51 protein-coding genes and 1 riboswitch (1 of these 52 only partly in view) are annotated in these 57,039 nt (G+C 61.1%); of the genes, 34 read left to right on the top strand and 17 right to left on the bottom strand.

Translation table 11 applies throughout. The annotated features are described in order from the left end of the window. The 5 genes from QLG10_RS24260 to purM all read right to left on the bottom strand — a co-directional run. Positions 1-391, bottom strand: the 5' portion of a protein-coding gene (locus QLG10_RS24260; RefSeq protein ID WP_282488176.1) for a DUF4225 domain-containing protein. 308 nt of this gene lie to the left of the window's left edge; 391 of the gene's 699 nt are visible here — the first part of the coding sequence; it begins with the start codon at positions 389-391; the stop codon falls past the left edge of the window. Continuing rightward, the gene (locus QLG10_RS24255) at positions 384-884 is read right to left on the bottom strand and encodes an Hcp family type VI secretion system effector (protein WP_282488175.1); all 501 of its coding nucleotides are present in this window, start codon (positions 882-884) and stop codon (positions 384-386) included. The genes QLG10_RS24260 and QLG10_RS24255 overlap by 8 nt, the downstream gene beginning before the upstream one ends. Before the next feature lie 436 nt (positions 885-1,320). Then, positions 1,321-2,034: a DUF3108 domain-containing protein gene (locus QLG10_RS24250; protein ID WP_110746332.1), complete on the bottom strand. Its 714-nt coding sequence runs from the start codon at positions 2,032-2,034 to the stop codon at positions 1,321-1,323. An 8-nt stretch (positions 2,035-2,042) separates the two neighbouring features. Continuing rightward, complete coding sequence (purN, locus tag QLG10_RS24245; protein WP_020799790.1) at positions 2,043-2,693, bottom strand: phosphoribosylglycinamide formyltransferase; 651 nt, start codon at positions 2,691-2,693, stop codon at positions 2,043-2,045. Next, the gene (purM, locus tag QLG10_RS24240; RefSeq protein WP_110746334.1) at positions 2,693-3,751 is read right to left on the bottom strand and encodes a phosphoribosylformylglycinamidine cyclo-ligase; all 1,059 of its coding nucleotides are present in this window, start codon (positions 3,749-3,751) and stop codon (positions 2,693-2,695) included. Before purM ends, purN begins: the two co-directional genes overlap by 1 nt. Before the next feature lie 385 nt (positions 3,752-4,136). Here purM and QLG10_RS24235 point away from each other — a divergent pair, with 385 nt between their 5' ends. From QLG10_RS24235 to QLG10_RS24210, 6 genes are all read left to right on the top strand, one after another. Continuing rightward, positions 4,137-5,204 (top strand): DUF2066 domain-containing protein, encoded by a 1,068-nt coding sequence (locus QLG10_RS24235; protein ID WP_020799788.1) that lies wholly within the window; start codon positions 4,137-4,139, stop codon positions 5,202-5,204. Positions 5,205-5,241: 37 nt separating this feature from the next. Beyond that, a complete protein-coding gene (locus QLG10_RS24230; RefSeq protein ID WP_110746336.1) occupies positions 5,242-6,315 on the top strand; it encodes an AI-2E family transporter in 1,074 nt (357 codons plus the stop codon). A 198-nt stretch (positions 6,316-6,513) separates the two neighbouring features. Further along, the gene (gene hda / locus QLG10_RS24225) at positions 6,514-7,218 is read left to right on the top strand and encodes a DnaA regulatory inactivator Hda (protein WP_008063324.1); all 705 of its coding nucleotides are present in this window, start codon (positions 6,514-6,516) and stop codon (positions 7,216-7,218) included. Between the two features lie 227 nt (positions 7,219-7,445). Beyond that, entirely contained in the window at positions 7,446-8,093 is a 648-nt protein-coding gene (locus tag QLG10_RS24220; protein ID WP_110746338.1) for an NlpC/P60 family protein, read from the top strand. Positions 8,094-8,258: 165 nt separating this feature from the next. Then, entirely contained in the window at positions 8,259-8,795 is a 537-nt protein-coding gene (locus tag QLG10_RS24215; RefSeq protein WP_188264471.1) for a C40 family peptidase, read from the top strand. 18 nt (positions 8,796-8,813) lie between these two features. Then, on the top strand, positions 8,814-9,467 hold the full coding sequence (locus tag QLG10_RS24210; protein ID WP_282488174.1) for a class I SAM-dependent methyltransferase: 654 nt from the start codon (positions 8,814-8,816) through the stop codon (positions 9,465-9,467). A 79-nt stretch (positions 9,468-9,546) separates the two neighbouring features. On the opposite strand, the gene QLG10_RS24205 is transcribed toward QLG10_RS24210, so the two are convergent. Together QLG10_RS24205 and QLG10_RS24200 are read right to left on the bottom strand one after the other, a co-directional pair. Further along, complete coding sequence (locus QLG10_RS24205; RefSeq protein WP_282488173.1) at positions 9,547-10,860, bottom strand: sorbosone dehydrogenase family protein; 1,314 nt, start codon at positions 10,858-10,860, stop codon at positions 9,547-9,549. A 68-nt stretch (positions 10,861-10,928) separates the two neighbouring features. Then, positions 10,929-11,513, bottom strand: a complete 585-nt coding sequence (locus QLG10_RS24200) for a hypothetical protein (protein WP_110746344.1) — start codon at positions 11,511-11,513, stop codon at positions 10,929-10,931. A 151-nt stretch (positions 11,514-11,664) separates the two neighbouring features. Beyond that, positions 11,665-11,898: riboswitch (cobalamin riboswitch) on the top strand. Between the two features lie 81 nt (positions 11,899-11,979). On the opposite strand from QLG10_RS24200, the gene cobO reads away from it, so the two are divergent. From cobO to QLG10_RS24130, 14 genes are all read left to right on the top strand, one after another. Beyond that, positions 11,980-12,591 (top strand): cob(I)yrinic acid a,c-diamide adenosyltransferase, encoded by a 612-nt coding sequence (cobO, locus tag QLG10_RS24195; protein WP_110746346.1) that lies wholly within the window; start codon positions 11,980-11,982, stop codon positions 12,589-12,591. Continuing rightward, positions 12,588-13,970 carry a cobyrinate a,c-diamide synthase gene (locus QLG10_RS24190; protein ID WP_282488172.1) on the top strand — a complete coding sequence of 461 codons (1,383 nt, stop codon included), beginning with the start codon at positions 12,588-12,590 and terminating at the stop codon, positions 13,968-13,970. Before cobO ends, QLG10_RS24190 begins: the two co-directional genes overlap by 4 nt. Continuing rightward, positions 13,967-14,617, top strand: coding sequence for a 5,6-dimethylbenzimidazole synthase (bluB, locus tag QLG10_RS24185; RefSeq protein ID WP_282488171.1), 651 nt, complete (start codon positions 13,967-13,969; stop codon positions 14,615-14,617). Before QLG10_RS24190 ends, bluB begins: the two co-directional genes overlap by 4 nt. Further along, on the top strand, positions 14,614-15,522 hold the full coding sequence (gene cbiB, locus QLG10_RS24180) for an adenosylcobinamide-phosphate synthase CbiB (RefSeq protein WP_188264466.1): 909 nt from the start codon (positions 14,614-14,616) through the stop codon (positions 15,520-15,522). Before bluB ends, cbiB begins: the two co-directional genes overlap by 4 nt. Then, the gene (gene cobD / locus QLG10_RS24175) at positions 15,515-16,507 is read left to right on the top strand and encodes a threonine-phosphate decarboxylase CobD (RefSeq protein ID WP_110746352.1); all 993 of its coding nucleotides are present in this window, start codon (positions 15,515-15,517) and stop codon (positions 16,505-16,507) included. The genes cbiB and cobD overlap by 8 nt, the downstream gene beginning before the upstream one ends. Continuing rightward, positions 16,504-17,955, top strand: coding sequence for a cobyric acid synthase (locus tag QLG10_RS24170; protein ID WP_282488170.1), 1,452 nt, complete (start codon positions 16,504-16,506; stop codon positions 17,953-17,955). The genes cobD and QLG10_RS24170 overlap by 4 nt, the downstream gene beginning before the upstream one ends. A 148-nt stretch (positions 17,956-18,103) precedes the next feature. Further along, a complete protein-coding gene (cobU, locus tag QLG10_RS24165; RefSeq protein WP_282488169.1) occupies positions 18,104-18,625 on the top strand; it encodes a bifunctional adenosylcobinamide kinase/adenosylcobinamide-phosphate guanylyltransferase in 522 nt (173 codons plus the stop codon). Further along, positions 18,622-19,677 (top strand): nicotinate-nucleotide--dimethylbenzimidazole phosphoribosyltransferase, encoded by a 1,056-nt coding sequence (cobT, locus tag QLG10_RS24160; RefSeq protein ID WP_282488168.1) that lies wholly within the window; start codon positions 18,622-18,624, stop codon positions 19,675-19,677. Before cobU ends, cobT begins: the two co-directional genes overlap by 4 nt. Further along, positions 19,674-20,249: an alpha-ribazole phosphatase family protein gene (gene cobC, locus QLG10_RS24155; RefSeq protein WP_110746359.1), complete on the top strand. Its 576-nt coding sequence runs from the start codon at positions 19,674-19,676 to the stop codon at positions 20,247-20,249. Before cobT ends, cobC begins: the two co-directional genes overlap by 4 nt. Positions 20,250-20,251: 2 nt before the next feature. Further along, the gene (locus QLG10_RS24150; RefSeq protein WP_110746361.1) at positions 20,252-20,986 is read left to right on the top strand and encodes an adenosylcobinamide-GDP ribazoletransferase; all 735 of its coding nucleotides are present in this window, start codon (positions 20,252-20,254) and stop codon (positions 20,984-20,986) included. Between the two features lie 157 nt (positions 20,987-21,143). Continuing rightward, on the top strand, positions 21,144-21,548 hold the full coding sequence (locus tag QLG10_RS24145; RefSeq protein ID WP_020800345.1) for a MarR family transcriptional regulator: 405 nt from the start codon (positions 21,144-21,146) through the stop codon (positions 21,546-21,548). Between the two features lie 52 nt (positions 21,549-21,600). Continuing rightward, positions 21,601-22,809, top strand: a complete 1,209-nt coding sequence (locus QLG10_RS24140; RefSeq protein ID WP_020800344.1) for an MFS transporter — start codon at positions 21,601-21,603, stop codon at positions 22,807-22,809. Further along, on the top strand, positions 22,806-22,928 hold the full coding sequence (locus QLG10_RS24135; RefSeq protein WP_262927133.1) for a hypothetical protein: 123 nt from the start codon (positions 22,806-22,808) through the stop codon (positions 22,926-22,928). Before QLG10_RS24140 ends, QLG10_RS24135 begins: the two co-directional genes overlap by 4 nt. Positions 22,929-23,014: 86 nt before the next feature. Further along, positions 23,015-23,581 (top strand): redoxin domain-containing protein, encoded by a 567-nt coding sequence (locus QLG10_RS24130; RefSeq protein ID WP_110746363.1) that lies wholly within the window; start codon positions 23,015-23,017, stop codon positions 23,579-23,581. A gap of 122 nt (positions 23,582-23,703) precedes the next feature. On the opposite strand, the gene QLG10_RS24125 is transcribed toward QLG10_RS24130, so the two are convergent. The 3 genes from QLG10_RS24125 to QLG10_RS24115 form a co-directional block, all read right to left on the bottom strand. Next, positions 23,704-24,975 carry an outer membrane protein transport protein gene (locus QLG10_RS24125; RefSeq protein WP_282488167.1) on the bottom strand — a complete coding sequence of 424 codons (1,272 nt, stop codon included), beginning with the start codon at positions 24,973-24,975 and terminating at the stop codon, positions 23,704-23,706. Between the two features lie 146 nt (positions 24,976-25,121). Further along, positions 25,122-25,604, bottom strand: a complete 483-nt coding sequence (locus QLG10_RS24120; protein ID WP_020800340.1) for a hypothetical protein — start codon at positions 25,602-25,604, stop codon at positions 25,122-25,124. Positions 25,605-25,866: 262 nt separating this feature from the next. Then, on the bottom strand, positions 25,867-26,091 hold the full coding sequence (locus QLG10_RS24115) for a hypothetical protein (protein ID WP_007898912.1): 225 nt from the start codon (positions 26,089-26,091) through the stop codon (positions 25,867-25,869). 979 nt (positions 26,092-27,070) lie between these two features. On the opposite strand from QLG10_RS24115, the gene QLG10_RS24110 reads away from it, so the two are divergent. Both QLG10_RS24110 and rmuC read left to right on the top strand, forming a co-directional pair. Beyond that, complete coding sequence (locus QLG10_RS24110; protein ID WP_110746369.1) at positions 27,071-27,394, top strand: sel1 repeat family protein; 324 nt, start codon at positions 27,071-27,073, stop codon at positions 27,392-27,394. 175 nt (positions 27,395-27,569) lie between these two features. Further along, a complete protein-coding gene (rmuC, locus tag QLG10_RS24105; RefSeq protein ID WP_282488179.1) occupies positions 27,570-28,934 on the top strand; it encodes a DNA recombination protein RmuC in 1,365 nt (454 codons plus the stop codon). 189 nt (positions 28,935-29,123) lie between these two features. Here rmuC and QLG10_RS24100 read toward each other — a convergent pair whose 3' ends face one another. Beyond that, positions 29,124-32,594: a PAS domain-containing hybrid sensor histidine kinase/response regulator gene (locus QLG10_RS24100; RefSeq protein WP_110746372.1), complete on the bottom strand. Its 3,471-nt coding sequence runs from the start codon at positions 32,592-32,594 to the stop codon at positions 29,124-29,126. A gap of 236 nt (positions 32,595-32,830) precedes the next feature. Further along, a complete protein-coding gene (locus QLG10_RS24095) occupies positions 32,831-33,367 on the bottom strand; it encodes a TetR/AcrR family transcriptional regulator (protein ID WP_110746374.1) in 537 nt (178 codons plus the stop codon). Between the two features lie 128 nt (positions 33,368-33,495). Between QLG10_RS24095 and QLG10_RS24090 the strand changes: the two genes are divergently transcribed. The 3 genes from QLG10_RS24090 (at position 33,496) to QLG10_RS24080 (ending at position 37,923) form a co-directional block, all read left to right on the top strand. After that, complete coding sequence (locus QLG10_RS24090) at positions 33,496-34,686, top strand: MFS transporter (protein WP_282488166.1); 1,191 nt, start codon at positions 33,496-33,498, stop codon at positions 34,684-34,686. Positions 34,687-34,791: 105 nt separating this feature from the next. After that, entirely contained in the window at positions 34,792-35,943 is a 1,152-nt protein-coding gene (locus QLG10_RS24085) for a TDT family transporter (RefSeq protein WP_282488165.1), read from the top strand. A 105-nt stretch (positions 35,944-36,048) separates the two neighbouring features. Then, entirely contained in the window at positions 36,049-37,923 is a 1,875-nt protein-coding gene (locus QLG10_RS24080) for an MFS transporter (protein WP_110746380.1), read from the top strand. Between the two features lie 103 nt (positions 37,924-38,026). Here QLG10_RS24080 and QLG10_RS24075 read toward each other — a convergent pair whose 3' ends face one another. From QLG10_RS24075 to QLG10_RS24055, 5 genes are all read right to left on the bottom strand, one after another. After that, complete coding sequence (locus QLG10_RS24075) at positions 38,027-38,953, bottom strand: GGDEF domain-containing protein (RefSeq protein ID WP_110746382.1); 927 nt, start codon at positions 38,951-38,953, stop codon at positions 38,027-38,029. A 362-nt stretch (positions 38,954-39,315) separates the two neighbouring features. After that, positions 39,316-40,056 (bottom strand): YciK family oxidoreductase, encoded by a 741-nt coding sequence (locus QLG10_RS24070; protein ID WP_020800132.1) that lies wholly within the window; start codon positions 40,054-40,056, stop codon positions 39,316-39,318. 175 nt (positions 40,057-40,231) lie between these two features. Then, a complete protein-coding gene (mupP, locus tag QLG10_RS24065) occupies positions 40,232-40,903 on the bottom strand; it encodes an N-acetylmuramic acid 6-phosphate phosphatase MupP (protein WP_110746384.1) in 672 nt (223 codons plus the stop codon). 4 nt (positions 40,904-40,907) lie between these two features. Further along, positions 40,908-41,606, bottom strand: coding sequence for a bifunctional 2-polyprenyl-6-hydroxyphenol methylase/3-demethylubiquinol 3-O-methyltransferase UbiG (gene ubiG, locus QLG10_RS24060; protein ID WP_008065228.1), 699 nt, complete (start codon positions 41,604-41,606; stop codon positions 40,908-40,910). A 58-nt stretch (positions 41,607-41,664) separates the two neighbouring features. Beyond that, entirely contained in the window at positions 41,665-42,999 is a 1,335-nt protein-coding gene (locus QLG10_RS24055; protein ID WP_110746386.1) for a TRZ/ATZ family hydrolase, read from the bottom strand. Between the two features lie 108 nt (positions 43,000-43,107). Here QLG10_RS24055 and mtnA point away from each other — a divergent pair, with 108 nt between their 5' ends. The 9 genes from mtnA to QLG10_RS29650 all read left to right on the top strand — a co-directional run bounded on the left by mtnA (position 43,108) and on the right by QLG10_RS29650 (position 56,026). Next, positions 43,108-44,184, top strand: a complete 1,077-nt coding sequence (mtnA, locus tag QLG10_RS24050) for an S-methyl-5-thioribose-1-phosphate isomerase (RefSeq protein WP_110746388.1) — start codon at positions 43,108-43,110, stop codon at positions 44,182-44,184. A gap of 426 nt (positions 44,185-44,610) precedes the next feature. Beyond that, the gene (gene gyrA / locus QLG10_RS24045) at positions 44,611-47,265 is read left to right on the top strand and encodes a DNA gyrase subunit A (protein ID WP_110746389.1); all 2,655 of its coding nucleotides are present in this window, start codon (positions 44,611-44,613) and stop codon (positions 47,263-47,265) included. Positions 47,266-47,515: 250 nt separating this feature from the next. Further along, a complete protein-coding gene (serC, locus tag QLG10_RS24040; RefSeq protein WP_083348475.1) occupies positions 47,516-48,601 on the top strand; it encodes a 3-phosphoserine/phosphohydroxythreonine transaminase in 1,086 nt (361 codons plus the stop codon). Continuing rightward, positions 48,601-49,695, top strand: a complete 1,095-nt coding sequence (gene pheA, locus QLG10_RS24035) for a prephenate dehydratase (protein WP_007939916.1) — start codon at positions 48,601-48,603, stop codon at positions 49,693-49,695. Before serC ends, pheA begins: the two co-directional genes overlap by 1 nt. Positions 49,696-49,708: 13 nt before the next feature. Continuing rightward, positions 49,709-50,821, top strand: coding sequence for a histidinol-phosphate transaminase (gene hisC / locus QLG10_RS24030; protein WP_282488164.1), 1,113 nt, complete (start codon positions 49,709-49,711; stop codon positions 50,819-50,821). A gap of 28 nt (positions 50,822-50,849) precedes the next feature. Next, positions 50,850-53,057 carry a bifunctional prephenate dehydrogenase/3-phosphoshikimate 1-carboxyvinyltransferase gene (locus QLG10_RS24025; protein ID WP_282488178.1) on the top strand — a complete coding sequence of 736 codons (2,208 nt, stop codon included), beginning with the start codon at positions 50,850-50,852 and terminating at the stop codon, positions 53,055-53,057. Next, the gene (cmk, locus tag QLG10_RS24020) at positions 53,054-53,743 is read left to right on the top strand and encodes a (d)CMP kinase (protein WP_020800123.1); all 690 of its coding nucleotides are present in this window, start codon (positions 53,054-53,056) and stop codon (positions 53,741-53,743) included. The genes QLG10_RS24025 and cmk overlap by 4 nt, the downstream gene beginning before the upstream one ends. A 119-nt stretch (positions 53,744-53,862) precedes the next feature. Then, positions 53,863-55,557 (top strand): 30S ribosomal protein S1, encoded by a 1,695-nt coding sequence (gene rpsA / locus QLG10_RS24015; protein ID WP_020800122.1) that lies wholly within the window; start codon positions 53,863-53,865, stop codon positions 55,555-55,557. Positions 55,558-55,687: 130 nt separating this feature from the next. Then, the gene (locus tag QLG10_RS29650; protein ID WP_349016959.1) at positions 55,688-56,026 is read left to right on the top strand and encodes a hypothetical protein; all 339 of its coding nucleotides are present in this window, start codon (positions 55,688-55,690) and stop codon (positions 56,024-56,026) included. The last annotated feature ends 1,013 nt before the right edge of the window (positions 56,027-57,039 follow it).

Below are 57,039 nucleotides of genomic sequence, written 5' to 3'. Positions count from 1 at the left end.
TAGCCGCACCTTCGGCGATATTGTTAGCTCCGTGACTGACTAGAAGTGCGCCTGGAATAACACCGACTCCCCAAGATGCGCCCGTAACCACCACCCCTGCTTTAATCTGTGCGCCTCCTGCTAGAATACTGATGCCGTTCTGAGTATAAAAAAACGCCTTGGATAATAGCTCTGCGTGCTCATCCCTGATCTGTTGCAGCCCTTCCCATGCGCTTATCACGCCCTCATCAACGGCCTGAATAATCTCATCAGCATAGGCAGATACAATCGATCCAAATCGTAGCCGCTCAATGCCATCAGGGATGTGCGCCATGCCTACGCTGCAGCCAGCTGCAACCAAATCTGAAGCCGCTCTGGTCACGTCATGAATATCACAGGAAGTTTCATTCATTCTCATTCATCCAGCTACTATAGGCGCTCGTTGCTCCCGGAATGTGCGCCCAAACAATGTCTCTATATCGAATAGATACCAACTCTTGCGGCTCTGCATCATTCATGCGAATTGCATGCAGTACCTGCTGACTGATATGCGCAATACGTGCCCCGGTGAGGCGAATGGAATAATACCGCTCTTGCCCTCCAGTCGAAGCAGTTCGGTATAAATTGATGGTGCAGTCCAGTTCTTCACCTTCATGCAGTGCGCTCGCCAGCAGCGGTGATGATTTGTCGATGGCTTTGGTTATCATGACAGGCATGTGTTTACCGCGACCACCGGTAATGCTTCCGTCATTGCCTGCAACCATATCATGCGAAAAAGCCAGCACCATGATTTCGTCCTGATGACCGAATTGACACTTGTTGCCGATAGAGCTCTGGCCTGAGCAGCCGGCAGAAATCTTCCCTTGACGCTTACCGGTAATGCTCATGTAACTATGGCTCGCCATTAAAATCGCTCCTTAATTTATAGGGAGCACCAGATTATAGGAAAAGTGTCGATCCAAGTTGTAGGCTGTTTCTGAAAATGTAATTTATCACCCGCGTTTTTTGATTAGGAAATCGCTGTGGGAAATTGCGACATAGTTTGTAGGATTAAGGTGTCAGGGAAGATCTAGTGTGTGTGCTAAAAAAGCACCCGGCGTTTGAAAGTCGGTTTATTAAATTGTCTTTATTGTTGTGTTCGAATGTTTTTCGGCGGGGATGTATGAAGTGTGGGTGCTAGTATCGTATAGGCTAAAGAGTAGCCAAGGGCGAGCGCTCCTGTTCAGCAGAAAAAATCCGATGCCAGAGGTCTGGCATCGGATTTTCGGGGAAGCTCGCAGGGGTTAATTGCTTAAGCAGGCAGCGTTGCCGCTATGGCGACGTTTCACATGTCGATTCGGCTCAGCTGCCTTTAACCGGCTTGCCATTGACCTTGCCGTCCAGGAGCATGATGTTGTACTCCTTGCCGTCGGTCTCGACCTGTTGCAGGCGGACCAGCAGGTAATCCCAGTCCTTGGCGAACCACAGCACGGTGATGCGCTTGCTTTGTGTCGGGTCGCGCACGCGCTCGACCTTGATTGCATCGATCTGGCCAGCCTTGGTGTCGACTTTTTCCGCACCCAGCACGCGGAAGTCATAGGTATCGACTTCGCCATCATCGACCACCTGGTAGCTCATGCTTTTCTTGCCAGCGGCCACGTCATGCTGCAGTGCCAGCTGGTAGGTGGATTTGTCGAGCATGCCGCGGTTCAGCGGGATATTGACCGCGTCACCACGATCAGTGCCGGTGACCTTCTTGGCGGTCCAGTCGAAGTCCAAGTCGGCCTTCTTGGCTTTGCCCAGGCCTCCGCGTTCGAAATGGTAGGACTGTGGCAGCAAGGTGTCCTTGTCGACGGTCAGGGTGCTTTCTTCGGACAGGCTGGCGATCATCATCGACGCCTTGAAGTTGAGCTTCCAGACGCCGTTGGCTTGCTTGGTCAGGCTGCGTTCAGCCGTGCCGCTCATGGGCAACTGTTTCCAGTCGGCGGTGTAGCTGGCGGAGAACGGTTGAAGGTCTGCGGCCTGTGCGAAGGGCAGGGCGAGCAGAGCACAAGCGAAGAGCAGGGCGCGACGCATAAAATCTCCTAGGTTCGAATCAAGTGGCCGCTGGGCGCAAGCAACTGTCCATCCAGTAAAGCACCTTGTTCACTGAGCGATAGCCGGCCTTCGGCAAACCAGCGTACGGCCATGGGGTAGATCAGGTGTTCCTGTACATGGACCCGCTGCGCCAGGCTCTGCGGCGAGTCGTGCAACTCTACCGGTATTACTGCTTGTACGACCAGTGGTCCGCCATCGAGTTCCTCGGTGACAAAGTGCACGGAGCAGCCGTGTTCGGCGTCCCCGGCCTCCAGCGCGCGCTGATGAGTGTGTAACCCTTTGTATTTGGGCAACAGCGAGGGATGGATATTGAGCAGGCGACCGGCGTAATGGCGTACGAAATCAGCGCTGAGAATGCGCATGAATCCGGCCAGCACCACGAGTTTGGGATTGAAGGCGTCGATCAGTTCGATCAGCGCGGCGTCGAAGGCCTCGCGGCCTTCGAAAGCCTTGTGATCCAGGGTGCGGGTTTCGATACCCGCGTCCCTGGCACGTTGCAGGCCGTAGGCGTCGGCGCGGTTGGAGATCACCGCAGCGACGCGGACCGGGCTGTCGCCGGTCTGCGTGCTGTCGATCAAGGCCTGCAAGTTACTGCCGGTGCCGGAGAGCAGCACCACGACATCACAGGTCTGGGACATCAGTGAGCCTTGAGGTTCTTCAGTTCAACCTGGGCCGCGCCTTCGGCAGCGGTGGCGATCTGACCGATGACCCAAGGCTGCTCGCCAGCTTCACGCAGCACGTTCAGCGCGGTTTCCACGTGCTCTTGAGCCACGCAGATAACCATGCCCACGCCGCAGTTCAGCACGCGGTGCATTTCGTTTTCGTCGACGTTGCCTTTTTCCTGCAGCCAGTCGAACACCGCAGGGCGAGTCCAGCTTGCCACGTCAACCACCGCTTGTGCGCCTTTTGGCAATACGCGCGGGATGTTGTCCAGCAGGCCGCCACCGGTGATGTGGGCCATGGCCTTGACCGCGCCTGTTTCCTTGATCAGCTTGAGCAGCGGCTTCACGTAGATACGGGTCGGGGCCATCAGCAGGTCGGTCAGCGGCTTGCCGTCGAGCTGGATGTTCTCGATGTCGGCACCGGACACTTCGATGATCTTGCGGATCAGCGAATAGCCGTTGGAGTGCGGGCCGGAAGACGGCAGGGCGAGCAGCGCATCGCCAGCAGCAACCTTGGAACCGTCGATGATCTCGGCTTTTTCCACGACGCCAACGCAGAAGCCGGCCAGGTCGTAGTCTTCGCCTTCGTACATGCCTGGCATTTCCGCGGTTTCACCGCCCACCAGGGAGCAACCGGACAGTTCGCAACCAGCGCCGATGCCGGTCACCACCTGGGCGGCGGTGTCGACGTTGAGCTTGCCGGTGGCGTAGTAGTCGAGGAAGAACAGCGGCTCTGCGCCGCACACCACCAGGTCGTTGACGCACATGGCAACCAGGTCGATGCCGATGCTGTCGTGCTTGTTCAGGTTCAAGGCCAGGCGCAGCTTGGTGCCGACGCCGTCAGTACCGGAAACCAGCACGGGCTGCTTGTAGCCGGCCGGGATTTCGCAGAGGGCGCCGAAACCGCCCAGGCCGCCCATGACTTCCGGGCGCGCAGTGCGCTTGGCGACGCTCTTGATGCGTTCGACCAATGCTTCACCGGCGTCGATGTCTACACCGGCGTCCTTGTAGCTCAGGGAGGGTTGCTTGCTCATGATCCAGGCCTTTAGGGGGGATTTCTGGGTAACGACCGAGTCCAGCGGGACCGCCGACATCGACGAAGGTGATTGCCTCACGCGATATTCGAGGGTGCCCGGCTGTTGCCGGTCTGCGAAGGCGCGCGATTTTATCAGGCTTGAAGGGCAGCGGCCATCCTCAGGCCGACGGCAGGGGGCATATCGGCCGAAAAAAACTGCCATTACCCCGTGTGGGTGACATCCTGCTCGCCTGTACGGGGTGTCGTCATTAACCGTCTATCGTTAGCACAGAGCGAAAACTTACCCAGGGCGTGTGAATGTTTTGCGTTCGGCAATGGTCACAGCCTTGCCCGATCGTCTTCATGCGGTCTGTTCCAGCCGCCTTTGTCCTCAGGAATATTCCATGGGTTTTTGTAAATTCTTGTTTGTGGGCTGTTTGTCACTGGTTAGCCTGACCAGCCTGGTAGGCCATGCTGAAACAGTCAAGGGCCTCTATCAAGTGCGCGAACCGGTCAACGGCCAGTCGCCGGAGGAGCGTGAGCAAGCCACGCAGCGAGCGCTCGATACGCTGGTCTTGCGCCTGACCGGCGATCCCAAGGCACCGCAGAATCCCGGGTTGGCGGCGATTCGCAAAGATCCGCAGCAAATCATCAGCCAGTACGGCTTCGAGGCAGGTCCGCCGGAAGTGTTGAAAGTCGATTTCGACCCGGGCACCACCGATCAGGCGTTGCGTCGGGCCGGGTTGGCAATGTGGGGCGCCAATCGGCCGTCGATACTGGGCTGGTGGTTGAACGACTACACCGAGGGTTCGAGCCTGGTGGGCGATGGTCAGGCCGGTGCGACACCCCTGCGCCGCGCCGCGCAACACCGTGGTTTACCCCTGCGTCTGCCGCTGGCGGACTTGAACGAACAAATCGTCGGCACCGGGCCGAATCTGGAAAGTGCCGATCCGTCGGCACTGCGCAGCGCGTCACAGCGCTACAATGCCGACGCCTTGCTGGCGGTGCATGCCCGTGAAGAGGGCGGCCAGTGGCAAGCCAAGTGGCAATTGTGGCTGGGCGACCAGAAAGAGGCCGGCAGCGCCCAAGGCGCCGATCAAGCCGCTTTGGCGGACGCGGTGATGCTGGCGGTCAACCAACGGCTGGCGCCTCGATTTGTCGCCAAGCCCGGGGCCTCGGCCGCGCAGTTGCTGGAAGTCCAAGGCATGAATCTGGAGCGGTATGCGACCCTGGGGCGCCTGTTGGAGCCTTTCGGTGGTCGTCCGCAAAGTGTCGACGGCGACCGGATTCTTTATCGGGTCAATGGCAGTACCGATCAACTGCGAGCGCAATTATCGCTGGCCAGGTTGCAGGAGGTTGCGGGGGAGCCGGCGCCGGTGCCCGCGGTGCCGGTCCAGCCTGTCGCCGGTGGTTCGGTACCCGCGGTAGCGCCCGCACCGGCACCGACGCCGCAATTGCGTTTCCGCTGGTAGGATTTTCTTTCTTTATATAGAAGCAATGGAGTGGTTCATGGCCGATACGCGGCGTTGGTTCTGGTTGGGTGGAGTGCTGTTGCTCTGCGCGTTTGTCTGGCTGTTGCACCCGATCCTCACGCCGTTCCTGGTGGCGTTGTTGTTGGCCTATCTGTTTGACCCCCTGGTGGATCGGCTGGAAAACGCCGGGTTGTCCCGGACCTGGGGCGTGATTGCGGTATTTGCGTTGTTCACCCTGATCTTCACCACGCTGTTGCTGGTGTTGGTGCCGATGCTCGCCAAGCAGTTGTTTCGCTTGTATGAGCTGGCGCCGCAGATGCTCGACTGGCTGCAACACACTGCATTGCCCTGGGCGCAATCGAAGTTCGGCCTGTCGGAGGGCTTCTGGAAGTTCGACAAGCTCAAGGCTGCGATCAGCGAGCACATGGGGCAGACGACCGACATCGTGGGCGTGGTGTTGAGCCAGGCGACAGCATCTGGTTTGGCGTTGATCGGCTGGCTGGCGAACCTGGTGCTGATTCCGGTGGTGAGTTTCTACTTGCTGCGGGACTGGGACCTGATGATGGCCAAGATCCGCAGCCTGCTGCCGCGCGATCGCGAAGAGCGTGCAGTGGCGTTGGCGGAGGAGTGCCATGAAGTGCTCGGTGCCTTCGTCCGCGGGCAATTGCTGGTGATGGTCGCGTTGGGCGTCATCTACGCTGCGGGTCTAATGCTGGTGGGCCTGGAGCTGGGCCTGTTGATCGGGATGATTGCCGGTCTGGCGGCGATTGTGCCGTACATGGGCTTTATCATTGGCATTGGCGCGGCGCTGATTGCCGGGCTGTTCCAGTTTGGCGGCGATCTGTATCCCATGATGGGTATTGTCGCGGTGTTCATGGTCGGTCAGGCGCTCGAGGGCATGGTGCTCACACCCTTGTTGGTGGGAGACCGCATCGGCCTGCACCCGGTGGCAGTGATCTTCGCCATTCTGGCCGGGGGCGAACTGTTTGGTTTCACCGGTGTGTTGCTGGCGCTGCCCGTAGCCGCGGTAATCATGGTGCTGTTGCGCCATGTCCATGATTTGTATAAGGATTCTGATATGTACAGCGGTGTGGACGAGCCAGAGCTGTAGAGGGGGTCGCGGGCAGCCCGGGATTGACGCCCGGTGGCTGCCCATGGCGCCAGAGAATCTGTCATAAAACCGGTGCGCTAACGCAAACCTTTGATTTTGCTTGTGGTCTGTCGCATTGTGCGGTCGGCTTCACGGGTATAAACTTCGCAAACTTTACACAGAGGCCACTAACGGTTCCTTTGGAACTGTTCAGTCAGCATGAAACCGATTCAGCTGCCCCTAGGTGTGCGTCTGCGTGACGACGCCACCTTCATCAACTACTACCCAGGCGCCAATGCCGCTGCACTCGGCTATGTCGAGCGGCTGTGCGAAGCCGACGCCGGCTGGACCGAAAGCCTGATCTACCTGTGGGGCAAGCATGGGGTAGGGCGTACGCATCTGTTGCAGGCCGCGTGCCTGCGCTTCGAACAGATGGGTGAACCAGCGGTGTACCTGCCGCTGGCCGAGTTGATGGATCGCGGCATCGAGATCCTCGACAACCTCGAGCAATACGAACTGGTCTGCCTGGACGACTTGCAGGCGGTGGCGGGCAAGGCGGACTGGGAAGAAGCGTTGTTCCACCTGTTCAACCGCCTGCGCGACAGTGGTCGGCGCCTGCTGATTGCCGCGTCGACTTCGCCACGCGAGCTGCCGGTAAAGCTGGCGGACCTCAAGTCGCGCCTGACCCTGGCGCTGATATTCCAGATGCGCCCACTCTCAGACGAAGACAAGTTGCGTGCCTTGCAGCTGCGTGCATCTCGCCGCGGCCTGCACCTGACCGACGAGGTCGGGCACTTCATCCTGACCCGCGGTACCCGCAGCATGAGTGCCTTGTTCGAACTGCTTGAGCAACTCGACCAGGCCTCTCTCCAAGCGCAGCGCAAGTTGACCATCCCGTTCCTGAAAGAAACCCTGGGCTGGTAGCCAGGTCCCGTAAATTCAGGGCTTGCAGCGAATTTTGACAGATTCAAGGCGTCAGAAAATCCGCTTTCCTGATGGGAGCAGGCTGCGCAAGTGTCTGGAATGGGCTTTAGCGCTTAGATGTCAGCGGGAAACCAAGAAGTCACAAAAAGTTCGATTGAATTTGCAAATGAGAATGATAGAAGGCATAGTCGCGGCTCTTGATAACTAATTCAGCCACGGTCGTGCCCATGCTAAATCGCTTTGCACCCCTCGTGCCCCTCGCACTCGTTACCCTGTTGTTCGGTTGCGCTGCCCACACGCCAGTGTCCGAGCAAGCGCAACAACAGCAGGTTCAACATTCCGGTACCGCCCAGTCTTCCGCTCTCTATAAGCAAGCGTTTGAGCTCGAAGAAGCGGCTACTGAAAAAGAACTGGCCAGCTTCGCCGACGGCAAGTCGTACCAGCTTCCAGTTCTGGCCGACAGCATCCTCGAACGCGGCATGTCCCTGATCGGTACCCGTTACCGTTTCGGCGGTACCTCCGAAGCCGGTTTCGATTGCAGCGGTTTCATCGGTTATCTGTTCCGTGAAGAAGCCGGCATGAACCTGCCACGCTCCACCCGCGAAATGATCAACGTTGATGCGCCGCTGGTATCGCGCAGTAAACTTGAGCCAGGTGACCTGCTGTTCTTCGCCACCAACGGTCGTCGCGGTCGCGTCAGTCATGCCGGGATCTACCTGGGTGACAATCAGTTCATTCACTCCAGCAGCCGCAAAAGCGGTGGTGTGCGCATCGACAACCTCGGTGACAGCTACTGGAGCAAGACCTTCATCGAAGCCAAGCGAGCACTCGCCATGGCTCCTGCAGCGGCGCCAATCGTCACTGCTCGCAAGTAAGCGCACATTTCGTAAGGCGAACTTAAAGTCTTACTTGAAGTTTGCCTGATAAGCGCTAAAATTCTGATTCATGAATGATGGCAAACCGCCTGCGTGATCCGCAGGCGGTTTTCTTTTCTGCGCTCCCGCAGAAATTAGCCGCAGCCTGATCAGGATGCTCTGCTTATGACGATGTCGGCCCGCCTCGCAATCATGCTGTTCGCAGCGCTGCTCAGTGCCTGTGCCAGCCGTACACCGCCACCTGCGCCGGTAGTTCGCACGCCCGTCGTATTCGCGCCCTCCCAGGACTTTTCTCCAGAAGCGCAAGACGTGCTGTTTCGCGCGTTGGGGCTGGTCGGGACGCCTTATCGCTGGGGCGGCAACACGCCGGACTCCGGATTTGATTGCAGCGGCCTGATTGCTTACGTCTACCGTGATATGGCCGGTATTTCCTTGCCCCGCACCACCCGTGAAATGATCTCCATGCAAGCGGCCAATGTCGGCAAGGAAGGCCTGCAAACAGGTGACCTTATCTTCTTCGCCACCAACGGTGGTTCCCAGGTCAGCCATGCCGGCATCTATGTCGGCGAAGGCCGCTTCGTGCATGCGCCGGCTACCGGTGGTACGGTCAAGCTCGACAGCTTGTCCAAGGCTTATTGGCAAAGAGCCTACCTGAGCGCCAAGCGCGTCCTGCAACCCGAGCATTTGGCGCGCAACCCGTAACCGCCAGAGGGTGATGCCATGACCGCCCGCACGCTCAATCTCGACGATTCGCTCTATCAGTACCTGCTCGACGTCTCCCTGCGCGAAACCCCGCTGCTCAAGCGCTTGCGCGATGAAACCCAGGCGCTGCCCATGGCGCGCTGGCAGGTGGCGCCGGAACAGGGGCAGTTTCTCGCGTTGCTGGTGAAGCTCACCGGCGCGAGGCGTGTGCTGGAAGTCGGCACCTTCACCGGTTACAGCGCCCTGTGCATGGCAGCGGCATTGCCGACTGACGGTTCGCTGATTTGCTGTGACATTCCCGGGGATTACAACGCCATCGCGCACCGCTATTGGCAGGAGGCCGGCCTGTCCGGGCGAATCGACCTGCGTTTGGCACCAGCGCTGGAAACCCTGGGCGCGCTGGATCAGCCTGGCCAGTTTGATTTGATTTTCATCGATGCCGACAAGGCCAACTATCCGGCGTACCTGGAGCAGGCGCTTCGTCTGCTGCGCAGTGGTGGACTGGCGGTGTTCGATAACACCCTCTGGAGTGGCCGGGTGCTTGAGGACAGCCCCGACAGCGCCGATACCCGCGCCATCCAGGCGCTCAATCGTGCCCTGAAGGATGACGCGCGGGTGGATCTGTCGCTGTTGCCGTTGGGGGATGGGCTGACGCTCTGTCGTAAACGCTAAAGATCGCAGCCTGCGGCAGCTCCTACAGGGTGTACACCTTTCAATGTAGGAGCTGCCGAAGGCTGCGATCTTTTGACGTTTATTTAGCCGCCGATACTCGCCACACCTTATTCCCCACATCGTCGGCCACCAGCAGGGCACCTTGCTGATCGATCACCACGCCCACTGGCCGGCCCATGGCTTTTTCCTCGTCATTGAGGAACCCGGTGAGCACATCCACCGGTTGCCCGCTTGGCTTGCCACCGCTGAAGGGCACGAAAATCACTTTGTAACCGCTGTGCGGCTTGCGGTTCCACGAGCCATGCTGGCCGATGAATGCGCCTTCCTTGAATTGCGCTGGCAACCGGCTGCCTTCGGCAAACGTCAGGCCCAGTGAGGCGGTGTGGGGGCCTACCGCGTAGTCCGGAGCAATCGCCCTGGCCACCAGGTCGGGGTTTTGCGGGTCGACACGCTCGTCGACGTGCTGGCCGTAATAACTGAATGGCCAGCCATAGAAGGCGCCGTCTTTCACCGAGGTGATGTAGTCCGGCACCAGGTCGCTGCCGATTTCGTCCCGCTCATTCACGGCCGTCCACAGCGCACCGCTTTGTGGCTCCCAGGCCATGCCGTTGGGGTTACGCAGGCCTGAAGCGAAGATCCTGTGGTTGCCGGTGGCTCGATCCACTTCCCAGATCGCCGCGCGCCCTTGCTCCTGGTCCATGCCGTTTTCGCCGACGTTGCTGTTGGAGCCCACCGTGACATACAGCTTGCTGCCGTCCTTGCTGGCGATGACGTTCTTGGTCCAGTGGTGATTCAGGGTCCCGCCCGGCAGGTCGACGACTTTGATCGGCTGGGACTTGATTGCCGTGTCACCGATTTCATAGCGAAAGCGCAACAGCCGGTCGGTGTCGGCAACGTACAGGTCATTGCCGACCAGGGTCATGCCGAAGGGCGAGTTGAGGTTCTCCAGGAATACCGTGCGGGTTTCGGCAATGCCATCGTGGTTGCCATCTCGCAGCAGGGTGATGCGGTTCGGGCTCGGCACGGCGGCACCGGCGCGCCCCATGACTTTCTTGGTGATCCAACCCTTGATGCCTTTGTTGTCATCGGGCTTGGGCGGGGCATTGGTTTCGGCAACCAGCACGTCGCCATTGGGTAGCACATAAAGCCAGCGCGGATGATCGAGGTTCTCGGCAAAGGCGCCGACCTGAGTACCGCTGGCCGCGACGGGTTTTGCGCCGTCCGCCCAGCCAATGGCCGGGGCGATGTTCATTGTCGGGAACAGTGTCTTGTTCGGTTCGGGGAGCTTGGGGGACGGCCCGGTGCCGTCGGTGACTTGCAAGCGGGCGGTTTCGCCACAGGCGACGAGCCCTCCCGCTAATGCGATGACGAAAACCAGCTCGGATGTGCGCATTGCTGACCTTCCCTATGAATGCAGTGACTTAAATCATAGAGAAGCGGCAAAGCCCGATGGTTCAACCTTTAGCCGCGAGCTTCCTTGAGCAACACGGCAATACCTGGGTGATAGTGACCGGCTTCATTGCGCAATTTGCGATAGGCATAGGGGAAATACCAGGCCACGGCGCAGCAGTGCTCCTTTTGCAGGTCATCGACCATGTCCTGCAGTTCTTCCGGGGTGGCGCCTTGCTGGCTCTTGTGGGGCGCAACGAACAGGCAGCCGATTTTCAGGTCGCTGGCGTAGCTGATTTTTTTCGCGTCGCTGGTGATGTCCAGCAAGGCCTGGGTCAGGTTCAGGCTGTTAACGCGTGGCCAGCGCTGCGTGGCCTGCAGCCAGGCGCGATCTTCGGGGGTGGCGACAAACAGGTCGGCGCGGCCGTTGCGTTCGCCTTCTTCGGTCTGTTTGCGCGTGGGCGATTGTTGCAGCGTGACCATCTCTGCCATCCATGCCGCGGCGGAAAGCAGGCCGAGGTTGGCTTTTTCATCGAGCCAGTAGGGTGTCTCGTTGTCGCCGCGAACGGCGTTATAACGATCGATACAGTCGAACCAGTGCTCCAGCACCGGACGCAGGAATTCCAGCTTCGGATTGCTGATGATCATGCCTTGCATGGGGCTCACCTTATTATTGTGTTGTGAGATTGTGGCAAATTGATATCACTGAAGTGAGTGTGACACAACATTGACGTCATTTTATGAATGCTTGGCAGTTATTCGTTCCAGCACCCTGTCTTCAATTGACGCTCCACCCCCAACCCTCTAACCTTCGCCGCTTGTTTCAGGTGCTCTGTGGCTTGGGTCGACAGAGTGAAACAGGGAAGCCGGTGAGTGAGCGCTTCAGTCGATGAAGCCCTGCGATCCCGGCGCTGCCCCCGCAACGGTAAATGAGTGAACACTGCGCTTGAAGCCACTGCGTCGATATCGATGCGGGAAGGCGCGCAGCGAGGCTTCACGCCGCTCATGAGCCCGGAGACCGGCCTGATCCATCCAAGCGGCATCACGGTGGGCGATGCCAGGCTTCTTGCCGTCTATTCTTGTGCCTGCCCGCCGTTAATCCTGCCTCAACGGAGAGCTCCCCATGTCTGACCATCCTGATCGTGACGAACGTCACCTGGCGCGCATGCTGCGCAAAAAGGCCGTGATCGACGAACGCATCGCCAATTCCCCAAACGAATGCGGCCTGCTGCTGGTGCTGACCGGCAATGGCAAAGGCAAGAGCAGTTCGGCGTTCGGCATGCTCGCGCGTGCCATGGGGCATGGCATGCAGTGCGGCGTGGTGCAGTTCATCAAGGGGCGTAACAGCACCGGTGAAGAGCTGTTCTTCCGACGCTTTCCCGAGCAGGTGCGTTTTCATGTGATGGGCGAGGGCTTCACCTGGGAGACCCAGGATCGCCAGCGCGACATCGCGGCTGCCGAAGCGGCCTGGGCGGTGTCGCAGCAACTGCTGCGCGATCCGTCCATCGGCCTGGTGGTGCTGGACGAACTGAACATCGCCCTCAAGCACGGCTACCTCGATCTCGATCAGGTGCTTAGCGACTTGCAGGCGCGTCCGCCCATGCAGCACGTGGTGGTCACCGGTCGCGGTGCCAAGCCGGAGATGGTCGAACTGGCGGATACCGTCACTGAAATGGGCATGATCAAGCACGCCTTCCAGGCCGGTATCAAGGCGCAAAAAGGCGTGGAGCTGTGAACCAGCCTCGACGTTGCCCGGCGGTGCTGATTGCTGCGCCGGCGTCAGGCCAGGGCAAGACCACCGTGACCGCCGCGCTGGCCCGGTTGCATCGTAACCAGGGCCGTAAGGTTCGCGTGTTCAAGTGCGGCCCGGACTTTCTCGATCCGATGATCCTCGAACGCGCCAGCGGTGCACCGGTGTATCAGCTGGACATGTGGATGGTCGGCGAGCAGGACAGTCGCCGCCTGTTGTGGGAGGCCGCCGGCGACGCTGACCTGATCCTGATCGAAGGCGTCATGGGGCTGTTCGACGGTACGCCGTCCAGCGCCGACCTGGCGCGGCATTTCGGCGTGCCGGTGCTCGCTGTGATCGACGGCACCGCCATGGCGCAGACCTTCGGCGCACTGGCCCTGGGCCTGGCGCGTTATCAGCCGGACTTGCCGTTTGCCGGCGTGCTGGCCAACCGCGTGGGCACCCTGCGCCACGCGCAACTGCTCGAAGGCAGCCTGACCGAAGGCCTGCGCTGGTATGGCGCCTTGTCACGGGAGACCGGGATCGAATTGCCGAGTCGACACCTTGGCCTGGTGCAGGCCAGCGAATTGAATGACCTGGATGTGCGCCTCGATGCGGCGGCCGAGGCCCTGGCCGGCAGTTGCGAAGTCGCGCTGCCGCCAGCGGTGGAATTCGCCGCGCCCGATGTGGTGACAGTCGAACCCTTGCTGGCTGGCGTGCGCATCGCCGTGGCCCGAGACGAAGCGTTTGCCTTTACCTATGGCGCCAGTCTCGATGTGCTGCGGGCGATGGGTGCTGAGCTGCGGTTTTTCTCGCCGATCCGTGATGCAGGTTTGCCAGAGGCCGACAGCCTGTACCTGCCGGGTGGCTATCCGGAATTGCACCATGTGGCATTGGCGCAAAACACCTCGATGCTGGCCGCGATCCGCGCTCACTACGCCGCGGGCAAACCCTTGCTGGCGGAATGTGGCGGGATGCTTTACCTACTCGATTCGCTGACCGATGTTGAAGGTGCGCGCGCGGAACTGGTCGGCTTGCTGGCGGGTGATGCGGTGATGCAAAAGCGCTTGGCGGCGCTGGCTCTGCAAGCGGTTGAGCTGCCGGAAGGTTCTTTGCGCGGGCATACCTATCACCATTCGTTGACCACGACCGAGCTTGTTCCGATTGCCCGTGGCCTGAGTCCTAACGGCGGGCGCGGGGCCGAAGCGGTTTATCGTGAGGGGCGAATGACGGCCTCTTACGTGCACTTCTATTTTCCGTCCAATCCATCAGCGATTGCCGCTTTGTTTGCGCCTGACCGTTCGGACACCTTCGCGAGCAAGCCCGCTCCCACAGGGGTACGCCTATCAAACGTGGGAGCGAGCCTGCTCGCGAAAAGGCCATGACCGACAACGCCTTCAGCCCGGCCGAGCGCGCAGCGGTCTACCGCGCCATCGGCGAGCGCCGCGACATGCGTCACTTCGCCGGCGGCAAGGTCGAGCCCGAGCTGCTGCGACGCCTGCTCGAAGCCGCGCATCAGGCGCCGAGTGTCGGCCTGATGCAGCCCTGGCGGTTCATCCGCATCAGCGATCGAGCCTTGCGTGGCCAGATCCAGGCGCTGGTGGAAGAAGAGCGCATCCGCACCGCCGAGGCGCTGGGTGAGCGCACCGACGAATTCATGCACCTCAAGGTCGAGGGCATCAACGATTGCGCCGAAGTGCTGGTCGCCGCGTTGATGGACGATCGCGAGCGGCACATCTTTGGTCGTCGCACCCTGCCGGAAATGGACCTGGCCTCGTTGTCTTGCGCCATCCAGAACCTCTGGCTGGCGTCCCGCGCCGAAGGGCTGGGCATGGGCTGGGTCTCGCTGTTCGAACCGCAAGCCCTGGCGGACCTGCTGGGCCTGCCACCTGGCGCCAAGCCCCTGGCCATTCTCTGCCTGGGACCGGTCAAGGCCTTCTATCCGGCGCCGATGCTGGTGCTCGAAGGCTGGGCGCAGGCGCGTCCGTTGAGTGAGCTGCTGTACGAAAATTATTGGGGAGTGAGTCAATGAGTGTGGCGTTGTTGAGTGTCGCCGCGGTAGCGCTGGATGCGCTGCTGGGTGAACCCAAGCGCTGGCATCCGCTGGTGGCGTTCGGCCGATTTGCCGAGCGCATCGAGCAACGTTTCAACGGTGGCGGTCGCGGCTGGCGCAGCCATGGGGTCACCGCGTGGGTGATCGTCGTAGTGCCGCTGACCCTGTTGGCCACGGCGCTCTCCTGGGCGCCTTACGTCGGCTGGATCGTCGAGATTCTCGCGCTCTATTGCGCCCTGGGCATGCGCAGCCTCGGCGAGCACGTCACGCCGGTGGCCAAGGCCTTGCGCAGCGGTGACCTTGAACAAGCGCGCCAACGCGTGAGTTATCTGGTCAGCCGCAAAACCAGTGATCTGGATGAAACCGCCGTGGCCCGTGCCGCCACCGAATCGGTGCTGGAAAACGGCAGCGACGCGGTGTTCGCCGCGCTGTTCTGGTTTGCCGTGGCCGGTGCGCCCGGCGTGGTGCTCTACCGTTTGAGCAATACCCTGGACGCGATGTGGGGTTATCGCAACGAACGCTTCGAGCGTTTTGGCTGGGCGGCGGCGAAGATTGACGACGTGCTCAATTACATCCCCGCGCGCCTGGTGGCGCTGACCTACGCGCTGCTGGGCAGCACCCGGTTGGCATTGAAATGTTGGCGTACCCAGGGGCCGACCTGGGACAGCCCGAATGCCGGTCCGGTGATGGCGGCGGGGGCCGGTGCGTTGGGCGTCGAGCTGGGCGGGCCGGCGGTTTATCACGGTGAACTGCATCAGCGCCCGACGCTGGGCGAGGGCGTGCCGGCGGATGCCGACGCCATCGACCGCGGCTGGCAACTGGTGCAGCGTGGGGTATGGTTGTGGCTGCTGATTCTGTGCGTGGGGTCTGAATTTTATGCTTGAGCACGGCGGGCGACTGCGCAAGGCGGCGCACGATTACGGCATCGATGAAGCCGATTGGCTCGACCTGTCCAGCGGTCTGGCCCCCTGGCCGTTTCCAGTGCCGGACATCCCGCAGCGGGCCTGGGCGCGATTGCCGGAAACCAATGACGGTCTGGAGCAGGCGGCCTGCGACTACTACGGCACCTTGCAAGCGTTGCCGGTCGCCGGTTCGCAGATGGCCATCCAGTTGCTGCCGCGTTTGCGGCGGGCGGGCAAGGTCGGCGTACTGTCACCCTGTTATGCCGAACATGCCGAGGCGTGGCGGCGCAATGGCTACATCGTGCGCGAAGTGCTGGAGCAGGAGGTCGACTTCTTCGTCGATAGCCTCGACGTGCTGGTGGTGGTCAACCCGAATAATCCAACCGGGCTCAGCCTGACGCCCGCCCGGCTGCTCGACTGGCATTCGCGCCTGGCCCCGCGCGGTGGCTGGCTGGTGGTGGACGAGGCCTTCATGGACAACACGCCGCACCTGAGTGTGGCGCCGTTTGCCCATCAGGTAGGCTTGATCGTGCTGCGCTCCTTTGGCAAGTTTTTCGGCCTGGCCGGCGTGCGCCTGGGTTTTGTCCTGGCTGAGCGCAAGTTGCTCAAGTTGCTCGCCGAGCAGGTCGGGCCGTGGGCGGTCAGCGGGCCGACCCGTGTGCTGGGCCAGGCGTGCCTGCGCGACACCGAAGGGCACGTTCGACAGCGCGAGCGCGCCGATGAGGCCAGTGCGCGGCTGGCCACCCTGTTGACCCGGCACGGCTTCCAGCCCCAAGGCGGGTGCGCCTTGTTCCAATGGCTGATCACCGAGCGCGCCGAAGTACTGCACGAGTTCATGGCCCGGCGCGGCATTCTATTGCGCCTGTTCACCCACAACAGCAGCCTGCGTTTCGGCCTGCCTGGCGATGAAGCCGACTGGGCACGCCTCGACTGCGCGTTCGATGCCTTCACCAGGGAAAGCCAATGACCACCTTAATGGTGCAGGGCACCACATCCGACGCCGGTAAAAGCACGCTGGTGACGGCCCTGTGCCGCTGGGTTACGCGCCAGGGTGTCAGCGTGGTGCCGTTCAAGCCGCAGAACATGGCGCTCAATAGCGCGGTGACTGCCGACGGTGGCGAGATTGGTCGCGCTCAAGCCGTGCAAGCCCAGGCCGCTTTTCTTGAGCCCCACACCGACATGAACCCGGTGCTGCTCAAGCCCAACAGCGATACCGGCGCCCAGGTGATCATCCACGGGCGTGCAGTCACCACGATGAATGCCGTGGCCTATCACGACTACAAATCCATTGCGATGCAAGCGGTGCTGGCGTCCCACGAACGCTTGAGCTCAGCGTATCCAGTGGTGATGGTCGAGGGCGCGGGCTCGCCGGCCGAGATCAACCTGCGCGCTGGCGACATCGCCAACATGGGCTTCGCCGAAGCGGTCGATTGCCCGGTGGTGCTCATAGCCGACATCAACCGGGGCGGAGTTTTCGCTCACCTGGTGGGCACCCTGGAACTGCTGTCGCCCTCCGAGCAGGCGCGGGTCAAAGGGTTCGTCATCAACCGTTTTCGCGGTGACATCGCCCTGCTGCAACCCGGTCTCGATTGGCTTGAAGTGCGCACTGGCAAGCCGGTGATCGGCGTACTGCCGTACGTAATGGACCTGCACCTGGAGGCCGAGGACGGCATCGACCAGCGCCAGGCCGACAAGGCCGGGCAGCTGTTGAAGGTGGTGGTGCCGGTGCTGCCGCGCATCAGCAACCACACCGATTTCGATCCACTGCGCCTGCACCCGCAAGTGGACCTGCAGTTCATTGGCCCCGGCCAGGCGATTCCAGCGGCCGACCTGATCATTCTGCCAGGCTCTAAAAGCGTGCGTAGCGATCTGGCCTATCTGCGCGCCAATGGCTGGGACGCCGCGATCTCGCGACACCTGCGCTATGGCGGCAAAGTCCTGGGTATCTGCGGTGGCCTGCAGATGCTCGGCGAGCAGGTGCATGACCCGCTGGGCCTTGAAGGCGCGCCGGGGTCCAGTGATGGCCTGGGCCTGCTGGCATTCACCACGCAGCTTGAAGAACACAAGCAACTGCGCAATGTGCGCGGGCGCCTGGTGCTGGAGAATGCTGAGGTTTGCGGTTATGAAATCCATGCCGGCGTGACCACCGGCCCAGCGCTGGAGAATGCCGCCGTGCAGCTGGACGATGGTCGCTGCGATGGCGCGCAGAGTGTCGATGGGCAAATTTTCGGCACCTATTTACATGGCCTGTTTGAATCCCCTGCGGCGTGCAGTGCACTGTTGCGATGGGCGGGTTTGCAGACTGTGCGGGAGGTGGATTACCACGCCTTGCGCGAGCGGGATATCGAGCGCTTGGCGGATCTGGTTGAAAAGCATCTGGATACCGGGTTGTTGCGCGAGCTCTGTGGTTTTTGAGGTGGCTGTGCTGGCCCCTTCGCGGGCAAGCCCGCTCCCACAGGGTTACCGGGTGTACTCAAGTTTTGTGGCCAACCCAAACAACTGTGGGAGCGGGCTTGCCCGCGAAGGGGTCCGTCATGACACTGCACATTTTATGGAATAAACCATGCTCCAACTGATCCTCGGCGGTGCCCGCTCTGGGAAAAGTCGCCTGGCGGAAAAACTCGCCAGCGAAAGCGGCCTTCAAGTGACCTACATCGCCACCAGCCAACCCCTGGACGGTGAAATGAACGAGCGGGTCGCCCATCACCGCGCCCGCCGTCCGGCCGAATGGGCGTTGATCGAAGAGCCTGTGGAACTGGCCCGCATCCTGCGCGAAACCGCCAGCAGCGAGCGTTGCCTGCTGGTGGACTGCCTGACGCTGTGGATGACCAACCTGCTGATGCTCGATGACGCCGAGCGTCTGGTGGCCGAGCGCCAAGCCTTGCTTGACTGCCTGGCGTCGTTGCCGGGTGAAGTCATTTTTGTCAGCAACGAGACCGGAATGGGTGTCGTGCCGCTGGGCGAATTGACTCGCCGCTATGTCGATGAAGCCGGTTGGCTGCATCAAGCCCTGGCCGAGCGTTGTCAGCGTGTCGTCCTGACCGTTGCCGGCCTGCCCCTGACTTTGAAAGGAACTGCTTTATGAGCTCAACCTGGTGGTTGAACCCCTGCCAACCGATCGACGCCCAGGCTGTCGAGCAGGCGCAAGCCCGTCAACAGCAACTGACCAAGCCGGCCGGCTCACTCGGTCAGCTTGAGTCGGTGGCGGTGCAACTGGCCGGACTGCAGGGGCAGGTGAAGCCGAGTCTGGAGCGGTTGTGGATCGCGATTTTTGCCGGTGACCATGGTGTAGTGGCCGAAGGAGTGTCGGCCTATCCCCAGGAAGTCACCGGGCAGATGCTGCTCAACTTCGTCAGCGGCGGTGCGGCAATCAGTGTCTTGGCGCGGCAGTTGGGCGCCTCCCTGGAAGTGGTCGACCTGGGCACCATCACACCGTCGTTGAACCTGGCGGGTGTGCGACACCTGAACATCGGCCCTGGCACGGCGAATTTCGCCCAGGGGCCAGCGATGACCGCGGCGCAAGGCGAACGCGCGTTGCAGGCCGGTCGCGACAGCGTGGAGCGCGCCATTGCGATGGGTGCGCAACTGTTCATCGGTGGCGAAATGGGCATCGGCAACACCACGGCGGCCAGCGCCCTGGCCTGTGCCTTGCTCGATTGCCCGGTGGTGCATCTGGCCGGGCCGGGTACGGGGCTGGATGCGGCGGGTGTCAGTCGTAAAGCGCAAGTGATCGAGCGCGCGCTGGTGCTGCACGGCGCTCAACGTGGCGATGCGTTGCAGACCTTGTTCAATCTGGGCGGTTTTGAAATCGCGGCACTGGTCGGCGCCTACCTGGCGTGCGCCCAGCAAGGCGTTGCAGTGCTGGTGGACGGGTTCATCTGCAGTGTCGCGGCCTTGGTCGCGGTGCGCTTGAATCCGTCGTGCCGCCAATGGCTGTTGTTCGGTCATCGCGGTGCCGAGCCGGGCCATCGTCATGTGCTGGAAACCCTGAAGGCCGAACCCTTGCTGGACCTTGGCTTGCGCCTGGGCGAGGGCAGTGGCGCTGCGTTGGCCGTGCCATTGCTGCGCCTGGCCTGCGAGCTGCACGGGCAGATGGCGACGTTTGCCGAAGCAGCGGTCGCGGACCGTCCGGCATGATTCTGCATCTGGACTTGTTGCGTCACGGGGAAACAGAACTCGGTGGCGGATTGCGCGGCAGCCTCGACGATGCGCTGACCGACAAGGGCTGGGCGCAGATGCGCCAGGCGGTGGCGGGGCAGGGGCCCTGGGATCGCCTGGTCAGCTCGCCTTTGCAGCGCTGTGCGCGCTTCGCCGAAGAACTGGCGATGCAGTCAGGGCTGCCGATCGAGCTGAACAAAGACCTGCAGGAACTGCACTTCGGTGCCTGGGAAGGGCAGAGTGCCGCGGCACTGATGGAAACCGACGCCCAGGCCCTGGGTTTGTTCTGGGCTGATCCTTATTCGTTTACCCCGCCTGAGGGTGAACCGGTCGCGGAATTTTCAGCGCGAGTACTCGCGGCGGTCGCACGCTTGCATGGCGCGTACGCCGGAGAGCGTGTGCTGCTGGTCAGTCATGGCGGGGTCATGCGTTTATTGCTGGCCCACGCTCGGGGCTTGCCCCGCGAGCAACTGCTCAATGTCGAAGTGGCGCATGGCGCACTGTTCTCGCTGGCGGTCGAACCCGGTGGCGTACTAAGGGAAGTATCCTGAATATGTTGCCATTCTGGATCGCCCTGCAATTTCTCAGCAGCCTGCCGATTCGTCTACCGGGTATGCCGACGCCTGAGGAACTGGGGCGCTCGCTGCTGTTTTATCCGCTGGTGGGTGTGCTGTTCGGCGTGATTCTGTGGGCGCTGAACGGGCTGTTGCTGGGCACGCCACTGCTGCTCCATGCCGCGCTGCTACTGACGGCCTGGGTGCTGCTCAGCGGCGCGCTGCACCTGGACGGCCTGGCCGACAGCGCCGATGCATGGCTGGGCGGATTCGGCGACCGCGAGCGCACGCTGACGATCATGAAGGACCCGCGCAGCGGGCCGATCGCCGTGGTCACGTTGGTGCTGGTGTTGCTGCTGAAATTTACCGCGTTGGTCGCGCTGATCGAACAGCAGCATGCGCTGGCCCTGATCATTGTTCCCTTGATCAGCCGCAGTGCGTTGCTGGGGTTGTTCCTGACCACGCCTTATGTGCGGCCCGGCGGTTTGGGCCAGGCTCTGGCCGATCATCTTCCGCGGTTGGCGGGCAAGCAGGTGTTGGCGGTCAGTGCCTTGTTGTGTGTGCTGATCGCTGGGTTCAACGGCGTTTGGGCGCTGCTGCTGGCGGCGCTGCTGTTTGCCTGGCTGAGGCAGGTGATGCTGCGCCGATTGGGCGGCACGACAGGTGACACGGCGGGAGCGTTGCTGGAGTTATTGGAAGTAGCAGTGCTAGTAGGCGTGGCGCTAATCCTGTAGGAGCGAGCATGCTCGCGATGGAGGTACAAGCACCGAGGGGTGTCAGGCAGTCAGCGTCATCGTTGACGTCCATCGCGAGACTGCTCGCTCCTACAGGTAGAAGGGTTTGGTGTAACATAAATTTGCTTTCATTCAACCACGGGTATATACACGCACCATGCTCGAATCCCAATGTTTATGCATCAACCTGCGTCGCGCCGCCCGTGGCGTCAGCAGGCATTACGACGGCGCTCTCGATGGCTTCGGGATCAACGTTGCGCAGTATTCTTTGCTGTGCAACCTGCAGCGCCTGGATCAACCGAGTATCTCCACCCTCGCCGAAGCCATGGGCCTGGATCGCAGTACCCTGGGGCGCAACTTGCGTGTGCTGGAGGGTGATGGCCTGGTGACGCTGGTCGAGGGCGAAGACATGCGCAATCGTATCGTCCTGCTCACCGAAGCGGGCGCCGAGCGCCTCAAAGCCGCCTTGCCGGCCTGGGAGGCGGCGCAACAGCGCTTGGTCGATCGCCTGGGCGCGGAAAAGCGTGAAACGTTATTGAAATTGCTGGACGAACTGGCTTGAGGTCAGTTTTTTCGGTTTTAAGCGGGTATATACCCGTATATGGAGAACAAGAATGACCTCGATGTGGCGTACGTGCGGTTGGGTTTTACTGGGAAGTGCGCTGATCCTGGCGTTGTCCCTCGGGGTGCGACACGGTTTCGGGCTGTTCCTGGCGCCGATGAGTGCCGAATTCGGCTGGGGGCGTGAAGTCTTCGCCTTCGCCATCGCCCTGCAGAACCTGATCTGGGGCCTGGCGCAACCTTTCACCGGCGCCCTGGCGGACCGCTTTGGCGCGGCGAAAGTGGTGCTGGTCGGCGGCGTCCTGTACGCGGCGGGGTTGGTCTGCATGGGGCTTTCCGACTCGGCGGTGACCTTGTCCCTGAGCGCCGGCCTGCTGATCGGGATCGGCCTGTCCGGCACCTCCTTCTCAGTGATCCTCGGCGTGGTCGGGCGTGCGGTGCCGCCAGAAAAACGCAGCATGGGCATGGGTATTGCCAGTGCCGCCGGTTCGTTCGGCCAGTTCGCCATGCTGCCGGGCACGCTCGGTTTGATCGGCTGGCTCGGCTGGTCGGCGGCATTGCTGGCGCTGGGTGTGCTGGTGGCACTGATCGTGCCGCTGGTGAGCATGCTCAAGGACAAGCCGCTGCCGCTGCTTGGTCACGAACAGACCCTTTCTGAAGCGTTGCGCGAGGCGTGCTCCCACTCGGGGTTCTGGCTGCTGGCGTTCGGTTTTTTTGTCTGTGGCTTCCAGGTGGTGTTCATTGGCGTGCACCTGCCGGCTTACCTGGTGGATCAACACCTGCCGGCGACGGTGGGTACCACGGTGCTCGCGCTGATCGGCCTGTTCAACATCTTCGGTACCTACACCGCCGGCTGGCTCGGCGGGCGCATGTCCAAACCGCGCTTGCTGACTGGCCTGTACCTGCTGCGCGCCGTGGTGATCGGGTTGTTCCTGTGGGCGCCCGTGACGACGACCAGCGCCTACCTGTTCGGGATGGCCATGGGGTTCCTGTGGTTGTCGACCGTTCCCTTGACCAACGGCACCGTGGCCACCTTGTTCGGCGTACGAAACCTGTCCATGCTCGGTGGGATTGTTTTCCTGTTTCACCAGCTCGGGTCATTTCTCGGTGGCTGGCTGGGCGGGGTGGTGTACGACCGGACCGGGAGCTATGACTTGATCTGGCAGGTGGCGATCCTCTTGAGCCTGATGGCTGCCGCGCTTAACTGGCCCGTGCGTGAGCGGCCCGTGGCGCGTCTGCAAAGCCAGTTGAGTGCGACATGAACAGCCTCTGGCCGCGTCTGGTGATCGTCGCTGTCTGCGCCTTGCTGCTGGCCGTGGCCTGGTGGGGCTGGCATCAGGGCGGCCTGGCGTTGATGCAGCTGGGCATGGGGGCGTGCTAGAGGGCGGCATTCTTCAAGGACGCTTGCTAGCAGCAAGTGAGGGCGAGTAACTTCAATCTCACAAGAACTCTCAAGGAAGCACCGATATGCTGATGCGCTGGCTGGCGGTTCCCGCGTTACTGGTAGCGTTTACCGGATTGGCCCAGGCGGCAGAGTGCCCGGCGCTGCTCGAAGGCTCGTTGCCCAAGCTGCGCGCCAAAGAATCCATCGATCTGTGCCAGCGTTTCGCCGGCAAGCCGCTGGTGGTGGTCAATACCGCCAGCTTCTGTGGTTTCGCCCCGCAGTTCAAAAGCCTCGAGGCGCTCAATCAGCGCTACAAGGAACAGGGGCTGGAGGTGATCGGTGTGCCGTCCAATGACTTCAAGCAAGAGTCCAGGGACGGCGCCGAGACCGCCAAGGTCTGTTACGTGAACTACGGCGTGACCTTCACCATGACCGAACCGCAGAAGGTCCGTGGCGACGATGCCACGCACCTGTTCCAGGTCCTCGCCAAACAAAGCGGCGCGCCGAAGTGGAATTTCTACAAGTACGTGGTCGATCGCCAGGGCAAGGTGATTGCCAGCTTTTCCAGCCTGACCAAGCCCGATGATCCCGAGTTCATTGAGGCGGTAGAGAAAGCCCTGGCTTCGCCACCGTTGGCTTCCACCCCCTGATCTGTGGGAGCGAGCAGGCTCGCTCCCACAAAAAAGCGCTTACAAAAAAGCCCCGCCTCTGTGTCAGAGAGCGGGGCTTTTTTTGATTCAGGCGGCGAGTCTTTCAGGCTCGCTGACGGTCATCAGAAGCGGTAAGTCGCGCCGACACCGAAACCGTTTGCCCAGTTTTCATACTTGGAGCTGTAGGCTTGGCGGCCGTTGTTGTCGTTGACCTTGACCGACTCTTCGCGCAGGTACGAGTACGCCACGTCGATGGTCAGGTCGTCGGTCGGGCTCCAGCCGGCTCCCAGGCTGAAAATCGTGCGATCGCCCGTCGGGATGCGTGGGGAACGGTTTTCGTTGTTGGTTGGCGCCTGGTCAACCGACAGGCCGGTACGCAGCACCCATTGCTTGTTCAACTTGTAGGAGGCACCGATGGCGTGAGCCCAGGTGTCGTGCCAGTTCTGCTCTTCAGTGATGGTGCCAAAGCCGCGAGCGGCCAAGGCTGCAGGAACGCCTTCGTTCTCGACGGAAATTTCTTTCAGGCGGCTCCAGCGAGTCCAGGTGCTGCCTGCGTAGAGGGTCCACTGGTCGTTCAACTCATGAGTGACCGAGAAGTCCACCGACTCAGGCGTGGTGATGTCCAGCGAGGCGTCGAACTTCTGGTTCGGGTTCTGGCCCAGCGCTGCGAGCAAGCCGTAGTTGACCTTGGTGTCACCCTCAAGCTTGTACTTCACTTTCGAGTGATAGGTCAGGCCGAGGCGAGTACTTTCCAGGGCTTGTACCATGATACCGATGTTGTAGCCGACAGCGGTGTCGTCACCCTTGATCTTGACTTCGCCGTCCGGAGCCGCCGGGTTCAGTGACAGGTTCGATTCCAGCTTGCCGTCGATGCGGTTGATGGTCGGACCGAAACCGATCGACACCTTGTCGTTGAAGGCGTAGCTAACGGTAGGTTGCAGGGTAATGATGGTGACTTCGCTCTTGCTGCCGAAGTAACGGCCGGCAAAGCCGTTCTCATAGTCGGTCACCAGGCCGAATGGAGCGTAGACGCCGAAACCGACTGCCCACTGGTCATCGAGTGGCTTGACGTAGTAGCCCATCGGCACGCCCATGAAAGGGACCATGTCACCTTTGTTGGTGCCGCCATTCGGACGGGAGCTGGCATCGCTGATGTCGGCGTGGGCGTCGATGAATGCAACTCCGCCAGTCACTTGTTCGCGCTTGAGGCGCGACATGCCGGCAGGGTTGCCAAATACGGTGGATGCGTCGTCGGCAGCGGAAGATCGCCCGGCAAAACCTGTCCCCATCCCGCTGATGCTTTGTTCGTTGAGGGCGAAACCACTCGCGAAGATCTGGGTGGATGCCAAGGCAGCGGCGAGGCTAATGGTGGTTTTGAGCATTACTTTTTTCATTATTAGAACTCCTGGTGATCACCGGGGCGAAAATTACCAACATTTTCGTCCCAGCGCCATAGGCTGTAATGCTTGATTTAGAGCGGTTTTGTAGGACAATCCGACCAAATTCGCTGCCAGTTGAGCGATCTTTGGATTCGAGGCACTCAGCAGGCGACCTGATTCAGCGGTGCAACACAGGTTTGCCAGGCGCAGGTGAAGTCTCGCAGGCGTCCCTGGGGCTGGAAGGTCTGGCGCCAGATTCGCGCCATGCCCAGCAAGTCGTCTGGTTCGGGGAGGGGGGTATTCTGTTCTTCGACCAGCAGCCAGGCGATGGCGGTGGCGTAACGCAGGTTGACGGTCAATTCCAGGTGCGGGCCGCTGAGGAATGCATGTTGGCTGGCCAGGCCACGCACCAGGCTGGCGCGTTCCGGATCGAGTGCCAGGTAATGGTCCCAAAGTGCCTGGTGGCGGGGTTCGGCGATTCGATACAGGCCGTGTCCACGGCGGTCATGCAGGGCGGAACCAAGGGCTGACTGGCTGGCGGCGATGCCTAGCAGCAGGGATTCGGCGGTTGCGCTATGGCGTCCCAGGTAGATCAAGGTCGGACGGATCACATAACGGCACAGTTCGCTGGCAGCGATACCCATAAAACCCTCGATACATCAAATTGGCGACGAACCTGAAAGGCTTTGGCAGCGGTGAATCGACTCAGGCTCGTCGGAAGCGGATCAAGCCCGCTTGAGTTGAAGTCTAGTGTCATATTCACCGCGTAAAGGACTGTTTTTAAAATATTTCTGTCGGCGAGTTATAAACGTTATATCTATCCGTGCTTAGTCATCGTGAAACCTCGGGCAACAAAAAGCCCCGCTTTTCGGGCGGGGCTTCTGGTGTTTCAGGCTTCCTGGCGTATCAGGCGACCAGGGCCTGACGCGTACGCTCGATGACCGCCTGCAGCGGTTCGGCGCTGGAATACTGGTCGGGGTACAGGCGTTCGCTGTGACGCGCGATGCCGTGTTCGTTGACCAGGGTGAAGCTGAAACAGCCTTTGCGAGCGGCCATGATCAGGCAGTTCATCGGTGCAAAGGCGTTGGTTAGGGTGCGGATGGCATCCTGGGTGTGGATTTGAGTAGACATAGTCATTGGGTGTTCCTACAAGCGACACGGATAAGAGCCGTGCAAAATTAAAACGTTCCAGTAACGACGACCACCGTTGGTCGAACGAAGAACCCAGACTGGAACAAAGCAGCCAGTTTGAAGCGCTGATAAATTGGCGCGCTTGGGCTGGCAGGTAGGTACTTAGGAGGGCAGGCAACACATCAAGGGCAAAGGTTCTGGGCCCGGGGTGAAGATCCTGATCAATTTGCAGGCTGGTTCGGTCAGCGTAAATGAGCTTGGCAACACCCTTTGCTTTCGATTCAAAGGCTGTGTTGGCGCAAGATTTACCTGGAAACCATCGAGGTGGTCGATCCCGCTTTTTCGGTAACGGCTTCCTGTGGGAAGGCTGCGCCGGGGGGATTTGTTCGACCAGAATTGACTTTCAGCTTGGTACTAACGCCGCGGATAGTAACGGATTGAAAAGGCAAAGGGAAGTGTGCTGGTAAAAAAATCTGGATGGTCGCTTGGCGTCATCCTTCGTCGACGGCGCGACGGGGCCTGGAAACCGTTCGGTCATCGCGCACAAACCGACCGGCGGTCATCGCTCGAAGCCGCCTGGGGCGGGGGTTTACCGAAGGGTTATCCCCAGGAATCAAGAAAAATGCGCCGAAAAAACCCGGTGATATAACCGTCCAGAAGGTAGTTGTGCACATTAGTTGCCTGGACTGTCACCGCGCTGTCATCCAGCCTTCAACTGCAGTGGGTGCCTGTAACCAAAATTTAAGTCAATGAAAAATATCGTCTTTTTTAACTGGTGAAAAAATCGTCAGTTTGACTGCAGGCCCCATTCCATAAGCCTTTGCGCGAGTTCAATGACGGTTGTCCACTGAGTTATCCACAGCTTCTGTGGATTGTCCCGAGCGCTTGCTCTAGGACGGGCGTGCCGGGTTTTTTTCGGCTTTACCTGTAAGAAAAAGAGAGTAGAGTGGCGCGCCTTCCGATCTGCCCACAGTGCTTTATGAAGTTTCGTACACCACCTCCTTCCTCTTCCGCCAAATCGTCCACGGTTACCTCCCCCAAGCGCTTTTCGATGCGGGTAGCCGAGTGGTTGCTGGACAGCCCACGCCTGGGTGAGAACCCCAACGTCAAACACATCGCCGGACGTTTGCTCAAGCAACCGGCCCGAGAAGGCGTCGTCGCCGCGCAAAGCAGGCTGGGGCAACTGATGTGCCGTGAATGCGGCAATGCCCGGGATCGCCGGATTGGCCAGGATCTCTTGCGTCAAGCCGCGCGGGCAGGGGACTTGCGCGCGCAGCAGGAACTGGGCCTGATCGAAGACTGAGCTGTCCAAGACCTGACGCCTTGGTTAACCTTCAGGCTTTATTTCAATGGCAGGAGTGGCTATGGCTATGGACTTGACCAGCGCATTGCTGGGGCTGGCGGGCGCGGCGTTGCCATTGCTGGTGTTGGCCTGGCAACTGCAGCGCCGGGCGAGCACCGCCCAGGCCCAGGCGTCGCTGCTGGAAGAGCGCCTGGCCACGGCGAATCTGGCGCAGGATGGCCTGAATGCGCAACTTGAGGCCTGTCGCGATGAAATCGCCGATCTCAGTCAAGCCAACGCAGCCAGGCAGGCGGACCTCGCCGCCGTGCGCCGTGAGGTCGAGTTGCTGCAAATCGAACGTGACGATGCCCGCGATGCTGCTCACGCCTGGAATATCGAACGCGCCGGCAAAGAAGTCGAACTGCGCCGTCTTGACGCCCTGGCCGCTTCTCTCAAGGCCGAACTGCGCGAGCAACAAGAAAGCCATCAGCAGCGCCTCAACGACCTGCAGGGCTCACGGGACGAGCTGCGTGCGCAGTTCGCCGAACTGGCCGGGAAAATCTTCGACGAGCGCGAGCAGCGTTTTGCCGAAACCAGCCAGCAGCGCCTGGGGCAATTGCTCGATCCGTTGAAAGAGCGCATCCAGTCTTTTGAAAAGCGCGTCGAGGAAAGTTATCAGGCTGAAGCCCGAGAGCGCTTTTCCCTGGCCAAGGAACTGGAGCGCCTGCAACAGCTCAACCTGCGCCTGAGCGACGAAGCCACCAACCTGACCCGCGCCTTGAAAGGACAGAAAACCCAGGGCAACTGGGGAGAGTTGATTCTGGAGCGCGTGCTTGAGCATGCGGGGCTGGAGAAGGGGCGCGAGTACCAGACCCAGGTCAATCTCAAGGGCCCGGACGGCGAGCGTTTCCAGCCGGACGTGATCATTTACCTGCCCGGCGACAAGCAGGTGGTCGTCGACTCCAAGGTCAGCCTGACGGCCTATCAGCAGTACGTGGCGGCCGAAGACGAAGCCATCGGCCAGATCGCCATCAAGCAACACGTGCTGTCGCTGCGCAACCACGTCAAGGGCTTGGCCGGCAAGGATTACAAACGCCTGGACGGCTTGCACAGCCTGGACTTCGTCCTGTTGTTCGTGCCGATCGAAGCGGCGTTTTCCGCTGCGTTGCAGGCGGAGCCCACACTGTTCCAGGAAGCCTTCGACCGCAACATCGTGATTGTCAGTCCGACCACGCTGCTGGCGACCCTGCGTGTCATCGACAGTCTGTGGAAGCAGGAGCGGCAAAGCCAGAACGCCCGGGAAATCGCCGAGCGGGCCGGGTGGCTGTACGACAAGTTCGTGCTGTTCATCCAGGATCTCGACGAAGTCGGCAATCGCTTGCAGCAACTGGACAAGGCCTACAGCTCGGCGCGCAACAAGCTGACAGAAGGACGCGGCAACCTGGTCAGCCGCAGTGAGCAGCTCAAGCTGCTGGGGGCGCGGGCGAGCAAGAGCCTGCCAGCAGACTTGCTGGAGCGGGCGATGACCGATGTTGACGGCTTGGTCGAATTGCCGGAATAGGCGAGCCTGCCCGCGATTGTTGATCGTTCCCACGCTTTGCGTGGGAATGCATCCCGTGACGCTCCGCGTCACCCTTGCACCCGACTCAAGCCTTGCGTCGAAAGCGGAACGCGGAGCGTCCCCGGCGGCATTCCCACGCGGAGCATGGGAAGGATCGGTGCGCAAGGCTCGCGAGCTACAGCGACAGCGTTATAGCGGCAAATGCCGACTCAACAACGCCCGCAACGCCGCCGGTTTCACTGGCTTGGCCAAATAATCCAACCCCGCAGCATGCACCTGGGCCACGGTCTCGGGGCGTCCGTCGGCGCTGATGACCACGCCGGGCACCGGCTCGCCCAGTCGGGTGCGCAGCCACGCCATCAGTTCGGTCCCGGTTTCCCCATCGTCCAGGTGGTAATCCACCAGTGCCAATTGCGGGCGCAGGCCATCGCTGAGCAGGGCCATGCATTCCTCGCGGTTACGCGCGGTCCAGACTTGGCAGCCCCAGCGGGTGAGCAGGCTGTTCATGCCGATCAGGATGCTGTCCTCATTGTCGATACACAGTACCCGGGCGCCGCTGGGCAGTTTGCCATTGAGTTCGGCGGGCTGGGCCGGCAGCGCGGCTTGGGCGCGGGCCAAGGGGACGCTGACGCTGAACACGCTGCCGCGTCCCGGCCACGAGCGTACCTGCAGCTTGTGCCCCAGCACGCGACATAGTCCGTCGGCGATCGCCAGCCCCAGGCCAAGCCCTTTTTCGGCGCGGGTCTGATGGCTGTCGAGGCGTTTGAATTCTTCGAAGATCACCTGTTGCTTGTCTTCCGGAATGCCTGGCCCACGGTCCCACACTTCAAGGCTCACCTCACCCTGGCGACGGCGCACGCCCAGCAGCACCGGCCCCTTGGCATAGCGGAAAGCGTTGGTGAGGAAATTCTGCAGGATGCGGCGCAACAGCTTTATGTCGCTGTTGATGCGCAGCGAACTGCCTCTGACGCGAAATTCCAGGCCCTGGTCCCGCGCCAGCGCCTTGAACTCGGCACCCAGGGTGTCAAACAATTCATTGATTGCGAACGGCTTGGCATCCGGGTTGATCTTGCCGTTTTCCAGGCGGGAAATGTCCAGCAAATCGCTGATCAGGTCTTCGGCCGATCGCAGCGAGCTGTCCAGGTGCTGGACCAGTTTTTGCGCCTCGGTGGACAAGCCGTCGTCCTGGTGATTAAGCGCCGCGGAAAACAGGCGCGCGGCGTTCAACGGTTGCATGAGGTCATGGCTGACCGCCGCCAAAAACCTTGTTTTCGACTGGTTCGCGGCCTCGGCGGTGCCCTTGGCTTCGGTCAGGGCGACGTTGAGTTGCGACAGCTCGTGTGTGCGTTCGGCGACACGCTGTTCCAGGCCCTCATTGGCCTCGGTCAACGCCTGCTCGGCTTCGCGGAACGCGGTGATGTCGGTGAAACTCATGACGAAGCCGCCGCCAGGCATCGGGTTGCCGATCAGTTCGATCACCCGGCCATTGGGGAACAGCCGTTCGGACGTGTGCGCCCGGCCTTGACGCATCCAGTGCAGGCGACGCGCAACGTGCACTTCCGCTTCACCGGGGCCGCACAAGCCGCGCTCGGCGTTGTAGCGGATGATGTCGGCAATCGGCCGGCCGACGCTGATCAGGCCATCCGGGTAGTTGAACAGCTCCAGGTAGCGGCGGTTCCAGGCCACCAGCTTCAGCGACTGGTCGACCACGCTGATGCCCTGGGTGATGTTCTCGATCGCGCCTTGCAGCAGCGCGCGGTTGAATTGCAGGACTTCGGAAGCCTCGTCGGCGATGCGCACGACGTCTTCGAGTTGCATTTCACGGCCTTCAATGGCGGCTTTTACCACCGCCCGCGTCGATGAAGCCCCCAGCACACCCGCGAGCAATCGTTCAGTGTGGGCGATCCACTCACCATCGGCGTTCTGGTTCGGATTGAAGCCCTTGCCCTGGCGGTAGGCAAAACGGATGAAGCTCTGCCGCGCGCGTTCTTCACCGACGAAGCGCGCGGCCAGTTGCAGCAGATCGTCGATCTGTACCGCGAGCATCGAGCGGGCGCTGGGGCGGGCACTGATTTCCTGGCCGATGAAGCGCCCGGCCTGCCAGTGCTCCGACACGCGGGTGCGCGACAACACCGAGACCCAGGCGAACAGCGTGAAGTTGCCCGCCAGCGACAGCACCACGCCTTGGGTCAGCGGGGTGATCGGCAGGTTCAACGGGTTGCTGTGCAGCCAGGCCAGGCCCGGAAAACTGTTCAGGGATAAACCCAGGCTGTGGGCGGCAATCGGCAGGACCAGTGTGTAGAACCACAGGAATGTACCGGCGGCGAGTCCGGCAAATACGCCGCGGCGGTTGGCCTGTTTCCAGTACAGCGCGCCGAGCATCGCCGGTGCCAGCTGCGTCACGGCGGCGAAGGCGATCTGGCCGATGGTCGCCAGGCTGGCGGTCGATCCCAGCAGGCGATAACTGACGTAGGCCAGCAGCAGGATGACCACGATGGTCACGCGGCGCACCGACAGCATCCACTGGCGGAACACCTCGAACGGGCGCTCGGCATTGTTGCGGCGCAGCAGCCAGGGCAGCAGCATGTCGTTGGAGACCATGGTCGACAGCGCCACGCTGGCCACGATCACCATGCCCGTGGCCGCCGATGCGCCGCCGATAAAGGCCAGCAACGCCAGGGCAGGATGAGCCTGGGCCAGCGGCAGGCTGATGACGAAGGAGTCCGGCAGCACGGAGCTGGGCAGCAGCATCTGGCCCGCCAGCGCGATCGGCACGACAAACAACGCCGCCAGGGCCAGGTAGGCCGGGAACACCCATTTGGCCAGGCGCAGATCCTGCGGGTCGATGTTCTCGACCACGGTCACGTGAAATTGCCGCGGCAGGCAGATGATCGCCATCATCGCCACGCCGGTCTGCACCACCATCGATGGCCAGTTGATGGTCTCCTTCCAGTATTCCTCCAGGCGCGGGGCGAGCATGGCCTGGTCGAACAGGTCATCGAAACCGTCGTAGAGGCCGAAAGTCACGTAGGCGCCCACCGCCAGGAAAGCGAACAGCTTGACCAGCGACTCGAACGCAATCGCCAACACCATGCCGCGGTGGTGTTCCGTGGCGTCGAGGTTGCGCGTGCCGAAGACAATGGTGAACAGCGCCAGGACGAGGGACACCACCAGTGCAGTGTCTTGCGCGCGAACCCCCATGGCATCGGCGCCGGCACCGATCAGCAGGTTCACGCCGAGCACGATGCCCTTGAGCTGCAGTGCGATGTAGGGCAGCACGCCGACCAGGCAGATCAGCGCCACCACCACCGCCAGGGACTGCGATTTGCCGTAGCGGGCGGCAATGAAGTCGGCAATCGAGGTGATGTTCTCCTGCTTGCTGATCATCACCATTTTTTGCAGGACCCACGGCGCACCAAGCAACAACAGGATCGGCCCGAGGTAGATCGGCAGGAAGGACCAGAGCTGCTCGGCCGCCTGGCCCACCGCGCCGAAAAAGGTCCAGCTGGTGCAGTAGACCGCCAGCGACAGGCTGTACACCCAGGCCCGCATCCGCGGCGGCAAGGGCGCGCTGCGGCGGTCGCCGTAGAAGGCGATGGCGAACATGATGGCCATATAGGCCAGGGCGACGACGGCAATCAGCCCGCTGGACAGCGACATGGGAACTCCAGGCAACCAAAGACACCCGGACCTCCCGCCCGGACAGACAGTCTCGCACGATGGCCGGGGTTAGTCAGTGTCGACCAAGGTCGTGGCGTGGCGGGGTGTCGCAGGGTTGTGGGCTGTCAGATCTTTGGTGTCTGTGCGGTCCTCGTTCGCGAGCAAGCCCGCTCCCACATTTAATCCGTGTACGACGCAGATCCAATGTGGGAGCGGGCTTGCTCGCGAAGGCGGCCTCACTGCCCCAACGCAATCTCGATCAACCGATGCAACTCCTCACTCTCCAGCGGCGCCTCGGAAAACAGGATACGAAACACAATGGGGGCCGCCACCATATTGATCAGCCGGTCGACGCCAGGCTTGGGCTGATCCGGGTAGCGATCCAGAATCACCTGCAATTGCCCGCCAATGATCGTCGCGCAGTAGCTCGGTTTCAGGCTCGATTGCACGTCGCGCAGCATGTTCCGACCGGGCGCGGAGCTCATCTCGTCCAGGTACTGGTCCGCCCAGGCTCGCACATCACCCAGCAGGCTGCCGGTATTGGCCGACTCGGTTTCCGGTTGCATGCGGGCCAGGGCGACGTCCGCCAGCAGCGCCGACAGGTCGCCCCAGCGCCGATAAATGGTCGAAGGCGTGACCCCCGCGCGCGCGGCAATTTGCGGCACGGTGACGCTGGCGCGGTCTTGCTCTTCAAGCAGTTCGCGCACGGCGGTGTGGATCGATTCCTGAACCCGGGCGCTGCGGCCGCCGGGACGTAGAGTGGGTGCTGTCATTGCAAATGTCCTGTTTCTCGGGGCTCTGTAGGGCCATGCACCGGACCTTAACACAAAGAATTTGCTTTAAGCGCCAATCGATAGCACACTCCGCAAAAGCAAAAAATTAGCTTTTGCGGAGCGTGTCCATGCCCAATTCCCATCCGAACCGTGCCAGCCTGTGGTTCCTGGCCATCACCTTGCTCAGTTTCCTGGCGGCTTCCACGGCGCCGACGCCGTTGTATCACTTGTATCAGGAGCAGCTGCAGTTTTCAGCCGCCATGCTCACCCTGATTTTCGGCGTGTATGCCCTCAGCCTGCTGGCTGCATTGTTGACGGTGGGTTCGCTCTCGGACTACCTGGGGCGCAAGCCAGTGATTTTCACTGCTGTGGTGCTCAATGGCGTGGCGATGCTGTTGTTCATCTACGCCGATAGCGTCGCCTGGCTGATCGGTGCCCGGGTGCTGCAAGGTTTTGCCACCGGCATGGCAACAGCGGTGCTCAGTGCCACCTTGCTGGATGTCGATCGCCAGCAAGGGCCGCTGATCAATAGCGTTGCGCCCTTGCTCGGCATGGCCATGGGCGGCATGGGCTGTGGCCTGCTGGCGGAGTTTGCACCCGCGCCCCTGCAATTGACTTACTGGTTGCTGCTCGCCCTGTTTGCGCTGCAGGCGCTGTATGTCTGGCGCTTGCCGGAAAGCGTATCGCCACAGGCCGGGGCCTGGGCATCGTTGCGCCCGACCCTGCACGTGCCCGTACAAGCACGCTCGACCCTGTGGCGGGTATTGCCGCTCAATGTGGCGACCTGGGCGCTCGGCGGTTTTTACGCATCATTGGCGCCGTCGCTGGTGCGTACGGCCACCGGTTCGACCTCGAACCTGATTGGTGGAGCCACCGTCGCGGCCTTGACGTTGACCGGTGCCTCGATGATTTTCATCCTGCGCAATCAACCCGCGGGCAAAGCGCTGCAGCTGGGCACAAGTTTGCTGCCGGCGGGTATCGTGCTGATCCTGCTGGGCGTGCACGGCGCGAGTCTGCCACTGTTTTTCCTTGGCACCCTGGTGGCCGGCTGTGGCTTCGGCGCCGGTTTCCTGGGTGCTGTACGCAGTCTGGTGCCCTTGGCCTTGCCCCATGAGCGGGCGGGATTGATGTCGGCGTATTACGCGCTCAGTTACCTGGCGTTCTGCCTGCCGTCGTTCCTGGCCGGAAACCTGACGCATACGTTCGGCCTGGTGGCGACTGCCGATGGCTATGGGGCGGGGCTGATTATTCTCGCTGTCGGCGCCTTGCTGATGTTGTGGCGGCAGCGCACAGCCAGGGCGTGTGTTGCGGGCGAATGATTTTATATCTGCAAAATAGATAACAGTTAGAGATATTACCCGTTATATAGATATTCGATCCGGATCTAAGATGGACTCCACCTCACGTGAGGACAGGAGTTCGCCATGACATGCCCTAATACGCTCAAGTCCGGAATCAAGCCGTTCAGCCATTTGCAGCACCCGCGCGAAGTCATCCGCCAGTTCACCCCCAACTGGTTCGCCGCCACCATGGGCACCGGCGTGCTGGCCTTGGCGCTGATGCAATTGCCCGTTGCCAATCCAGTCCTGCGCACCATTGCCGAAGGACTTTGGCTGTTCAATATCTTTTTGTTCCTGTTGTTTACGCTGCTGTACGCGGCGCGTTGGGTGATGTTTTTCGATGAGGCGCGGCGGATTTTCGGCCACTCCACGGTGTCGATGTTTTTCGGCACGATTCCCATGGGCCTGGCGACCATCATCAATGGCTTTGTACTCTTCGGCTTGCCGCGCTGGGGCGAGGGAGTGATTCATCTGGCAGAGGCCTTGTGGTGGCTGGACGTGGCGATGTCCGTGGCGTGCGGAGTGCTCATTCCCTTCCTGATGTTCACCCGCCAGGAGCACAGCATCGATCAGATGACCGCTGTATGGCTGCTGCCGGTGGTGGCAGCGGAAGTCGCGGCCGCCAGCGGGGGCTTGCTGGCGCCACACCTGGCCGATGCGCATGGGCAACTGGTGATGCTGGTGACCAGCTACGTGCTCTGGGCATTTTCCCTGCCGGTGGCGTTCAGCATCCTGACGATTCTGCTGCTGCGCATGGCGCTGCATAAACTGCCCCACGAAAACATGGCGGCTTCGAGCTGGCTGGCACTCGGGCCGATCGGTACCGGTGCCCTGGGCATGTTGCTGTTGGGCGCCGACGCGCCGGCAATTTTTGCCGCAAACGGTTTGTCGGGTGTCGGTGAAATTGCTGCGGGGCTGGGGCTGGTTGCCGGGATCACCCTGTGGGGCTTTGGCCTGTGGTGGATGCTGATGGCGGTGCTGATTACCTTGCGTTATCTGCGCGCCGGCATTCCTTTCAATCTCGGCTGGTGGGGTTTCACCTTTCCGTTGGGCGTCTATTCTCTGGCAACGTTGAAACTGGCCAGCACGCTGCACCTGGTGTTTTTCAGTGTCTTTGGTTGTGTGCTGGTGAGCCTGCTGATCGTGATGTGGCTGATCGTCGCCAAGCGTACGGTGCAAGGCGCCTGGCGCGGCGAGTTGTTTGTCTCGCCGTGTATTGCAGGATTAAAGAAATAACCGGCAAAGATTAGGTAATGTGTGGCCTGGATCGACGTGCGACATTCCAATGACGGTATCCACGCCATTCGTTACCCACTCACAAGCTTCAGGGACACATGGAAGATGAGTCACCCTTCACAGTTCACCTTGCTGCGCACCCGGCGTTTCCTGCCGTTCTTCGTGACCCAGTCCCTCGGGGCGTTCAACGACAACATCTTCAAGCAGTCGTTGATCCTCGCCATCTTGTACAAGCTGGCGATCGAAGGCGACCGTTCGATCTGGGTCAACCTGTGTGCGCTGCTGTTCATCCTGCCGTTTTTCCTGTTTTCGGCGCTGGCCGGGCAGTTCGGCGAGAAGTTCGCCAAGGATGCGTTGATCCGCCTGATCAAGCTTGGGGAAATCGTCATCATGGCGGTGGGCGCGGTGGGCTTCCTGTTCGATCACCTGTCGTTGATGTTGCTGGCCCTGTTCGCCATGGGCACGCACTCGGCGTTGTTCGGGCCGGTGAAGTACTCGATCCTGCCCCAGGCCCTGCATGAAGACGAACTGGTGGGTGGCAACGGCCTGGTGGAAATGGGCACCTTCCTGGCCATTCTGGCCGGGACCATCGGCGCCGGTATCATGATGTCGTCCAGTCATTACGCGCCGGTGGTTTCCACCGCGATCATCGCTATCGCCGTGCTCGGTTACCTGGCCAGTCGCGGCATTCCGCGGGCCGCGGCGGCCTCGCCGGAGATGCGCCTGAACTGGAACATCTTCAGTCAGTCCTGGGCCACCCTGAAGCTGGGCCTCGGCCAGACCCCGGCGGTGTCGCGTTCGATCGTCGGCAACTCATGGTTCTGGTTTGTCGGGGCGATCTACCTGACGCAGATCCCGGCCTATGCCAAGGAATGGATGCACGGTGACGAAACCGTCGTGACCTTGATCCTGACGGTGTTCTCGGTCGGCATTGCCGTGGGCTCGATGCTTTGCGAAAAACTCTCCGGGCGCAAAGTCGAAATCGGCCTGGTGCCGTTCGGCTCATTCGGATTGACGGTGTTTGGCTTGTTGCTGTGGTGGCATTCCGGCGGGATTCCCGACAGCGCCGTGGGCCATGGCTGGCTCGAGATCCTTGGTTTCGGTCACGCCTGGCTGGTATTGCTCGACATCCTCGGCCTGGGCGTGTTCGGCGGTTTCTACATCGTGCCGCTGTATGCCTTGATCCAGTCGCGCACCGCCGAGAACGAACGGGCCCGGGTGATCGCCGCCAACAATATTCTCAACGCGCTGTTCATGGTGGTGTCGGCGATCGTCTCGATCATCCTGCTGAGCCTGGTCAAGCTGTCGATACCGCAGTTGTTCCTGGTGGTGTCGTTGCTCAACATCGGCGTCAACGCCTACATCTTCAGGATCGTTCCCGAATTCACCATGCGCTTCATGATCTGGCTGCTCAGCCATTCCATGTACCGCGTAGAGCATCGCAACCTCGACATGATTCCCGATGAGGGGGCGGCGTTGCTGGTGTGCAATCACGTGTCGTTCGTCGATGCCTTGTTGATAGGCGGTGCGGTGCGTCGACCAATCCGCTTCGTGATGTACTACAAGATCTATAACTTGCCGGTGCTCAATTTCATCTTTCGCACCGCGGGGACGATTCCGATCGCGGGTCGTCATGAAGATATCCAGATCTACGAAAAAGCCTTTACGCGCATCGCGAAATACCTGAAGGACGGAGAGTTGGTGTGCATCTTTCCCGAGGGCAAATTGACCACCGATGGCGAGATCAACGAGTTCAAGGGTGGGCTCACGCGCATTCTCGAAGAAACGCCGGTGCCGGTCATTCCCCTGGCATTGCAGGGGTTGTGGGGCAGTTTCTTCAGCCGCGATCCGGGCAAGGGGCTGTTTCGCCGGTTGTGGTCGCGGGTGACGCTGGTGGCGGGGCCGATGGTGGCCGTCGAAGCGGCGCAACCGGCCCGGTTGCAGGCTATGGTGGGTGAGTTGCGTGGGGCGGTGCGCTAACCCGGCCTACCGGCCGGCCCGATCGGGACCCGAATGCGTTACACCCTGTAGGAGCCGGCTTGCTGGCGATGGCAGCCTTGAATTTTGCATCGAATTCGAACTATCACCCCGCCATCGTCAAGCGGTTACGCCCCTCGCGCTTGGCGACGTACAGCGCGCTGTCGGCCCTGCGCAACAGGCTCTCGGCGGATTCGCCGGGCAGCAGGGTCGAGCAGCCGAGGCTGACGGTCAGCTCCACCGTGCGGCCATCGGCTGGATAATCCTCGGCCTGCGCTGCGCACCGCAGGCGTTCGCCGACCAGCGCTGCCGCTTCCCGGCTGGTGTTGGATAACAAGATCAGGAACTCTTCGCCACCGTAGCGAAACACCATGTCGACGTTGCGCAACTGATTCTTGATCGAGGCGGCCACCGCCTTGAGCACGTCATCACCGGCGCCATGCCCATGGGTGTCGTTGACCCGCTTGAAGTGATCGATGTCCAGCATCAACAGCGACAGGGGCTGCATATGACGTCGCGCCAGCTCGATTTCCCGCTGCAGCGTCTGGTCCATGGCGATGCGATTGCCGGTGTCGGTCAGCGGGTCACGCAATGCACTTTGGGTGGCGGCGCGGTACAACAGGGTATTGCGCATAGGGTAGAGCAACGCGGCCAGCAGAGACTCGAGGTTGGCCTGTTCCTGTTCGCTGAAGCGCTGGTTGCGGCGAAAGGTCAGTTCGCCCAGGTGCTCGCCTTCGTGGCTCAGGCTATAGCTGATCGAGTGGTGTCCGCGCTGGCCGAATTCCAGGCGCAAGTCACTGCTCTTGTGCTGGTAGATCAAGGCATCAAGGGGGACCAGTCGCTGGATTTCGCGGTAGAACAGCCCGAGTATGCGTTGCGGCTCAAGGCTGGTTTGCAGCTGCAGGTTCAACTGCTGGCGCAGTTGCGCAAGGCTGACGGGCCTCTCCAGAATCGGTGGCTGCTGCCCAAAGCCCAGGCGTTGCAATTTGGCGCTGTCAAAGTCAATTGCGTTGGACTGGGAAGGTGGTTTCATAGGGCGTGCGCCTTTGAGCAGTAAGGCTGTCTTACAAGCTGGGTGCGAGCGCCTCTTGGCTACGCGTCATACTGGTCCGTCAGTCCCGTAGGACATTTCGTACAAGCTTAATCTGCTTTATCGCAGATTAGTAATCGGCAATTTTTGCATTGCGCTCTCTGCTTTCCCACGGCCTGTTCAGGCATATTCCCAGCGAAAGTCGTGCCAAGTAACCGGATTTTATTAAAAGCCCTTACCAATCAATAGGTTGACAGGCGATAAAGCGGGCGAGGGCAATTGTGCGACGGTTGTTTGACTGAAAGCCTGTTGTAACGGGCATGCCGCGTCGGGAAATCGACGCGGCACAAAAGCGACGGACGGTATTACTGGGCGTTGAATGCCTGGCCGTTGATGCCGGTGCTGTCCGGGCCCATGAGGTAGAGGTAGACCGGCATGATCTCCTCAGGCGTTGGGTTGTTCAGCGGGTTTTCGCCCGGATACGCCTGGGCGCGCATGCTGGTGCGAGTGGCCCCCGGGTTGATGCTGTTGGAGCGGACCGGCGCCACGCCGTCGACTTCGTCGGCCAGCGTTTGCATCAGGCCTTCGGTGGCGAATTTCGAGACCCCGTAGGCGCCCCAATACGCGCGACCCTTGCGCCCGACGCTGCTCGAGGTGAACACCACCGAGGCGTCCTGGGACAGCTTGAGCAGTGGCAACAGGGTACTGGTCAACATGAACATGGCGTTGACATTGACCTGCATGACGCGCATGAAGTTTTCCCCGGACAGCTGTTCGATCGGGGTGCGCGGGCCGATGATCGATGCGTTGTGCAGCAAGCCATCCAAATGCCCGAATTCGCTTTCGATCATCGCGGCCAGCTCATCGTATTGATGGGGCAGGGCGGTCTCGAGGTTGAACGGGATCACGGCCGGTTGCGGATGGCCGGCGGCTTCGATCTCGTCGTAGACCTGGGTCAGGTTGGCTTCGGTCTTGCCCAGCAACAGGACGGTGGCGCCATGGGCGGCATAGGTTTTGGCGGCGGCAGCGCCAATGCCACGACCGGCACCGGTGACCAGGATGACCCGGCCTTTGAGCAGATCGGGGCGGGCGGAATAATCAAACATGAAAAACCTCACGAAAACAGACGACAGATCGCGGCGCGGCCATTCGCGGGCAAGCCCGCTCCCACAGGTCCGGTTGAGGGTACAGAATTTCTGATCACCCCGGACCCTGTGGGAGCGGGCTTGCCCGCGAAGGCGTCAGCATTCACGCCGTATTCCAAAAATCAGGAACCGGCTCTCAGCAGCTACACAAAGCGCTATCCAGAACCTTGCGCAACTCCAGCGGATGATCGACCACCACATCCGCCCCCCAATGCCGCGGATTGTCATCCGGGTGGATGTAGCCGAACGTCACGGCTGCCGTCCGGGTGCCGGCATCGCGCCCCGATTCGATATCGCGCAGGTCATCGCCCACGAACAGCACGCTGGCCGGATCGAGGTCGAGCATCTTGCAGGCGAGGATCAACGGCTCCGGGTCCGGCTTGCTGTTCTTCACGTGATCCGGGCAGATCAGCAGGGCCGAACGCTCGGCCAGCCCCAGCTGCTGCATGATCGGCTCGGCGAAACGCAGCGGCTTGTTGGTGACCACGCCCCAGATCAGGTTGGCCTTCTCGATATCGGCCAGCAGCTCACCCATGCCGTCAAACAGTTTGCTGTGCACCGCGCAGCCCACCAGGTAACGTTCAAGGAACTCCAGGCGCAATGCCTCAAAGCCCGGGGACTCCGGGTCCATGGAGAAGGTCACTGCGACCATCGCCTTGGCACCGCCGGAGATTTCGTCGCGGATGTGCTTGTCGTTGATCGGCGGCAAGCCGCGGTCGGCACGCATCGCCTGGCAAATCGCAATGAAGTCCGGCGCGGTGTCGAGCAGGGTGCCGTCCATGTCGAAAAGAACTGCTCTGATACGCATCGGCTTACTCCTCGCGCAGGGTCTGGATCATGTAGTTGACGTCCACGTCGGACGCCAGTTTGTAATGCTTGGTCAGCGGGTTGTAGGTCAGGCCAATGATGTCCTTGACGGTCAGGCCGGCCATGCGGCTCCACGCACCGAGCTCGGAAGGGCGAATGAATTTCTTGAAGTCATGGGTGCCGCGTGGCAACAGCTTCATGATGTATTCGGCGCCGACGATGGCGAACAGGTACGCCTTCGGGTTGCGGTTGATGGTGGAGAAGAACACCTGGCCGCCCGGCTTGACCATGCGGAAACAGGCGCGGATCACCGAGGACGGGTCCGGTACGTGCTCGAGCATTTCCAGGCAGGTCACCACGTCGAACTGTTCAGGCATTTCCTCGGCCAGGGCCTCGGCGGTGATCTGCCGGTATTCGACGTTCACGCCCGATTCCAGCTGATGCAGCTGTGCCACCGCCAGTGGCGCTTCGCCCATGTCGATACCGGTCACGGTCGCGCCGCGCTGGGCCATGGCTTCACTGAGGATGCCGCCGCCGCAACCGACGTCGAGGACTTTCTTGCCAGCCAGGTTGACGCGTTCGTCAATCCAGTTCACACGCAGCGGATTGATGTCATGAAGCGGTTTGAATTCGCTCTCGCGGTCCCACCAGCGATGGGCCAGGGCCTCGAATTTGGCGATTTCGGCGTAGTCGACGTTGCTCATGGTTTAAGTCCTCTAAAACTTGAAAAATCCTGTAGCCCCGATGTTGAGTCGGGGAGGCTTACGATTCTTTGCGGCCGCTGATGCGCTGGCCCCAGGCCTTGGCGGTGGCGACGAGTTGTTGTTCATCCACGCGTGTCAGGCGGCGGTCGTCGAGCAGTTGCTTGCCCGCGACCCAAAGGTGTTTCACGCAATCGCGGCCGGACGCATATATAAGCTGCGATACCGGGTCATAGACCGGTTGCTGGGCCAGGCCCGAGAGGTCGAACGCCACGATGTCGGCGGCCTTGCCGATTTCCAGCGAGCCCACCTCGGCTTCGATCCCCAGTGCGCGTGCGCCGTTGAGGGTGGCCATGCGCAGGGCGCTGTGGGCGTCCAGTGCGGTGGCCGAGCCTGCGACGGCCTTGGCCAGCAGGGCGGCGGTGCGGGTTTCGCCCAGCAGGTCCAGGTCATTGTTGCTGGCGGCGCCGTCGGTGCCGAGGGCCACGTTGACCCCGGCCTGCCACAAGCGCTCCACCGGGCAGAAACCGCTGGCCAGCTTCAGGTTCGACTCCGGGCAGTGAATGACATGGGTGTTGCTTTCTACCAGCAGCGCCAGGTCTTCGTCGCTGACCTGGGTCATGTGCACCGCCTGGAAACGCGGCCCCAGCAAGCCCAGGCGCGCCAGGCGGGCCAGCGGCCGTTCACCCTGCTGTTCGAGGGCTTGCCGCACCTCGAAGGCGGTTTCATGCACATGCATGTGGATCGACGCATCCAGCTCTTCGGCGATGACCCGGATCTTTTCCAGGTTTTCATCGCCCACGGTGTAGGGAGCATGGGGCGCGAAGGTGATTTTGATGCGTTCGTGATGCTTGAGATCGCCGAACATTTCGACACCTTGGCGAATCGCCTCGTCCGCCGTGCTGGCGCCCGGGATCGGGAAATCGAGGATCGGAATCGCAATTTGCGCGCGAATGCCGCTGTTGTGCACGCACTCGCTGGCAACCTTCGGGAAGAAATACATGTCAGAGAAGCAGGTGATGCCGCCCTTGAGCTGCTCGGCGATGGCCAGGTCCGTGCCGTCGCGGACGAAATCCTCGTCGACCCACTTGGCCTCGGCCGGCCAGATGTGGTTTTCCAGCCAGGTCATCAGCGGCAGATCGTCGGCCAGGCCGCGAAACAGGGTCATTGCCGCATGCCCGTGGGCATTGATCAGGCCGGGGCTGAGCAGGATGTCCGGCAGTTCACGCACTTCGATTGCGTTAAGCTGCAGGGCGTTGCGGCGCGGACCGATGAAAACGATGCGCCCGTCGCGAATGCCCAGGCCATGATCCTTGAGCACGACGCCAGCGGGTTCGACGGGTACCAGCCAGGTTGGCAGCAACAACAGATCGAGCGCAATGGCAGTGTTCGGCATCGAGGATCGGTTCCAGGGCTTTTGTATAGGATGGCGAAGTATACCCGAGCGTCTTCGTCGGGGGATCGCTATAATCGGCGGCTTTTGTTTCTGACTGCGGGGTGTGGGATGCGCGATCGACTGTTGGCTGCTGAGAAGGTTAAGGCCATCGATTGGCGTGATGGCACCCTGTACCTGCTGGATCAGCGTGTTTTGCCGTTCGAGCAAACCTGGATCGCCTGCACCAGTGCGACGGGCGTGGCCGAAGCCATTCGCTCGATGGTGGTGCGCGGCGCGCCAGCCATCGGCATCAGTGCGGCCTATGGCGTGGTGCTGGCGGCGCGGGCCCGATTTGCCGAGGGTGGCGATTGGCAGGAAGCGCTGGAAGAGGATTTCGCGCAGCTGGCCGCCACCCGTCCGACCGCGGTCAACCTTTCCTGGGCACTCGGTCGCATGCGCGAGCGCCTGGCTCGACTGAAAAAGCATGCCGACCCCTTGTCCGTGCTGGAGGCCGAGGCCCTGGCCATCCATGAAAGCGACCGCGAAGCCAACCTGACCATGGCGCAACTGGGCGTCGACCTGATCCGCAAGCACCAGGGCAACGCCCAGGCGATCCTGACCCACTGCAACACCGGCGCGCTGGCCACCGGTGGCTTCGGCACGGCGCTGGGGGTGATTCGCGGCGCCTTCATCGAGGGCATGGTCGAGCGCGTGTATGCCGGCGAAACCCGTCCGTGGCTGCAAGGCTCGCGACTGACCGCCTGGGAGCTGGCCAACGAAGGCATCCCGGTGACCCTCAGTGCCGATTCCGCTGCTGCGCACATCATGAAGACCAAGGGCGTCACCTGGGTCATCGTCGGGGCAGACCGCATCACCGCCAATGGCGATGTGGCCAACAAGATCGGCACCTACCAATTGGCCGTCAATGCCATGCACCACGGGGTGCGCTTCATGGTGGTGGCGCCGAGCTCGACCATCGACATGGACCTGGCCAGCGGCGACGATATCGTGCTCGAGGAGCGCGATGAGCGCGAATTGCTGGAGGTGGGTGGCCAGCGGCTCGGGGCCGATATCGATGCGTTCAACCCGGTGTTCGACGTGACCCCGGCGGACCTGATCGACGTGATCGTCACCGAAAAAGGCATCGTCGAGCGCCCGGATACGGCGAAGATGACGCAGTTGATGTGCCGCAAGCGCCTGCATTAAAGGTATTGGGTGTCTGATAAATCGCCTTCGCGGGCAAGCCCGCTCCCACAGGCTTTGTGTGCGCCGCAAAACACTGTAGGAGCTGGCTTGCCAGCGATGAGGCCCTAAAAGTCAATGAAATGCCCTGAATCCGGCCCGATTTCTTTATTCAACACTGCTCTAAGCCCCTCTCGTCCCCTTCAAGCCTGTCATCGGTCAACTAACTATGCTCCATGCGCATCAGGGGGATAGGTGCGTGGCGGCTCTTGTGATAACATCCGGCGGTTTCCAAGGTTGCCCCGCGGGGTGATCTTTACTGCGCAGATCCATGGCATAACTCGTTGATTTGTCGTAAGTCGGTGCATGGCACTCAGCCTGCAGCGGCGAGCTTCGTTCGTCCCATATGGATGAGACGAAGTTTCACCAGAAAAAGGAATCAGGCTTCTCATGGGCGAACTGGCCAAAGAAATCCTCCCGGTCAATATCGAAGACGAGCTGAAGCAGTCCTATCTCGACTACGCGATGAGCGTAATTGTCGGGCGGGCACTGCCGGATGCGCGCGATGGCTTGAAGCCCGTGCACCGGCGCGTGCTGTTCGCGATGAGCGAGCTGGGCAACGACTTCAACAAGCCGTACAAGAAATCTGCCCGTGTTGTCGGTGACGTGATCGGTAAGTATCACCCGCACGGTGATACCGCGGTGTACGACACCATCGTTCGGATGGCCCAGCCATTCTCCCTGCGCTACCTGCTGGTAGACGGCCAGGGCAACTTCGGTTCGGTGGACGGCGACAACGCCGCGGCCATGCGATACACCGAAGTGCGCATGACCAAGCTGGCGCACGAGCTGCTGGCTGACCTGCATAAGGAAACCGTGGACTGGGTGCCGAACTACGACGGCACCGAAATGATCCCGGCGGTCATGCCGACCCGTATTCCCAACCTGCTGGTCAACGGCTCCAGCGGTATCGCCGTGGGCATGGCGACCAACATCCCGCCGCACAACCTCGGTGAAGTCATCGACGGTTGCCTGGCGCTCATCGACAACCCCGAGCTGACCGTCGACGAGCTGATGCAGTACATCCCCGGTCCGGACTTCCCGACCGCCGCGATCATCAACGGTCGCGCCGGCATCATCGAGGCCTACCGCACCGGTCGCGGGCGCATCTACATGCGCGCCCGCTCGATCATCGAAGACATCGACAAGGTCGGTGGCCGCCAGCAGATCGTCATCACCGAACTCCCTTACCAGCTGAACAAGGCCCGTCTGATCGAGAAGATCGCCGAGCTGGTCAAGGAGAAGAAGCTCGAAGGCATCACGGAGCTGCGCGACGAGTCCGACAAGGACGGTATGCGCGTCGTGATCGAGCTGCGTCGCGGCGAAGTGCCTGAGGTGATCCTCAACAACCTCTACGCCCAGACCCAGCTGCAAGCGGTATTCGGCATCAACATCGTCGCGCTGATCGACGGCCGTCCACGCATCCTGAACCTCAAGGACCTGCTGGAAGCCTTCGTGCGTCACCGTCGCGAAGTCGTCACTCGTCGTACCGTATTCGAACTGCGCAAGGCGCGCGAGCGTGGGCACATCCTCGAAGGTCAAGCGGTTGCCCTGTCGAACATCGACCCGGTCATCGCCCTGATCAAGGCTTCGCCGACCCCGTCGGAAGCCAAGGAAGCGCTGGTCAGCACCCCTTGGGAGTCCTCGGCGGTTGTGGCGATGGTGGAACGTGCCGGCGCAGATTCGTGCCGTCCGGAAAACCTCGACCCGCAATACGGCCTGCGCGACGGCAAGTACTTCCTGTCGCCAGAGCAGGCGCAAGCCATCCTCGAACTGCGTCTGCACCGCCTGACCGGCCTGGAACACGAAAAGCTGCTGGCCGAGTATCAAGAGATCCTCAACCAGATCGGCGAGCTGATCCGCATCCTCAACAGCGCCACGCGCCTGATGGAAGTGATCCGCGAAGAGCTGGAAGTGATCCGTGCCGAATACGGCGACGTGCGCCGCACCGAGATCCTCGATGCGCGTCTCGACCTGACCCTGGGCGACATGATCCCGGAAGAAGATCGCGTGGTGACCATTTCCCACGGTGGCTATGCCAAGACCCAGCCGCTGGCGGCTTACCAGGCCCAGCGTCGTGGCGGCAAAGGCAAGTCGGCGACCGGCGTCAAGGATGAGGACTACATCGCTCACCTGCTGGTTGCCAACAGCCACACCACGTTGCTGCTGTTCTCCAGCAAGGGCAAGGTGTACTGGCTGAAAACCTACGAAATCCCTGAAGCCTCACGCGCTGCCCGTGGTCGTCCGCTGGTCAACCTGCTGCCGCTGGATGACGGTGAATACATCACCACCATGCTGCCGGTCGAGGAATACACCGAAGGTCACTTCATCTTCATGGCCACCGCCAACGGTACCGTGAAGAAGACCCCGCTGGAATCCTTCAGCCGTCAGCGCAGCGTCGGCCTGATCGCGCTGGAGCTGGACGAGGGCGACGTGCTGATTTCCGCGGCCATTACCGATGGCGAGCGCGAAGTCATGCTGTTCTCGGACGGCGGCAAGGTGACGCGCTTCAAGGAATCCGACGTTCGTGCCATGGGCCGTACCGCTCGTGGTGTGCGCGGCATGCGCCTGCCAGAAGGGCAGAAGCTGATTTCCATGCTGATCCCGGAAGAAGGCAGCCAGATCCTCACCGCTTCCGAGCGTGGTTACGGCAAGCGTACGGCGATCACCGAGTTCCCTGAGTACAAGCGTGGCGGCCAGGGCGTGATCGCCATGGTCAGCAACGAGCGCAACGGCCGTCTGGTCGGTGCGGTCCAGGTGCTCGACGGCGAGGAAATCATGCTGATTTCCGACCAGGGCACCCTGGTGCGCACCCGTGTCGACGAAGTGTCCAGCCTGGGTCGTAACACCCAGGGCGTGACCCTGATCAAGCTGGCCAACGATGAAACGCTGGTCGGCCTGGAGCGGGTCCAGGAGCCGTCGGAAGTCGAGGGTGAAGAGCTGGAAGGTGAAGAAGGTGCTGTGTTCGAAGGCAATGCGGTGATCGACGACATCGTCGAAGACCAGCAACTCGACGCCGCCGCTGACGAAGAACCACAGGAATAAGCGGGTAAACAGGGGGCGGATGAAAATTCGCCCCCTTGTTGTTTGTCCGAGAGGAAAATGTCGACACCCATGGATATCCCCTGTGGGAGCGAGCCTGCTCGCGAAGCAGGCGCCGCGGTATCTCTGAAACACCGCGGTGATGCATTCGCGAGCAGGCTCGCTCCCACAGGTGCCTGCTTCAGCAGGGCCCCTGTGTCGATTGATAATGTGATTTATTGCGTGATACCACCAAATCAGAGCGAGATTGGATGTGAGCAAGAGAGCCTATAACTTCTGCGCCGGTCCTGCGGCGCTTCCCGAAGCTGTCCTGCAGCGCGCCCAGGGTGAACTCCTCGACTGGCACGGCAAGGGCCTGTCGGTCATGGAAATGAGCCATCGCAGCGATGAGTTCGTGTCCATTGCCACCAAGGCCGAGCAGGATCTGCGTGATCTGCTGAATATCCCCTCGAACTACAAAGTGCTGTTCCTGCAAGGCGGCGCCAGCCAGCAATTTGCCCAGATTCCGCTGAACCTGCTGCCTGAAAGCGGCACCGCCGACTATATCGACACCGGTATCTGGTCGCAGAAAGCCATCGAGGAAGCGTCGCGCTTCGGCCACGTCAATGTTGCCGCCACCGCCAAGCCCTACGACTATTTCGCCATTCCCGGCCAGAACGAATGGCAGCTGTCCAAGGACGCGGCCTACGTTCACTACGCGCCGAACGAAACCATCGGCGGCCTGGAATTCCAGTGGGTTCCCGAGACCGGTGACGTGCCATTGGTGGCCGACATGTCCTCGGACATCCTCTCGCGCCCGATCGATGTCTCGCGCTTCGGCATGATCTACGCCGGCGCCCAGAAGAACATCGGCCCAAGCGGCATCGTCGTGAACATCGTTCGCGAAGACCTGCTCGGTCGCGCCCGTTCAATTTGCCCGACCATGCTCGACTACAAGGTCGCGGCCGACAACGGCTCCATGTACAACACCCCGCCAACCCTGGCCTGGTACCTGTCCGGCCTGGTGTTCGAGTGGCTGAAAGAGCAGGGCGGTGTCGAGGCCATCGGCAAGCTCAATGACGTCAAGCAGCGCACGCTGTACGACTTCATCGACGCCAGCGGCCTCTATAGCAACCCGATCAACAAGTCGGACCGCTCGTGGATGAACGTACCGTTCCGCCTGGCCGATGACCGTCTGGACAAGCCGTTCCTGGCTGGCGCCGACGAGCGTGGCCTGCTGAACCTCAAGGGCCACCGCTCCGTGGGCGGCATGCGCGCCTCCATCTATAACGCCGTCGACATCAACGCGATCAACGCGCTGGTGGCGTACATGGCAGAGTTCGAGAAGGAACACGGCTAATGTCTGAGCAAGAACTCAAGGCACTGCGCCTGCGCATCGATGCCCTGGACGAAAAAGTCCTGGAGCTGATCAGTGAGCGCGCACGCTGCGCCCAGGAAGTTGCGCGAGTAAAGATGGCTTCGCTGGCCGAAGGCGAAGTGCCGGTGTTCTATCGTCCCGAGCGCGAAGCTCAGGTGCTCAAGCGTGTCATGGAGCGCAACCAGGGGCCGCTGGGCAACGAAGAGATGGCGCGGCTGTTCCGCGAAATCATGTCCTCGTGCCTGGCCCTCGAGCAGCCGCTGAAAGTCGCGTACCTGGGCCCTGAAGGCACCTTCACCCAGGCGGCTGCAATGAAACACTTCGGCCACGCGGTGATCAGCAAGCCGATGGCGGCCATCGACGAAGTGTTCCGCGAAGTGGCGGCCGGTGCGGTGAATTTCGGCGTGGTCCCGGTGGAAAACTCCACCGAAGGCGCGGTCAACCACACCCTCGACAGCTTCCTCGAGCACGACATGGTGATCTGTGGTGAAGTCGAGCTGCGCATTCACCACCACCTGTTGGTCGGTGAAAACACCAAGACCGACAGCATCAGCCGTATCTACTCCCACGCCCAGTCCCTGGCCCAGTGCCGCAAGTGGCTGGACGCCCACTACCCGAATGTCGAGCGCGTGGCGGTGTCCAGCAACGCCGAAGCGGCCAAGCGGGTCAAGGGCGAGTGGAACTCGGCGGCGATTGCCGGCGACATGGCGGCCGGCCTCTACGGGCTGACCCGATTGGCCGAGAAAATCGAGGACCGTCCGGACAACTCCACGCGCTTCCTCATGATCGGTAACCAGGAAGTGCCGCCGACTGGCGACGACAAGACCTCCATCATCGTCTCGATGAGCAACAAGCCGGGCGCGCTGCACGAATTGTTGGTGCCGTTCCACGACAACGGCATCGACCTGACGCGAATCGAGACCCGTCCGTCGCGCAGCGGCAAATGGACCTACGTGTTCTTCATCGACTTCGTCGGCCACCACCGCGACCCGCTGGTAAAAGGTGTGCTGGAAAAGATCAGTCAGGAAGCAGTAGCACTCAAAGTGCTGGGTTCCTACCCGAAAGCAGTTCTCTAAGGGGCGGTAGCAAATGAGTGGCAATTTCCTCGCTCTGGCACAGCCGGGCGTGCAACAACTTTCGCCTTACGTTCCGGGCAAGCCCGTGGATGAACTGGCGCGTGAGCTGGATCTCGATCCGGCCAGCATCGTCAAGCTGGCCAGCAACGAAAACCCGTTGGGCGCGAGCCCCAAGGCCCTGGCCGCCATCCGTGATGCCCTGGTCGAACTGACCCGTTATCCAGACGGCAATGGTTTTGCGCTCAAGACCCTGCTGGCCGAACAGTGCCGCGTCGAGCTGAACCAGGTGACATTGGGCAACGGCTCCAATGACATCCTTGAGCTGGTGGCGCGCGCCTACCTGGCGCCGGGCCTGAATGCGGTGTTCAGCGAGCATGCGTTTGCGGTCTACCCGATCGTGACCCAGGCCGTCGGCGCCCAGGCCAAGGTCATTCCGGCCAAGGACTGGGGGCATGACCTGCCGGCCATGCTGGCGGCCATCGACGCCAATACCCGCGTAGTCTTCATCGCCAACCCGAACAACCCGACCGGGACCTGGTTCGATACCGAGGCGCTGGACGAATTCCTCCAGGACGTGCCTGAGCACGTGTTGGTGGTGCTGGACGAGGCCTACATCGAATACGCCGAAGGCAGCGACCTGCCGGACGGCCTGGACTTCCTGGCGGCATACCCGAACCTGCTGGTATCGCGCACGTTCTCCAAGGCCTACGGCCTGGCGGCATTGCGCGTCGGTTATGGCTTGTCCACCGCCGTGGTCGCCGACGTGCTGAACCGCGTGCGCCAACCGTTCAACGTCAACAGCCTGGCCTTGGCCGCTGCGTGCGCTGCGCTGCAGGACGCCGAATACCTGGCGGAAAGTCGTCGCTTGAACGAGTCGGGCATGCAGCAACTGGAAGCGGGTTTCCGTGAGTTGGGGCTGGGCTGGATTCCTTCCAAGGGCAATTTCATCTGCGTTGATCTGGGTCGCGAAGCGGCCCCGGTGTTCCAGGGCTTGCTGCGTGAAGGCGTGATCGTGCGCCCGGTGGCCAACTACGGCATGCCGAACCACTTGCGCGTAACCATCGGTCTGCCGGCGGAAAACAGCCGCTTCCTTGAGGCGCTGGCCAAGGTTATGGCCCGTGGTTGATGTCACTGTGCCGCAACCTGCTGAGCCGTTGATCGGGCGCCTGGTGGTGGTCGGCCTGGGGTTGATCGGCGGTTCGTTTGCCAAGGGTTTGCGCGAAAGTGGCCTGTGCCGCGAAGTGGTCGGGGTCGACCTCGACCCGCAGTCGCGCAAGCTGGCCGTTGAATTGGGCGTGGTGGATCGTTGCGAAGAAGACCTGGCGGTGGCTTGCCAGGGTGCCGATGTGATCCAGTTGGCTGTGCCGATCCTCGCCATGGAAAAAATGCTCGGCCGATTGGCCGGCATGGACCTGGGGCAAGCGATCCTGACTGACGTTGGCAGCGCCAAGGGCAACGTCGTGCGTGCGGCGAGCGAAGCCTTTGGCGGCATGCCGGCGCGTTTCGTGCCAGGCCATCCGATCGCCGGTTCCGAGCAGAGCGGGGTGGAAGCCTCCAATGCCGACCTGTTCCGTCGCCACAAAGTGATTCTCACGCCGCTGGATCAGACCGATCCGCAAGCCTTGGCCGTGGTCGATCGCCTGTGGCGCGAACTGGGCGCCGATGTCGAGCACATGCAGGTCGAACGGCACGACGAAGTGCTGGCAGCCACCAGTCATCTGCCGCACTTGCTGGCATTCGGCCTGGTCGACTCGCTGGCCAAGCGCAATGAAAATCTTGAGATCTTCCGTTACGCTGCGGGCGGTTTCCGCGATTTCACAAGAATCGCCGGGAGCGACCCGGTCATGTGGCATGACATCTTCCTCGCTAACCGCGAGGCTGTCCTGCGCACACTCGATACATTTCGCAGCGACCTCGACGCCTTGCGCGACGCGGTCGATGCAGGGGATGGGCACCAATTGTTGGGCGTTTTCACGCGCGCCCGGGTTGCCCGCGAGCATTTCAGTAAAATCCTGGCCCGTCGGGCCTATGTGGACGCTATGAATTCCAACGATCTGATTTTCCTGGCTCAACCTGGTGGCCGCCTGTCCGGTCGGATTCGCGTACCAGGTGACAAGTCGATTTCCCACCGTTCGATCATGCTGGGCTCCCTGGCCGAAGGCGTCACCGAAGTCGAAGGTTTCCTCGAGGGCGAAGACGCCCTGGCGACCCTGCAGGCGTTCCGTGACATGGGCGTGGTCATCGAAGGCCCGCACCATGGTCGCGTGACCATCCACGGCGTCGGCCTGCATGGCCTCAAGCCAGCACCGGGCCCGATCTACCTGGGTAACTCCGGCACTTCGATGCGCCTGTTGTCCGGCCTGCTGGCCGCGCAAGACTTCGACAGCACCCTGACCGGCGACGCTTCGCTGTCCAAGCGGCCGATGAATCGCGTGGCCAACCCGCTGCGCGAGATGGGCGCCGTCATCGAAACCGCTGCCGAAGGTCGTCCGCCGATGACCATCCGTGGCGGCCACAACCTCAAGGGCCTGACCTACACCATGCCGATGGCCAGTGCCCAGGTTAAATCCTGCCTGCTGCTGGCGGGGCTGTACGCTGAAGGCAAGACCACCGTCACCGAACCTGCGCCAACCCGCGACCACACCGAGCGCATGCTGCGTGGCTTCGGCTACCCGGTGAGCGTTGATGGTGCAACGGCCTCGGTCGAGTCCGGCGGCAAGCTGACCGCGACCCATATCGAAGTGCCGGGCGACATCTCGTCCTCGGCGTTCTTCCTGGTGGCCGCATCGATCGCCGAAGGTTCGGAGCTGGTGCTCGAGCATGTCGGCATCAACCCGACCCGCACCGGCGTCATCGACATCCTGCGCCTGATGGGCGCTGACATCACCCTGGAAAACCAGCGTGAAGTAGGTGGCGAGCCAGTGGCTGACCTGCGCGTGCGGGCAGCTAAACTCAAAGGTATCGAGATTCCCGAAGCGCTGGTTCCGCTGGCCATCGACGAATTCCCGGTGCTGTTCGTGGCTGCCGCCTGTGCCGAAGGGCGCACCGTGCTGACCGGCGCCGAAGAACTGCGGGTCAAGGAGTCGGACCGTATCCAGGTCATGGCCGATGGCCTGCTGGCACTGGGTGTCAAATGCCAGCCGACGCCGGACGGCATCATTATCGACGGCGGCCAGATCGGCGGCGGCGAAGTGCACGGCCACGGCGACCACCGGATTGCCATGGCCTTCAGCGTCGCCTCGCTGCGCGCCACTGCACCGATCCGCATCCATGACTGCGCCAACGTCGCGACCTCGTTCCCCAACTTCCTCGCGCTGTGCGCGCAGGTTGGTATCCGCGTTGCCCAAGAGGCTCAGTCGTGAAGCGCATTGCACCGGTCATCACCATTGATGGGCCAAGCGGCTCGGGCAAAGGCACCATCGCCGGAATCCTGGCTCGGCGCCTGGGCTGGAACCTGCTGGATTCCGGTGCGCTGTACCGCCTGCTGGCCTTCGCTGCGCACAACCACGGCGTCGACCTGACCAATGAAGAGCTGCTGAAGAAACTCGCCGCTCATCTGGATGTGCAATTTATCGCGGCGACCGAAGGTCAGCTGCAGCGCATCATCCTGGAAGGGGACGAGGTCAGCGACGTGATCCGTACCGAAAGCGTCGGCTCGGGTGCCTCCCAGGTGGCGGCATTGCCCGCGGTGCGCGAGGCGCTGCTTCAGCGCCAGCGCGCCTTCCAGGAAGCGCCGGGCCTGGTGGCCGATGGTCGCGACATGGGCACGGTGGTGTTTCCGGATGCGCCGCTGAAGATTTTCCTGACCGCCAGTGCCGAGGAAAGGGCGCGTCGTCGATATTTGCAGTTGAAGGGCAAAGGCGACGATGTTAGTCTGTCGAGTCTGCTAGATGAGATCCGTGCACGCGACGAGCGTGACACCCAGCGAGCGGTAGCCCCGCTTAAACCGGCGGCTGACGCCATACAGCTGGATTCCACGGAGTTGTCCATCGACCAGGTGCTGGAACGCATCATGAGCGAGATCGCCATTCGCGATATCGCCGGGTGACCAAGAAGGCCGCAGGGGACCAGTCATAGTCCTGGGGCGCTTCTTTTAAATGAAACTAACCCACACCGTCTGGGGTGTGGAGATGGGCGTATCCTTCGCCCTCATTCACAGGAATTAAAATGAGCGAAAGCTTTGCGGAACTCTTTGAAGAAAGCCTAAAAACCCTGAACCTTCAGGCAGGCTCCATCATCACCGGTGTTATCGTTGATATCGATTACCAAGCTCGCTGGGTAACCGTTCACGCTGGCCTGAAGTCTGAAGCACTCATCCCGCTTGAGCAGTTCTACAACGACGCTGGCGACCTGACTATCAACGTCGGTGACGAAGTTCACGTTGCGCTGGACTCGGTTGAAGACGGCTTTGGCGAAACCAAGCTGTCCCGTGAAAAAGCCAAGCGCGCTGAATGCTGGATTGTTCTGGAAGCAGCCTTCGCAGCCGAAGAAGTGGTCAAGGGCGTTATCAACGGTAAGGTTAAAGGCGGCTTCACTGTCGACGTTAACGGCATCCGTGCGTTCCTGCCAGGTTCTCTGGTTGACGTCCGTCCAGTGCGCGACACCACGCACCTGGAAGGCAAAGAGCTGGAATTCAAGGTCATCAAGCTGGACCAGAAGCGCAACAACGTTGTCGTTTCCCGTCGTAGCGTCCTGGAAGCCGAGAACTCCGCCGAGCGCGAAGCTCTGCTGGAATCCCTGCAGGAAGGCCAGCAAGTCAAAGGTATCGTCAAGAACCTCACCGATTACGGCGCATTCGTCGATCTGGGTGGCGTGGACGGCCTGCTGCACATCACCGACATGGCCTGGAAGCGCATCAAGCATCCTTCCGAAATCGTCAACGTTGGTGACGAAATCGACGTTAAGGTTCTGAAATACGATCGCGAACGCAACCGTGTTTCCCTGGGCCTGAAGCAACTGGGCGAAGATCCATGGGTTGCTATCAAAGCCCGTTACCCAGAAGGCACTCGCGTTACCGCTCGTGTAACCAACCTGACCGACTACGGCTGCTTCGCTGAGCTGGAAGAAGGCGTTGAAGGCCTGGTACACGTTTCCGAAATGGACTGGACCAACAAGAACATCCACCCTTCGAAAGTCGTACAAGTCGGCGACGAAGTGGAAGTTATGGTTCTGGACATCGACGAAGAGCGTCGTCGTATCTCCCTGGGCATCAAGCAGTGCAAATCTAACCCATGGGAAGATTTCTCTGGCCAGTTCAACAAGGGCGATAAAATCTCCGGCACCATCAAGTCGATCACCGATTTCGGTATCTTCATTGGTCTGGACGGCGGCATCGACGGCCTGGTTCACCTGTCCGACATCTCCTGGAACGAAGTGGGCGAAGAAGCTGTTCGTCGCTTCAAGAAGGGCGACGAGCTGGACACCGTTATCCTGTCGGTTGACCCAGAGCGCGAGCGCATCTCCCTGGGTATCAAGCAGCTGGAAAGCGATCCGTTCTCCGAGTACGTTCAAGAGAACGACAAAGGCGCAATCGTTAAGGGCATCGTGAAAGAAGTTGACGCTAAAGGCGCCATCATCACCCTGGCCGACGATATCGAAGCGACTCTGAAAGCCTCCGAAATCAGCCGTGACCGCGTTGAAGACGCGCGCAACGTTCTGAAAGAAGGCGAAGAAGTAGAAGCCAAGATCATCAGCGTTGATCGCAAGAGCCGCGTAATCCAGCTCTCGATCAAGTCGAAAGACGTTGAAGACGAGAAAGAAGCTATCCAGAGCCTGCGCGACAAGCCAGTAGCTGGTGACGCTCCAGTAGCCACCACCCTGGGTGACCTGCTGCGTGCTGCACAAGCGGAAAAACAGAACTAAGTTCTGACTTTCTGTAAAAAAGGGCGACTTCGGTCGCCCTTTTTTGTGTCCATAACTCGATCCGACTTTCTGTGAGCACGGCTACGGCTTTCGCAATGGGTGCAGTGCACAGTGCGGAGATTTGGCGGACTTGCGTTACGTATGCTCGGGACGCAAAGTGGTGGCGGATGTTGATCTGGAGAGGTTCTTCGACCGTGTCGACCACAACATCCTGATGGATTGTTTGCGCAAATGGTTTGCGGTTCGGGCAGTTGTTCGGCTGATCCGCATCTATCTGGATGCGGGAACGCTGGTCAATGGTGGGGTCGATAAAAGCCGCTGCGAGGAGCCGCATAGCAACCCGTTGTCGCCATTCGTGGCGAGCGTGCCGCTGGACGAAGTGGATCGCGAGTTTGAGCGTCGAGGCTGTTGTATTGTGCGCGATGCCGAAGATGTGAATATGTACGTTCGCAGCCAGAAGGCGGGGTAATGGTTTTGCTGAGGCGTCTGTATGAATAGCTGCGCTTGAGCGTGCGTGCGAGCAAAAATGCGGTGACGAGCGTTTGGCCGCAAATTTCTAGGTTATGAGATGTAGGTATTCCGAGGTGAAGTCAAGCGTGCTTCATCCTGCAAAGCGCAGAAGCAGTTCAAGCAACGGGTAAGCTGGAACACTCGGCGCCCATGCGGCCGTAGCCTGCATCAGATCGTGGATGATCTGCGACCCTTAATTTTGAGCGGGAAAGCCTGCTTGGGGTTGTCGCAAGCCCCAGTCTTCTGGCGAGAGTTGGACGAGTGAATGAGGCGCTGGCTGCGTGGGATCCAGCTCAGCGACTGGATACAACTGGACTTATTTACTCTGAAAGAACGCATCCGCAACCCACGCACCAAATGTGCTGAGAAAAACGACCTTCGATGGAAAAGCTCACTGCGCCATTGCCAGTTTAGTGGCCAATTCCAAGCAGCGCCGTCGCGTACCTGCTCTACGATTGTCGATGGTTGTGCGGCCATAGGGGGGGCGTGAAATGTGTTTCTGGGAAATAGGGCTAGGCTTAGTTTATGGGTGCTCGATGAGGAAAGCGAAAATGGATACGTATATCGTTACGACAGCTCGGAGGGATCACGACGGTAAGTTTGTTGAGTTTGAATGGTCGAGAGTGGATGGGCACATGCACTCCGTCGGACATAGCCAGGTCGTCAGCTTTGGTCAGGTCTGCGATGCACTTGCTCGAGGCGATGAAGTTTTCGTTGGGGAGGGCCTCGGTGGAAATCGATCGAGAGTGTTTCTTGGAGTCAATGCCTCTGGCGAGCGAGTTATTGAGCTAGAGGCCAAAGTGTCAGAGCTTGAGCAAATAGGCGATCTCCCAAGGTTCTAACCTCAGCGCGCTTCAAAGTGCAAACAGGGTCACGGCTTTCTCCGGTCGGACAGTTGCCTCATTGGTTGGTGTGATTTATTGATGTGTGTGGGGGGGGGGGGGGATTGCCTAAGGGGTTGAGCATATGTTT

It is taken from the genome of Pseudomonas sp. V98_8 (assembly GCF_029967975.1).
GTDB classification, from domain to species: domain Bacteria; phylum Pseudomonadota; class Gammaproteobacteria; order Pseudomonadales; family Pseudomonadaceae; genus Aquipseudomonas; species Aquipseudomonas umsongensis.
This window is presented reverse-complemented; position numbering and strand designations above follow the sequence as displayed.

What these genes read in the sequence shown, in the direction of transcription:
- QLG10_RS24255 (WP_282488175.1), bottom strand. Translation starts at nt 884, where the DNA reads ATGGCGAGCCATAGTTACATGAGCATTACCGGTAAGCGTCAAGGGAAG.
- QLG10_RS24250 (WP_110746332.1), bottom strand. Translation starts at nt 2,034, where the DNA reads ATGCGTCGCGCCCTGCTCTTCGCTTGTGCTCTGCTCGCCCTGCCCTTC.
- purN (WP_020799790.1), bottom strand. Translation starts at nt 2,693, where the DNA reads ATGTCCCAGACCTGTGATGTCGTGGTGCTGCTCTCCGGCACCGGCAGT.
- purM (WP_110746334.1), bottom strand. Translation starts at nt 3,751, where the DNA reads ATGAGCAAGCAACCCTCCCTGAGCTACAAGGACGCCGGTGTAGACATC.
- QLG10_RS24235 (WP_020799788.1), top strand. Translation starts at nt 4,137, where the DNA reads ATGGGTTTTTGTAAATTCTTGTTTGTGGGCTGTTTGTCACTGGTTAGC.
- QLG10_RS24230 (WP_110746336.1), top strand. Translation starts at nt 5,242, where the DNA reads ATGGCCGATACGCGGCGTTGGTTCTGGTTGGGTGGAGTGCTGTTGCTC.
- hda (WP_008063324.1), top strand. Translation starts at nt 6,514, where the DNA reads ATGAAACCGATTCAGCTGCCCCTAGGTGTGCGTCTGCGTGACGACGCC.
- QLG10_RS24220 (WP_110746338.1), top strand. Translation starts at nt 7,446, where the DNA reads ATGCTAAATCGCTTTGCACCCCTCGTGCCCCTCGCACTCGTTACCCTG.
- QLG10_RS24215 (WP_188264471.1), top strand. Translation starts at nt 8,259, where the DNA reads ATGACGATGTCGGCCCGCCTCGCAATCATGCTGTTCGCAGCGCTGCTC.
- QLG10_RS24210 (WP_282488174.1), top strand. Translation starts at nt 8,814, where the DNA reads ATGACCGCCCGCACGCTCAATCTCGACGATTCGCTCTATCAGTACCTG.
- QLG10_RS24205 (WP_282488173.1), bottom strand. Translation starts at nt 10,860, where the DNA reads ATGCGCACATCCGAGCTGGTTTTCGTCATCGCATTAGCGGGAGGGCTC.
- QLG10_RS24200 (WP_110746344.1), bottom strand. Translation starts at nt 11,513, where the DNA reads ATGCAAGGCATGATCATCAGCAATCCGAAGCTGGAATTCCTGCGTCCG.
- cobO (WP_110746346.1), top strand. Translation starts at nt 11,980, where the DNA reads ATGTCTGACCATCCTGATCGTGACGAACGTCACCTGGCGCGCATGCTG.
- bluB (WP_282488171.1), top strand. Translation starts at nt 13,967, where the DNA reads ATGACCGACAACGCCTTCAGCCCGGCCGAGCGCGCAGCGGTCTACCGC.
- cbiB (WP_188264466.1), top strand. Translation starts at nt 14,614, where the DNA reads ATGAGTGTGGCGTTGTTGAGTGTCGCCGCGGTAGCGCTGGATGCGCTG.
- cobD (WP_110746352.1), top strand. Translation starts at nt 15,515, where the DNA reads ATGCTTGAGCACGGCGGGCGACTGCGCAAGGCGGCGCACGATTACGGC.
- QLG10_RS24170 (WP_282488170.1), top strand. Translation starts at nt 16,504, where the DNA reads ATGACCACCTTAATGGTGCAGGGCACCACATCCGACGCCGGTAAAAGC.
- cobU (WP_282488169.1), top strand. Translation starts at nt 18,104, where the DNA reads ATGCTCCAACTGATCCTCGGCGGTGCCCGCTCTGGGAAAAGTCGCCTG.
- cobT (WP_282488168.1), top strand. Translation starts at nt 18,622, where the DNA reads ATGAGCTCAACCTGGTGGTTGAACCCCTGCCAACCGATCGACGCCCAG.
- cobC (WP_110746359.1), top strand. Translation starts at nt 19,674, where the DNA reads ATGATTCTGCATCTGGACTTGTTGCGTCACGGGGAAACAGAACTCGGT.
- QLG10_RS24150 (WP_110746361.1), top strand. Translation starts at nt 20,252, where the DNA reads ATGTTGCCATTCTGGATCGCCCTGCAATTTCTCAGCAGCCTGCCGATT.
- QLG10_RS24145 (WP_020800345.1), top strand. Translation starts at nt 21,144, where the DNA reads ATGCTCGAATCCCAATGTTTATGCATCAACCTGCGTCGCGCCGCCCGT.
- QLG10_RS24140 (WP_020800344.1), top strand. Translation starts at nt 21,601, where the DNA reads ATGACCTCGATGTGGCGTACGTGCGGTTGGGTTTTACTGGGAAGTGCG.
- QLG10_RS24135 (WP_262927133.1), top strand. Translation starts at nt 22,806, where the DNA reads ATGAACAGCCTCTGGCCGCGTCTGGTGATCGTCGCTGTCTGCGCCTTG.
- QLG10_RS24130 (WP_110746363.1), top strand. Translation starts at nt 23,015, where the DNA reads ATGCTGATGCGCTGGCTGGCGGTTCCCGCGTTACTGGTAGCGTTTACC.
- QLG10_RS24125 (WP_282488167.1), bottom strand. Translation starts at nt 24,975, where the DNA reads ATGAAAAAAGTAATGCTCAAAACCACCATTAGCCTCGCCGCTGCCTTG.
- QLG10_RS24120 (WP_020800340.1), bottom strand. Translation starts at nt 25,604, where the DNA reads ATGGGTATCGCTGCCAGCGAACTGTGCCGTTATGTGATCCGTCCGACC.
- QLG10_RS24115 (WP_007898912.1), bottom strand. Translation starts at nt 26,091, where the DNA reads ATGTCTACTCAAATCCACACCCAGGATGCCATCCGCACCCTAACCAAC.
- QLG10_RS24110 (WP_110746369.1), top strand. Translation starts at nt 27,071, where the DNA reads ATGAAGTTTCGTACACCACCTCCTTCCTCTTCCGCCAAATCGTCCACG.
- QLG10_RS24100 (WP_110746372.1), bottom strand. Translation starts at nt 32,594, where the DNA reads ATGTCGCTGTCCAGCGGGCTGATTGCCGTCGTCGCCCTGGCCTATATG.
- QLG10_RS24095 (WP_110746374.1), bottom strand. Translation starts at nt 33,367, where the DNA reads ATGACAGCACCCACTCTACGTCCCGGCGGCCGCAGCGCCCGGGTTCAG.
- QLG10_RS24090 (WP_282488166.1), top strand. Translation starts at nt 33,496, where the DNA reads ATGCCCAATTCCCATCCGAACCGTGCCAGCCTGTGGTTCCTGGCCATC.
- QLG10_RS24085 (WP_282488165.1), top strand. Translation starts at nt 34,792, where the DNA reads ATGACATGCCCTAATACGCTCAAGTCCGGAATCAAGCCGTTCAGCCAT.
- QLG10_RS24080 (WP_110746380.1), top strand. Translation starts at nt 36,049, where the DNA reads ATGAGTCACCCTTCACAGTTCACCTTGCTGCGCACCCGGCGTTTCCTG.
- QLG10_RS24075 (WP_110746382.1), bottom strand. Translation starts at nt 38,953, where the DNA reads ATGAAACCACCTTCCCAGTCCAACGCAATTGACTTTGACAGCGCCAAA.
- QLG10_RS24070 (WP_020800132.1), bottom strand. Translation starts at nt 40,056, where the DNA reads ATGTTTGATTATTCCGCCCGCCCCGATCTGCTCAAAGGCCGGGTCATC.
- mupP (WP_110746384.1), bottom strand. Translation starts at nt 40,903, where the DNA reads ATGCGTATCAGAGCAGTTCTTTTCGACATGGACGGCACCCTGCTCGAC.
- ubiG (WP_008065228.1), bottom strand. Translation starts at nt 41,606, where the DNA reads ATGAGCAACGTCGACTACGCCGAAATCGCCAAATTCGAGGCCCTGGCC.
- QLG10_RS24055 (WP_110746386.1), bottom strand. Translation starts at nt 42,999, where the DNA reads ATGCCGAACACTGCCATTGCGCTCGATCTGTTGTTGCTGCCAACCTGG.
- mtnA (WP_110746388.1), top strand. Translation starts at nt 43,108, where the DNA reads ATGCGCGATCGACTGTTGGCTGCTGAGAAGGTTAAGGCCATCGATTGG.
- gyrA (WP_110746389.1), top strand. Translation starts at nt 44,611, where the DNA reads ATGGGCGAACTGGCCAAAGAAATCCTCCCGGTCAATATCGAAGACGAG.
- pheA (WP_007939916.1), top strand. Translation starts at nt 48,601, where the DNA reads ATGTCTGAGCAAGAACTCAAGGCACTGCGCCTGCGCATCGATGCCCTG.
- hisC (WP_282488164.1), top strand. Translation starts at nt 49,709, where the DNA reads ATGAGTGGCAATTTCCTCGCTCTGGCACAGCCGGGCGTGCAACAACTT.
- rpsA (WP_020800122.1), top strand. Translation starts at nt 53,863, where the DNA reads ATGAGCGAAAGCTTTGCGGAACTCTTTGAAGAAAGCCTAAAAACCCTG.